The sequence below is a fragment of the Lactovum odontotermitis genome, from assembly GCF_054658595.1.
The window spans coordinates 1-57,671 of record NZ_BAAGGQ010000009.1 but is presented as its reverse complement, the minus strand read 5'-3'; the positions used below and the strand labels follow the sequence as shown (position 1 = coordinate 57,671).

Annotated in this window: 49 protein-coding genes, 8 tRNA genes and 1 rRNA gene (1 of these 58 running past the window's edge); 10 read left to right on the top strand and 48 right to left on the bottom strand. The window is 45.1% G+C overall.

The annotated features are described in order from the left end of the window. The 13 genes from ACYQ2E_RS06445 to polA all read right to left on the bottom strand — a co-directional run. A protein-coding gene (locus ACYQ2E_RS06445) for an O-linked N-acetylglucosamine transferase, SPINDLY family protein (protein WP_460017247.1) crosses the window boundary here: on the bottom strand, window positions 1-1,163 show its 5' portion. Its footprint begins 517 nt before the window's first position; the window shows 1,163 of its 1,680 coding nt (coding positions 1-1,163); the start codon lies at window positions 1,161-1,163; its stop codon lies beyond the left edge, outside the window. A gap of 117 nt (window positions 1,164-1,280) precedes the next feature. After that, window positions 1,281-2,045 carry a CatB-related O-acetyltransferase gene (locus tag ACYQ2E_RS06440; protein ID WP_460017246.1) on the bottom strand — a complete coding sequence of 255 codons (765 nt, stop codon included), beginning with the start codon at window positions 2,043-2,045 and terminating at the stop codon, window positions 1,281-1,283. Between the two features lie 23 nt (window positions 2,046-2,068). Continuing rightward, on the bottom strand, window positions 2,069-4,603 hold the full coding sequence (locus ACYQ2E_RS06435) for a beta strand repeat-containing protein (RefSeq protein WP_460017245.1): 2,535 nt from the start codon (window positions 4,601-4,603) through the stop codon (window positions 2,069-2,071). 506 nt (window positions 4,604-5,109) lie between these two features. Next, window positions 5,110-5,182, bottom strand: a tRNA-Lys gene (locus tag ACYQ2E_RS06430). A 171-nt stretch (window positions 5,183-5,353) separates the two neighbouring features. Beyond that, window positions 5,354-5,427, bottom strand: a tRNA-Asn gene (locus ACYQ2E_RS06425). A 7-nt stretch (window positions 5,428-5,434) separates the two neighbouring features. Continuing rightward, window positions 5,435-5,550, bottom strand: a 5S ribosomal RNA gene (gene rrf / locus ACYQ2E_RS06420). Window positions 5,551-5,577: 27 nt separating this feature from the next. Beyond that, window positions 5,578-5,651, bottom strand: a tRNA-Ile gene (locus ACYQ2E_RS06415). 302 nt (window positions 5,652-5,953) lie between these two features. After that, a tRNA-Gly gene (locus ACYQ2E_RS06410) sits at window positions 5,954-6,024 on the bottom strand. 30 nt (window positions 6,025-6,054) lie between these two features. After that, window positions 6,055-6,127: transfer RNA gene (locus tag ACYQ2E_RS06405), tRNA-Phe, on the bottom strand. 191 nt (window positions 6,128-6,318) lie between these two features. Beyond that, window positions 6,319-6,392: transfer RNA gene (locus ACYQ2E_RS06400), tRNA-Met, on the bottom strand. Window positions 6,393-6,420: 28 nt separating this feature from the next. Next, window positions 6,421-6,510, bottom strand: a tRNA-Ser gene (locus ACYQ2E_RS06395). 77 nt (window positions 6,511-6,587) lie between these two features. Further along, window positions 6,588-6,659: transfer RNA gene (locus ACYQ2E_RS06390), tRNA-Glu, on the bottom strand. A 93-nt stretch (window positions 6,660-6,752) separates the two neighbouring features. Beyond that, window positions 6,753-9,407, bottom strand: a complete 2,655-nt coding sequence (gene polA, locus ACYQ2E_RS06385) for a DNA polymerase I (RefSeq protein WP_460017244.1) — start codon at window positions 9,405-9,407, stop codon at window positions 6,753-6,755. Window positions 9,408-9,442: 35 nt separating this feature from the next. Here polA and ACYQ2E_RS06380 point away from each other — a divergent pair, with 35 nt between their 5' ends. Continuing rightward, window positions 9,443-9,925, top strand: a complete 483-nt coding sequence (locus ACYQ2E_RS06380; RefSeq protein WP_460017243.1) for an HAD domain-containing protein — start codon at window positions 9,443-9,445, stop codon at window positions 9,923-9,925. Between the two features lie 171 nt (window positions 9,926-10,096). Here ACYQ2E_RS06380 and ACYQ2E_RS06375 read toward each other — a convergent pair whose 3' ends face one another. From ACYQ2E_RS06375 to ACYQ2E_RS06320, 12 genes are all read right to left on the bottom strand, one after another. Further along, window positions 10,097-11,617: an RNA-binding domain-containing protein gene (locus ACYQ2E_RS06375; RefSeq protein WP_460017242.1), complete on the bottom strand. Its 1,521-nt coding sequence runs from the start codon at window positions 11,615-11,617 to the stop codon at window positions 10,097-10,099. Between the two features lie 269 nt (window positions 11,618-11,886). Beyond that, window positions 11,887-12,993 carry an anti sigma factor C-terminal domain-containing protein gene (locus tag ACYQ2E_RS06370; protein WP_460017241.1) on the bottom strand — a complete coding sequence of 369 codons (1,107 nt, stop codon included), beginning with the start codon at window positions 12,991-12,993 and terminating at the stop codon, window positions 11,887-11,889. After that, window positions 12,990-13,475: an RNA polymerase sigma factor gene (locus tag ACYQ2E_RS06365; RefSeq protein ID WP_460017240.1), complete on the bottom strand. Its 486-nt coding sequence runs from the start codon at window positions 13,473-13,475 to the stop codon at window positions 12,990-12,992. Before ACYQ2E_RS06365 ends, ACYQ2E_RS06370 begins: the two co-directional genes overlap by 4 nt. 116 nt (window positions 13,476-13,591) lie before the next feature. Further along, window positions 13,592-13,945 (bottom strand): iron chaperone, encoded by a 354-nt coding sequence (locus ACYQ2E_RS06360; RefSeq protein ID WP_460017239.1) that lies wholly within the window; start codon window positions 13,943-13,945, stop codon window positions 13,592-13,594. Window positions 13,946-14,142: 197 nt separating this feature from the next. Then, a complete protein-coding gene (locus ACYQ2E_RS06355; protein ID WP_460017238.1) occupies window positions 14,143-14,622 on the bottom strand; it encodes an NUDIX hydrolase in 480 nt (159 codons plus the stop codon). A 5-nt stretch (window positions 14,623-14,627) separates the two neighbouring features. Continuing rightward, window positions 14,628-16,109 carry an MFS transporter gene (locus ACYQ2E_RS06350; protein WP_460017237.1) on the bottom strand — a complete coding sequence of 494 codons (1,482 nt, stop codon included), beginning with the start codon at window positions 16,107-16,109 and terminating at the stop codon, window positions 14,628-14,630. 152 nt (window positions 16,110-16,261) lie between these two features. Then, entirely contained in the window at window positions 16,262-16,981 is a 720-nt protein-coding gene (locus ACYQ2E_RS06345; RefSeq protein WP_460017236.1) for a YebC/PmpR family DNA-binding transcriptional regulator, read from the bottom strand. Window positions 16,982-17,120: 139 nt separating this feature from the next. Then, a complete protein-coding gene (locus tag ACYQ2E_RS06340) occupies window positions 17,121-17,504 on the bottom strand; it encodes a hypothetical protein (protein ID WP_460017235.1) in 384 nt (127 codons plus the stop codon). Between the two features lie 53 nt (window positions 17,505-17,557). Continuing rightward, window positions 17,558-18,043 carry a GNAT family N-acetyltransferase gene (locus ACYQ2E_RS06335; protein WP_460017234.1) on the bottom strand — a complete coding sequence of 162 codons (486 nt, stop codon included), beginning with the start codon at window positions 18,041-18,043 and terminating at the stop codon, window positions 17,558-17,560. Continuing rightward, the gene (locus ACYQ2E_RS06330; RefSeq protein ID WP_460017233.1) at window positions 18,034-19,140 is read right to left on the bottom strand and encodes a nucleotidyltransferase; all 1,107 of its coding nucleotides are present in this window, start codon (window positions 19,138-19,140) and stop codon (window positions 18,034-18,036) included. The genes ACYQ2E_RS06335 and ACYQ2E_RS06330 overlap by 10 nt, the downstream gene beginning before the upstream one ends. Further along, window positions 19,140-19,889, bottom strand: a complete 750-nt coding sequence (locus tag ACYQ2E_RS06325; protein WP_460017232.1) for a class I SAM-dependent DNA methyltransferase — start codon at window positions 19,887-19,889, stop codon at window positions 19,140-19,142. The genes ACYQ2E_RS06330 and ACYQ2E_RS06325 overlap by 1 nt, the downstream gene beginning before the upstream one ends. Window positions 19,890-19,912: 23 nt before the next feature. Beyond that, window positions 19,913-21,709: a heavy metal translocating P-type ATPase gene (locus ACYQ2E_RS06320; RefSeq protein ID WP_460017231.1), complete on the bottom strand. Its 1,797-nt coding sequence runs from the start codon at window positions 21,707-21,709 to the stop codon at window positions 19,913-19,915. A 162-nt stretch (window positions 21,710-21,871) separates the two neighbouring features. Between ACYQ2E_RS06320 and rpmF the strand changes: the two genes are divergently transcribed. Together rpmF and rpmG are read left to right on the top strand one after the other, a co-directional pair. Next, window positions 21,872-22,042 carry a 50S ribosomal protein L32 gene (gene rpmF, locus ACYQ2E_RS06315; protein WP_460017230.1) on the top strand — a complete coding sequence of 57 codons (171 nt, stop codon included), beginning with the start codon at window positions 21,872-21,874 and terminating at the stop codon, window positions 22,040-22,042. Window positions 22,043-22,056: 14 nt separating this feature from the next. Further along, window positions 22,057-22,206 carry a 50S ribosomal protein L33 gene (gene rpmG / locus ACYQ2E_RS06310; protein ID WP_460017229.1) on the top strand — a complete coding sequence of 50 codons (150 nt, stop codon included), beginning with the start codon at window positions 22,057-22,059 and terminating at the stop codon, window positions 22,204-22,206. Window positions 22,207-22,247: 41 nt separating this feature from the next. Here rpmG and ACYQ2E_RS06305 read toward each other — a convergent pair whose 3' ends face one another. Both ACYQ2E_RS06305 and ACYQ2E_RS06300 read right to left on the bottom strand, forming a co-directional pair. Further along, complete coding sequence (locus ACYQ2E_RS06305; protein ID WP_460017287.1) at window positions 22,248-23,408, bottom strand: spr1629 family repressor/antitoxin; 1,161 nt, start codon at window positions 23,406-23,408, stop codon at window positions 22,248-22,250. 13 nt (window positions 23,409-23,421) lie between these two features. Continuing rightward, the gene (locus ACYQ2E_RS06300; protein ID WP_460017228.1) at window positions 23,422-24,135 is read right to left on the bottom strand and encodes a spr1630 family ClpXP-sensitive toxin; all 714 of its coding nucleotides are present in this window, start codon (window positions 24,133-24,135) and stop codon (window positions 23,422-23,424) included. A gap of 156 nt (window positions 24,136-24,291) precedes the next feature. On the opposite strand from ACYQ2E_RS06300, the gene ACYQ2E_RS06295 reads away from it, so the two are divergent. Both ACYQ2E_RS06295 and ACYQ2E_RS06290 read left to right on the top strand, forming a co-directional pair. After that, window positions 24,292-25,308, top strand: a complete 1,017-nt coding sequence (locus ACYQ2E_RS06295; protein WP_460017227.1) for an SPFH domain-containing protein — start codon at window positions 24,292-24,294, stop codon at window positions 25,306-25,308. Window positions 25,309-25,365: 57 nt separating this feature from the next. Then, window positions 25,366-25,626: a type II toxin-antitoxin system antitoxin gene (locus tag ACYQ2E_RS06290; RefSeq protein ID WP_460017226.1), complete on the top strand. Its 261-nt coding sequence runs from the start codon at window positions 25,366-25,368 to the stop codon at window positions 25,624-25,626. Between the two features lie 70 nt (window positions 25,627-25,696). Here the strand turns inward: ACYQ2E_RS06290 and mmsB are convergent, their stop codons facing one another. The 13 genes from mmsB to xylA form a co-directional block, all read right to left on the bottom strand. Further along, window positions 25,697-26,929, bottom strand: a complete 1,233-nt coding sequence (mmsB, locus tag ACYQ2E_RS06285; RefSeq protein ID WP_460017225.1) for a multiple monosaccharide ABC transporter permease — start codon at window positions 26,927-26,929, stop codon at window positions 25,697-25,699. Window positions 26,930-27,002: 73 nt separating this feature from the next. After that, window positions 27,003-28,577, bottom strand: coding sequence for an ATP-binding cassette domain-containing protein (locus tag ACYQ2E_RS06280; RefSeq protein WP_460017224.1), 1,575 nt, complete (start codon window positions 28,575-28,577; stop codon window positions 27,003-27,005). A gap of 147 nt (window positions 28,578-28,724) precedes the next feature. Continuing rightward, complete coding sequence (locus ACYQ2E_RS06275) at window positions 28,725-29,828, bottom strand: substrate-binding domain-containing protein (RefSeq protein WP_460017223.1); 1,104 nt, start codon at window positions 29,826-29,828, stop codon at window positions 28,725-28,727. 195 nt (window positions 29,829-30,023) lie between these two features. Further along, the gene (locus ACYQ2E_RS06270; protein WP_460017222.1) at window positions 30,024-30,647 is read right to left on the bottom strand and encodes a sugar O-acetyltransferase; all 624 of its coding nucleotides are present in this window, start codon (window positions 30,645-30,647) and stop codon (window positions 30,024-30,026) included. Next, entirely contained in the window at window positions 30,641-31,489 is an 849-nt protein-coding gene (locus ACYQ2E_RS06265; RefSeq protein ID WP_460017221.1) for an aldo/keto reductase, read from the bottom strand. Before ACYQ2E_RS06265 ends, ACYQ2E_RS06270 begins: the two co-directional genes overlap by 7 nt. A 137-nt stretch (window positions 31,490-31,626) precedes the next feature. Beyond that, complete coding sequence (locus tag ACYQ2E_RS06260) at window positions 31,627-33,309, bottom strand: glycoside hydrolase family 43 protein (protein WP_460017220.1); 1,683 nt, start codon at window positions 33,307-33,309, stop codon at window positions 31,627-31,629. 31 nt (window positions 33,310-33,340) lie between these two features. Beyond that, the gene (locus ACYQ2E_RS06255; protein ID WP_460017219.1) at window positions 33,341-34,354 is read right to left on the bottom strand and encodes an aldose epimerase family protein; all 1,014 of its coding nucleotides are present in this window, start codon (window positions 34,352-34,354) and stop codon (window positions 33,341-33,343) included. A 1-nt stretch (window position 34,355) separates the two neighbouring features. Continuing rightward, on the bottom strand, window positions 34,356-35,858 hold the full coding sequence (gene xylB, locus ACYQ2E_RS06250; RefSeq protein WP_460017218.1) for a xylulokinase: 1,503 nt from the start codon (window positions 35,856-35,858) through the stop codon (window positions 34,356-34,358). Window positions 35,859-35,876: 18 nt separating this feature from the next. Next, the gene (locus tag ACYQ2E_RS06245) at window positions 35,877-36,503 is read right to left on the bottom strand and encodes a polysaccharide deacetylase family protein (RefSeq protein WP_460017217.1); all 627 of its coding nucleotides are present in this window, start codon (window positions 36,501-36,503) and stop codon (window positions 35,877-35,879) included. A gap of 11 nt (window positions 36,504-36,514) precedes the next feature. Continuing rightward, a complete protein-coding gene (locus tag ACYQ2E_RS06240; RefSeq protein WP_460017286.1) occupies window positions 36,515-37,372 on the bottom strand; it encodes a carbohydrate ABC transporter permease in 858 nt (285 codons plus the stop codon). Beyond that, entirely contained in the window at window positions 37,372-38,325 is a 954-nt protein-coding gene (locus tag ACYQ2E_RS06235) for a carbohydrate ABC transporter permease (protein ID WP_460017216.1), read from the bottom strand. The genes ACYQ2E_RS06240 and ACYQ2E_RS06235 overlap by 1 nt, the downstream gene beginning before the upstream one ends. 98 nt (window positions 38,326-38,423) lie before the next feature. After that, window positions 38,424-39,716 (bottom strand): ABC transporter substrate-binding protein, encoded by a 1,293-nt coding sequence (locus tag ACYQ2E_RS06230; RefSeq protein ID WP_460017215.1) that lies wholly within the window; start codon window positions 39,714-39,716, stop codon window positions 38,424-38,426. A 43-nt stretch (window positions 39,717-39,759) separates the two neighbouring features. Then, window positions 39,760-41,073, bottom strand: a complete 1,314-nt coding sequence (gene xylA, locus ACYQ2E_RS06225; RefSeq protein ID WP_460017214.1) for a xylose isomerase — start codon at window positions 41,071-41,073, stop codon at window positions 39,760-39,762. A gap of 81 nt (window positions 41,074-41,154) precedes the next feature. Here xylA and ACYQ2E_RS06220 point away from each other — a divergent pair, with 81 nt between their 5' ends. Further along, window positions 41,155-42,093: a helix-turn-helix domain-containing protein gene (locus ACYQ2E_RS06220; RefSeq protein ID WP_460017213.1), complete on the top strand. Its 939-nt coding sequence runs from the start codon at window positions 41,155-41,157 to the stop codon at window positions 42,091-42,093. A gap of 197 nt (window positions 42,094-42,290) precedes the next feature. Here the strand turns inward: ACYQ2E_RS06220 and ACYQ2E_RS06215 are convergent, their stop codons facing one another. Genes ACYQ2E_RS06215 through ACYQ2E_RS06205 form a run of 3 tightly spaced genes read right to left on the bottom strand, consistent with a single transcriptional unit; the run spans window position 42,291 to window position 44,644 of the window. Beyond that, window positions 42,291-42,899, bottom strand: coding sequence for an alpha/beta hydrolase (locus ACYQ2E_RS06215; protein ID WP_460017212.1), 609 nt, complete (start codon window positions 42,897-42,899; stop codon window positions 42,291-42,293). Next, complete coding sequence (locus ACYQ2E_RS06210; RefSeq protein WP_460017211.1) at window positions 42,896-43,486, bottom strand: flavin reductase family protein; 591 nt, start codon at window positions 43,484-43,486, stop codon at window positions 42,896-42,898. Before ACYQ2E_RS06210 ends, ACYQ2E_RS06215 begins: the two co-directional genes overlap by 4 nt. Window positions 43,487-43,504: 18 nt before the next feature. Further along, on the bottom strand, window positions 43,505-44,644 hold the full coding sequence (locus tag ACYQ2E_RS06205; RefSeq protein WP_460017210.1) for a VOC family protein: 1,140 nt from the start codon (window positions 44,642-44,644) through the stop codon (window positions 43,505-43,507). Between the two features lie 201 nt (window positions 44,645-44,845). Between ACYQ2E_RS06205 and ACYQ2E_RS06200 the strand changes: the two genes are divergently transcribed. Next, window positions 44,846-46,576, top strand: coding sequence for an MFS transporter (locus ACYQ2E_RS06200; RefSeq protein ID WP_460017209.1), 1,731 nt, complete (start codon window positions 44,846-44,848; stop codon window positions 46,574-46,576). A 201-nt stretch (window positions 46,577-46,777) separates the two neighbouring features. Here ACYQ2E_RS06200 and ACYQ2E_RS06195 read toward each other — a convergent pair whose 3' ends face one another. Then, the gene (locus ACYQ2E_RS06195; RefSeq protein ID WP_460017208.1) at window positions 46,778-48,364 is read right to left on the bottom strand and encodes an ATP-binding cassette domain-containing protein; all 1,587 of its coding nucleotides are present in this window, start codon (window positions 48,362-48,364) and stop codon (window positions 46,778-46,780) included. Further along, the gene (locus tag ACYQ2E_RS06190; RefSeq protein ID WP_460017207.1) at window positions 48,354-49,661 is read right to left on the bottom strand and encodes a radical SAM protein; all 1,308 of its coding nucleotides are present in this window, start codon (window positions 49,659-49,661) and stop codon (window positions 48,354-48,356) included. Before ACYQ2E_RS06190 ends, ACYQ2E_RS06195 begins: the two co-directional genes overlap by 11 nt. Window positions 49,662-49,907: 246 nt before the next feature. On the opposite strand from ACYQ2E_RS06190, the gene ACYQ2E_RS06185 reads away from it, so the two are divergent. Continuing rightward, entirely contained in the window at window positions 49,908-50,789 is an 882-nt protein-coding gene (locus ACYQ2E_RS06185) for a helix-turn-helix domain-containing protein (RefSeq protein WP_460017206.1), read from the top strand. Window positions 50,790-50,886: 97 nt separating this feature from the next. Here ACYQ2E_RS06185 and rsgA read toward each other — a convergent pair whose 3' ends face one another. Then, window positions 50,887-51,942: a ribosome small subunit-dependent GTPase A gene (rsgA, locus tag ACYQ2E_RS06180; RefSeq protein ID WP_460017205.1), complete on the bottom strand. Its 1,056-nt coding sequence runs from the start codon at window positions 51,940-51,942 to the stop codon at window positions 50,887-50,889. Between the two features lie 265 nt (window positions 51,943-52,207). On the opposite strand from rsgA, the gene zwf reads away from it, so the two are divergent. Further along, complete coding sequence (zwf, locus tag ACYQ2E_RS06175) at window positions 52,208-53,692, top strand: glucose-6-phosphate dehydrogenase (protein WP_460017204.1); 1,485 nt, start codon at window positions 52,208-52,210, stop codon at window positions 53,690-53,692. Beyond that, window positions 53,689-53,880, top strand: a complete 192-nt coding sequence (locus ACYQ2E_RS06170; protein WP_460017203.1) for a hypothetical protein — start codon at window positions 53,689-53,691, stop codon at window positions 53,878-53,880. The genes zwf and ACYQ2E_RS06170 overlap by 4 nt, the downstream gene beginning before the upstream one ends. 32 nt (window positions 53,881-53,912) lie before the next feature. Here the strand turns inward: ACYQ2E_RS06170 and ACYQ2E_RS06165 are convergent, their stop codons facing one another. Both ACYQ2E_RS06165 and ACYQ2E_RS06160 read right to left on the bottom strand, forming a co-directional pair. Continuing rightward, window positions 53,913-54,902: a LacI family DNA-binding transcriptional regulator gene (locus tag ACYQ2E_RS06165; RefSeq protein ID WP_460017202.1), complete on the bottom strand. Its 990-nt coding sequence runs from the start codon at window positions 54,900-54,902 to the stop codon at window positions 53,913-53,915. Window positions 54,903-54,980: 78 nt separating this feature from the next. Then, window positions 54,981-57,179, bottom strand: a complete 2,199-nt coding sequence (locus ACYQ2E_RS06160) for a glycoside hydrolase family 31 protein (RefSeq protein ID WP_460017201.1) — start codon at window positions 57,177-57,179, stop codon at window positions 54,981-54,983. Window positions 57,180-57,671 lie beyond the last annotated feature (492 nt).

Genomic DNA, 57,671 nt, shown 5'->3' with positions numbered 1-57,671 from the left:
TCCGGTACAGCCTTCATCAATTTTGCCCAAAGACGCAGTGTTGTCGTTGTGATTTTAGAAATATCATTGAAGCAGCCGAAAGTAATATAACCGTTTTTCTCCATCGGTAGAGGCGTAATGTCGGGCAAATCAATCTTCCGCGTGAAATTGAAACGGTCCATTCCAGCTTCAATATACATAGGCGCCTCGGTATAAAGGTCTTCATTTCCTTTAGGCACTGTGTATTCATCCGTCATGATATAATCAATTTCTTTGAAGCCGTAGGTGCCCAGAAATCCCATGTATTGTGCCTGAATCGGCGCTGGTTTGAAAAGTAGGGCAAAGCTGCGATTATGCGTAAAGCCGCCCAAATCAATCAGGATATCAATTTTATCGTCATAAATTCGTTTCGCAAGGTCAAAGTTATTTAGTCTGGCACAGTCCACAAAGCGATTGCCGAATTTCATGATACGCGTCGTGATATCATCATAATCCCTGTCAACAGTGGAATAAAGCGTAATATCGTATTTGACCGTGTCATGGTGCTCCAGCAGCGGAATGATGAAACTCATCATTGTGTGATTGTAGAAATCTGAAGAAATATAACCAATCCGGAGCTTTTTGTCCTTTTTTAATTCTCCTTCTTCCTTCAATCGTTCGTGTGTGTAGACCGTCCCATTGGCCACAAATTTTCTCGGCCAGTCTGAAGCATATTCCTCTAGTTTATTTCGCACGCCCATAGGAGTGTAAGCATCTGTCTTGATTGTCAGGAAATTCCGGCCGCCGTAATTAGAAAAATTATTATCCAAAGCAAACGCCCGGTCGTTAAATTCGATTCCTTTATCTTGGTCGAAGCTGTAAAAAATGGAAGCCAGACGCATATAAACTGACGCATTCGTCGTTGAATATTCCAGCGTCTTCAGCAAATTCTCACGCGCATGATCCATGTCGTCCATGGCGTAGTAACAATCTCCTATTTTACGGTAAAGTTCGCATTGATCCCAGGCAAAGCTGTCATCAAGATAGCTGAACAGCGACTTATAAACTGCAATCGCCCGTTCATTCGAGCGTTTCTTATCACCGTTCTGATCCTGGCGCTGGTATATTTCATCCGCCGCCCGCATGAGCGCCAAAAAGTCTGAATCATTACAATGTTTTGCTAAACGTTCTTCTTCTGTTGCCATTTTTTTCTCTTTCTTTAGTTAATTCGATAATATTTGTGCCAAACAACATTAAGAATCTCAGTACAAAATAGCTGAGATTCTTTTTAATTACTTGTTACGTTTCAGTCAATACTTTTACTAGTCTGGAATGAGCGATGAATCCAGAATGTCTTGAGCAGTGATTCCATTTGTTTCGATTTTTTCCAATTTTCCTGATTCTTTCAGCAGAAAGAAATCGTTAATAAATTTATCTACGGAGTCATTTCCTTTTGTTCGCGAGAAACTTTGATAACGATAGTCCCACCAGTGTGTGGACTGCAGCTTTTCGGCGGTTTCTTTTGAAAAACGGCGGCCGATGATTCGTGCCGGTGCTCCTGCCACAATAGCATACGCCGGAATATCATTCAAGACTATCGTTCTGTCAAGAATGACGGCTCCATCAGCAATCGTGACGCCTTCATTAAGCAGAACATCGTCGCCGACCCAAACATCATTACCGATTTTTAACGCTCGATGAACCGGAGAATAGGGCTCGCGCATGAATTCTCCCCAGGAATCCAGAAAGATAGCAGGTTCATCTCCCTCGTTGTAGGTAATCGGAGAGCTGCTGAATCTCTTCAGAGGAGGATAATCAAGCTCTTTTACAAAGACATTATGTCCTAGACTCGAAAACCGTCCAATTTCAGCATCGTAGGGAATAGGAGACTGAACATAAGAATACATTCCAATGTTCAATAAGCCTCCATTTGTCCCTACCAAAGCTGAATTTTGCTCGATATGAAGAGAATCATCGAAACTGACTCCTCCGCTCCACAAATCATATTTCCCATCTAATTGGACGTGAATCCGATTAGATGAGAATAAATTTTTCAAGTTCGTTGAAACAGGAACTGAGTGAATCATCGCCTCTCCTATCTCATTCGTATTTAATCATTAGATGAAGTTTTACGTTTTTTCTTCATTGCAGCTATTGCAACGGCTGACAGAAGGAGTGCGCCACCGAGTTCTTCTGCTCCAAGTGCGTCTGCATCACCGGTTACAGGTAACGGTGCAGGCTTTGTTGGACTAGGCTCTGCTGGAGCCGGTTTCGTTGGAGTTGGCTTCGTTGAGACTACAGGCTTTGGAGTTGGTGGAGTTGAAGGGCCTGGGGTTTTCGGAACATCTGGAATCGTCGGAGAAGTCGGTGTAGGATGAACTTCCGACGAGCCGGACGTTGAGAAACTCGAAGAGGTCACATAAGTTCCGCTTGATGAAACTGTCGCACTTGTTGTACCTGTTGTAGAAGCAGTTACATTTGTTGTACTGGTTCCGCCGGTTGAGTTTGTAATTGAGCTGCCGCTAGTGAACGTCGAGCTGAATGTTGTCGCCGTGGTACCCGTTGAAGAACTAGAAACTATTTCGCTTGAGCTGCTTGAGGAGCTCCATGAATTTGACGTTCCGGTAGGATTTGACGATACACTTGTAGACGACGAACTAGAAGAATCCGAATTCCCCGGCGTCGTATGCGTTGAACCTGTTGAGCTGCTTGAACTGTTAGTATTTGTTGAACCAGAAGTTCGAGTCGCCTCAGAATAAGACGTCGCAGTTGACATTGTCATCGCAAACGTACCGCTTGTTGACGTAACAGTTTGAGCTGTCCATGAACTTGAAGAACTTCCTGTGGTCTGACCGGAACTAATAGAAGAATTCGTATTTGTCCATGAAGTCGACCAGCTGCTTCCGGAAGTGAATGTTGTATCTGTAATGCCGCTTGAGGCAGTTGTCCCGGATTTAAGAAGTGATGAGCCCGAAGACCAGTAAGAACGAGTCGTGGCTGTAGAGTTTGAAGTCTCAGCCGAGCCTTTTGTGCTGAACGAATTGGTAGAGCCTGTTGTTTCGCCTGTCTTTGAAGTTGCTTTTGTATTCTGTTTTACTCCAGTTGCAACTGAAATGTAAGACTGTGATGACGAACTGATTGTGTTTCCGGTTATTGTTGAGCCTGAAGTTTTTACAATCGTTGATAACGTTGTTCCTGTTACGGTTGCAGTGCTCATAGTGGTACTAGGAAGCGTCCCGGAACCCGAACTGCTTGACGAAACAGGGTTATACATATCAGTCCCTTGGGTGAGGCCAGACGCTGTGGAAATCGCATTTGTTGCAAAACTGTTTTCAACCGTTGAACCTGTAATTGAGCTGACAATTGTAGAGTAAGAAATCACAACTGAAGCAGAAGTTCCCATCGAACCAGACTGGAAAGTTGACCAGGTAGAACCCGTAGGTCTATTTGTCGTCTGAGCTGTTGTCGAGCCGCTTGTTGAAGGCAGAATGGAAGAAAAACCTGAAGAAGCCGAAGTAGCTGTTGAAACCGTCCCTGAAGTCTGAGTAAATCCGCTATAGGTTGAATAAGACCGCGTAGTGGCACTAGAAACAGTTCCGGAACCATTTCCTCCAGTTGAAGCGCTACTCCAGTTTCCAACATTATTATTGTTGTCACCACCAATCATGACTGTAGAATAAGAGGTATTGGAGGATGAAGCAAATGTATTAACCGTAGAACCAGAACTTAATGTAATACTTGAGCCAGTCGTACCAGTAGAATTTGAAGAAGAATAAGAACTATTTGTGCGCCCGCTCTCGATATTAGATTCATTATACTGTGACGACATCGTCCCTGTCTGCATAGAACCAGAATACTTCGAAACAGTCGAATAACTCGTTGAAACTGTTGTTCGTTGAGTCCCTTCTCCTGCAGTAAGCACAGTCGAAGTGGTCATGGTTGTCCCGTAAATACCGCCGCCTTTTCCTGAGAACGTAGTTCCAGTCGTTTGCCCCGTTATTGTGGCTCCGTTATCATCTCCTACATTACCAGTAACTCCTGTGCTGGCCGAAGGCAGTGTTCCATAGGTTTCATCCGTAAAACCAGTAACGGAAGACCCTGAAGTCTGACCTGAACCATTTACAATCGTTGAGCCAGAATTTTCACCAGAGTTAGCAATAGTGGAACCAGTCGTACCTGTAACTGCTGTTGATGAGACTGTTGAATTTATTGAGTTCGTCGCATTGGTTGTACCAAAAGTCGCATTTGGAAAACTTTGATGACTCGTTACCGTTACCACAGTTTTATCTGTAGATAGAGTGGGTACAGTATAGGAAGGCTGTGTGTCGCCTGTTCTAGTTGAACCGTTCAAATCCGCAGAGCTCGTTGAAGCCAACGTTCCGCCGCTTCCAGTAGAACCAGAAGCAGAACTGTTAATGACATCGGCTTCAGCTTTAACTGAACCAATTGCCTGTACTAAATTTTCAGCTGTCTGTGGCTGGGCCGCAACAAAACCGCCCCCGGCAATCACTGCCAGAGCGCCCGCCGAATAGAGCCAAGTTTTATGGCTCTTCCAGGTTTTATATTGGCCTTGTTTCTCTTCAGTTAATGATCTTTTTAGATGCCGTATCTGTCTATCATGCTTTGGCTGGTAATTTTCAGTCATAGATATTCTCCCATAGTTCTGATTAATTTAAAAAACATAGAACTTTTAAAATTCTGTAAATTATTGATTTATTAAAAATTCACTCTTTACAAGTTTATACTTTTTATTGGATTTTGTAAACCCATAAGTGTATTGTATCTTATAAAACAAATGCATTTTCGTAATTGCAAGAACTTTCAGGTGTTTTATTTGCAGATTAGAGTTGATTAGATATTCAATTAAATTAAAAAACGGCCATATCCATAAATGGAGGTCAGGCAACTTTTTAACATCATCAACCACATTAACAGCCCACCTTTCTAGCCTGAACATCCCATTATAAGAAAATATTTTTACTTGATAATGAAGTACTTATAGAAATAAACTACAGAAAAAGCGTGGATGCAACTTAATGGCAACCACGCTTCTTGACCTCACATTAAAAACAAGAGTTTTCACCCCAAAGGCAATTTTCAAAGCTAGAAATAAAAAAATCCAAAAATCTTTGTGATTTTTGGACTAAAAAATGCCCAGGCAGGGGCTCGAACCCTGGACCCATAGATTAAGAGTCTACTGCTCTACCAACTGAGCTACCTAGGCTAATATCATGAATGCTGAGTGCAACAACTCAACCTCCAAATTTACTTTTTAACTGTGGTAGCAAGGGAAGAAGCTTACGCTTCTCTCATCCAGTATACCTCGAAGCAGTGCTTCGAGCCAACTGAGCTACCTAGGCTAATTTGTAAAAACAACGCCAGGCGCTGCTTTTTCCTCCGGCAGTAGGACTCGAACCTACGACATCATGATTAACAGTCATGCGCTACTACCAACTGAGCTATGCCGGAATAAAGGACTTGGCAACGTTCATATCTTGCAGGAGGCAACCTCCAACTACTTCCGACGCGACAAGACTTAACTGCTGTGTTCGGCATGGGAACAGGTGTATCTCTTGTGCTATTATTACCAAATCTATTTTCAATGTCCACAGACATCGATGGGAATTCTAGGATTCGAACCTAGGACCCCTGCGTTATCAACACAGTGCTCTAACCGACTGAGCTAAACTCCCAAATATATTACTGAGCAATGATTGCTCATTCGTTACCTCTTGATGAAGAATTTCCAGATGGTGTCCATTCCATCTAGCCGCTAAAGCGTCTGATGGCAGGGCAACCGACTGAGCTAAAATCCCATATATATTACTGAGCAATGATTGCTCATTTGTTACCTTTTGATGAAGAATTCACAGATGGTGTCCATTCCATCTAGCCGCTGAAGCGTCTGATGGCAGGGCAAGCAACTGCAACTAAACTCCCATACCAGACTACCCTCGCTTTTCACGATTGCAGAAACATTCCCTCAGAAATGTTCAGCGGGTGACGAGAATCGAACTCGCGACAACAGCTTGGAAGGCTGTGGTTTTACCACTAAACTACACCCGCTAGTTTGTGATTCTCTGTCAAATCTGACAATGGCGCGGGACGGAATCGAACCGCCGACACAAGGAGCTTCAATCCTTTGCTCTACCGACTGAGCTACCGAGCCATATTTTATTGAAGTTGAGCATAAAAAACCAGTGCTCAATATAATTTTTACTGCGGTAGAAGGGAAGATTGCTGCGCAATCCCTATTCACAGACCTCGAAGCAGTGCTTCGACCCGACTGAGCTACCGAGCCATATGGAGCTGACAAACTAACAGAGTAAAGTCTGAAAGTCGGCGCAATCCAACCCCAAATTGCGGGAGGAGGATTTGAACCTCCGACCTTCGGGTTATGAGCCCGACGAGCTACCTAACTGCTCCATCCCGCGATAATTATAATTAACACTTAAAGTGTTAAGGAGGATGTGGGATTCGAACCCACGCACGCTTTTACACGCCTGACGGTTTTCAAGACCGTTCCCTTCAGCCGGACTTGGGTAATCCTCCAAGGCTGTTTTGCCATTTTCGTCATTAACCATTAAAATGTCGCAAATGCCAGCTCGTATTTCCTAAGAAATACTTAATAGTCCGTACGGGATTCGAACCCGTGTTACCGCGATGAAAACGCGGTGTCTTAACCCCTTGACCAACGGACCTTCTATCAAAGCAGTACTTTAATATTCTATCATAATTTTTTGAAAAGTAAAGTAAAAAGTATGCTTTTTCAAGATTTTTTTCAAAAATGTCCGCTATTTCGCTTCATACCAGGTCTTCCCGGTGTTTTCTTCTACTTTGAGCGGCACTCGAAGCAGTGCAGCCGCTTCCATTGTTGTTTTAACGAGCTTTTCAACGCTTTCCAGCTCTTCTTCGGGCACGTCTAGGATAATTTCGTCGTGAACTTGCAGCAGCATTCTGGCCGCATATTTACCCTCTGTAAGGGCCAAATCCAGGTTAATCATGGCCACTTTCAGAATGTCTCCGGCGGAGCCTTGGATAGGCGCATTGATGGCTTGTCGCTCGGCCGCCTGGCGAACGGCGTAGTTTCGCGCGTTGATGGTCGGCAGTTTGCGGCGGCGGCCGTACATGGTCGTGACGTAGCCGGTGTTCTTGGCTTCCCGCTTGGTTGTTTCGATGTAACTGGCAATTTCTGGGTAGCGCTCGAAATAGGTGCGGATGATTTGCGCGGCCTCTTTGTTGCCGATGCCCAGACGGCGCGCGAGTCCGTACTCAGTTTCTCCGTAGGAAATACCAAAGTTGACCGCTTTAGCCGAACGGCGCTCATTGGCCGTGACATCTTCTGCTCTGGCAATGTCAAACACACGCATGGCCGTGGCCGTGTGGATGTCCTCGTCGTTCTCAAAGGCAGCAATCAGGCTCGGGTCTTTGGTAATATGGGCCAGCACACGAAGCTCAATCTGTGAATAGTCAGAGCTCAGCAGAACGCATCCTTCGCTCGGCACAAAGGCTTTGCGAATCTTGCGGCCTTCTTCCAGACGTACGGGAATGTTCTGCAGATTCGGCTCAACCGACGATAAACGGCCGGTCTGCGTCAAATCCTGGACATAGCGGGTATGAATTTTGCCGTCTGCGGCAATCTGCGGAATCAAGCCCTGTACATAGGTTGACTGAATCTTGCTGATTTGGCGGTATTCCAGAATTTTGGCCACGATTTCATGCTGCGGCGCGAGCTCTTCCAGCACGTCAACGGCGGTCGAATAGCCGGTTTTTGTCTTCTTGCCGTGGGGTAGGCCAAGCTGTTCAAAGAGAATGTCGCCAAGCTGTTTGGGCGAATTCAGGTTAAAATCGGTGCCGGCCATTTCGTAAATTTCTTTGGTCAGATTGGACAGGCGGGCTTCGTTTTCGTTGCCGATTTCATAGAGTGTCTGGGCTTTGACGGCAATGCCGGTCATTTCCATTTTGGCCAGCACTTCGGCCAATGGGAGCTCCATGTCGGTCAGGAGCTGCAGCTGGTCGTTCTCTTCGAGCGCATCCAGCAGCGGCTGTTTGGTTTCGGCTAGCACTTTGACTTTGCGGGCCAGGTGCGTGAACAATTCTTCGTCAAATGGAACGGCGCGCTTGGCGCCTTTGCCGTAGACTTCGTCGTCGCTCGCCAGGTATTTCTGGGCATAGAGGCGCGCCAGTGTGGCAATCTGGTTGTCTTCTGTTGTGCTGACCAGGTATTTGGCCAGCATGCTGTCAAATTCGGCCATTTCCGGTTTCACGTCGAGTCTGCTCAGCAGCACGCAGTTTTTCTTGTAATTGTATGTATTTTTGGGGAATTTGAATGTCTGCAGCAGCTTGAGATTTTTTGAAACGTACTGCTGCTCGGCATTGCCCCAGGCAAAGGCGGCAATCGGCTCGCGGTGGTAGTTCTCGCCGAGGATTTCCATGTAAAAGAAGTCTTCTGGCTGGACTTGCGCATTCTCCGTGATTTCTGTCCAGTTCACAGGGATGTCTTCCTGCGCCACTGAGACTTTCTCCTCAGAAAAGTCTTCGTAAACTTGCTGAGGCTTGACCTCAGCTTTTCCGCCCAGAAAATCGGCTTTGAACTTCACGAAACCGAGCTCGTCATAGAGCGCGAGCAGCTCTTCGCGTTTCGGCCCGACGTAGGCAATGTCGTCGAGTCCAATCTCTATCGGGCTTTTCGTGTCGATGGTGGCCAAAGTCCGCGCCAGATAAGCTTTTTCCTTGTCGGCAATGATGTTTTCTTTCATCTTGCTTGGCTTCATGCCGTCAACGCCCGCGTAAAGGCCGTCCAGCGAGCCGTACTCGCCCAGGAGCTTCAGCGCGGTCTTCTCGCCGACTTTCGTGATGCCGGGGTAGTTGTCGGAGTTGTCGCCCATCATGGCTTTAAGGTCGATAAACTGGTCAGGATTGAGGCCCATTTTGGCCTTCAGATAGGCAGGTGTGAAGGCCTCGAACTCGGCCACGCCTTTCTTGCTGATTTCAACCGTCGTGTTGGCATCGGCCAGCTGAATCATGTCCTTGTCGCCGGTGACAATCGTGACCGACCACTCTTCGTTTTCGGCCATTTTGTCCAGCGTCCCGATGATGTCGTCCGCCTCGTAGTTGACCAGCTGGTAGTGCTTGATGCCCAGGCGCTCAATCATGTCCTTGATGAAAGGCAGCTGCTCGCGGAATTCGTCCGGCGTCTTGCTGCGCCCGCCCTTATAATCGGCGAACATCTCCGTGCGGAAGGTCGTCTTGCCCGCGTCAAAAGCCACCAGCACGTGCGTTGGTTTGAGGCGCTGCATCAGATTAGTCAGCATCAGGTGGAAGCCGTAAATCGCGTTCGTGTGCAGCCCGCTCGGCGCCACAAAGCGGTCCAGCGAGTTATAAAGCGCAAAGAAGGCACGGAAGGCCACAGACGAGCCGTCTATCAGTAATAAATTGTTTTTTGACATATCCTAATTATAGCAGACAAATGGTAAAATGAAGTATGCTTTATATTTTACTCGACATTGACGGGACGATTCTGCCGGCGCACACGGATAATCCCGAGCGGGCGACCCTCGAAATTAAGCTCGGCCTGGCCGAAAATGAGTTTCCGCTTTGTTTTTATGCTGACATCATTCAGGCTCTAGCCGACCTGTCGCATCGACCCGACTGCGAGATTGTCATGTGCACTTCCTGGGACGAGACCTCTCTGGAAATCGCAAAGCTGCTGGACATTCAAGCAAGCAGCTATATGACCTTCATTTCCGAAAATCCGGAGCATTGGTACAAATGGGACAGTATTGTTCATTTCTGCCAGACGCATCCGAAAAATCGGGTAATCCTCTGTGATGACCTGGCCAGCCGCGAAAACACGCCGCGCCCGAGGCCGAAAAACTTGGTCAAAATCCTTCAGCCCGACCCACGCAAAGGACTGACAATGCGGGATTTGAAGAAAATTGAAAAACTCGCGGCAAGAAATGACTGAGCTCTGAAAAAACAAAAAACACGCGCCAACGCGCGCATTTCCTGCTTTTCTATCACAAATCTATCAATAATTCTTAGTTAACAAAGAGAAGAGAGACCTGTCATAACAACATTTATAGCAGTTTAACAATTCTTTTTCTATAAAGAATCTATCAATACCCTTGTATTTCTATCAATAATTTTTGAATTTCAGATCTGAAGCAAGTTGTTTAATCGTGGCAATTTGCTGTTCCAGGCTCTGCTTAATCCGATATTGTGTGCTTCGCTTATTTCCTAGAGTTTCGATATAGCCTTTATTCATTAATGAATTCAAAGCCTCTCTTACATAATAAACCGACAAATCCGTTTTCTCAATAATCTCCTTACGCGAGATAGGTAGTGTCTCCTTAGTCAATAATCTCAATATGACAGCTTCATGCTCATCCAAATCGGCAGCAGCAACAAAGTCTATTGCCCATATTCTCAAAACTGTTTTTTCTGAGTCAGATTCAATCGATGGAAGTTTAAAATTTGCCTTTTGAGCTGCATGAAATATCTGCTCGCCGCCAGTCCCGGCTAACTCCCCAAACCCCATAAGTTTAAGCAGCTTTGAAATAACAGGATTCCTAGTTTTAGAGTCATTTGTGGTAAAGAAATTCTCAATCGGAATTTTCATTGTTCCCGCATTACTAAAATCAAAATAGTCCCAGAAAACATCAATCACTTCATGTTCCTCAGAAAAGTAATCCGAATGCATCACTACATTCAGCAAAGCCTCACGTAAAGCCACCTTAAGTAAGTCTCCAACCTCTATCCGCGCTTGCTTCTCGTCCAGTATAAAAGGGTTCTCTGGAATACTTTGCAAATAGTCATAACTCCGCACAAAAAACTGATACACATTCAAGTCGTCATTGAATGTTGAAATACGATTCCGCCAACGTTCGTCAGATCTTCTATCAAATAAATCCATTTGAAAATGCGGAAAGTTTTGAAGAAGTGGAAAACTCTTTCCGAAAAATAATAATCCACCTGCTGTAATTCCCACCTGCCCGGACTTTCTATCCGTGGCAATCACCCCAATTTTCTCAAGAAATTCCGTTAGAGAAAAGCTTTGATAGTGTTCAAACTTTGGATTTGCCTCAACTCTGCGACGATAATCATTAATTGAAGTTTTATCTAAATCATCAACGGAATAGTTACACAAGACATCAACATCAAGCTCGTCAGACTGGTGACGTATTAACGATTTTAGTTCCTCATCCTTAGCAATTTTATCGCTTGATCCCACGCGAATGAATGGAACCATTACTTTTGAATCTTTTATCCTGACAAGAACCGGCTTCTTATTGTCTGGTGCTTCTGCAACACTAATTTTAATAAAAGATTTCCCGCTTGGGGTTCCCTGTATTACAAAAGATTCAACTGAGTTGTAAGATAACACATTTGGGTCTGTTAGTTGCTGGCTCAAGATTTCCTCTTGCCTTTGTGGATTGTCAATTCCCTCTACAGGATAGTGCTTCTTCCCTTTAGTATCCATTTTTTCACCCACGCCTAGGAAAATAATGCCACCTTTGGTGTTAGCAAATGAACTAATACTTTCGAAAAGCGATTTGGACAGCGAAGTTTTTGAAGATTTGTATTCAATCACATCCGACTCGTCAAGAATCATATTTTCTTCTTTATTGTAATCTATTTGTTTAGCTATGATTTTCACCCACTTTCAAGTTTAGTTTATCAACTAACTTGCAGTATCTATGTTTATTATACTGTAAAAAAGTTGAAAATAATAGTCTAACTTCTATAAGCGGTCTGATTCTCATAAAGCAAAAAATACGCATTTAGGAGGATGCGTATTTCTTGTTTAGGAGTAATTTATGAAAAAGTTTTTTTGAAGTGTTAGGAGTCACTTCTTTTAGGAGTATGTTTGTATTATAAAGCAGCTTCCTTAATTTAATCTAAACATTTGCTTAAAGTTTGCTTAAATTATTTTACGGGTGTCTGGTAAGGGAGGATTTCCGTGCTGACGCCGACGTTTGTGGCAAAGGCCCAGCTTTGTTTATCAAGTACAGCCAGATTTTCTGTACGCCCTGTCAAAATGACACCGGAAAATTTCGCTTTTTCGAGTGTAGGATATTTTTTAACCATTTCCTTTGCGTCCTCTCCTGGATAGAAATCGTCAGTACTACTTCTGTCATCCTGGCTCTTAACTTGAGGGACAAAAATCTTATCGTAGGAGTCTGTCGCCAGCTTGCCCGTCGGATTCCCATTTTCATCCGTGTCGCTGGCAAGGCCATAATAAGTACCAACGGACGCTTTAATATTGCTCGGGTCACTCACGCCAAGCCAGTACCAGTTAAGCATCAGGTTCAACGGAATCATTTTCTGAATTTCTGCATAAGTATAGGGTTTGTCAAATGTAAGCGCGACTTCCGACAAGTGGTTGGGGAGTTTGGATAGCGTCTGAGCTTCATGCGTCGGTTTCAAGCCATAGAAGGCTTTGCTCTGATAGTCTGCCTTTGACAGGAAGAAACTAGCGATTTTCTGGTTTGTACCTTGCGTATAATAGCCATTGTTCTGGAAAACTGGCGAAACACTCTGATAGTGGTAGCCATCGTTGCTTGAACCAAGTGTTCCGATGTGCCAGTCAAAGTCCTGCCAATCCACTCGATAACCGTCAATATTTTTGAAGGTATCAGCATGAAGATTCGAGCTGAAGGCACCATAAGCACTAATGACAAGGTTATTATTCCTGACATTAGGTGACTGTATTGTTAAAAAAGTCTGTGCCTGTTTGCTTGACTTAAGGAAGGCTTTTTCCATCCACTGGGCATTAATCGTCAGGGCTGCACCCGCAAGCAGCACCACAACTGCCCCGGCAATCCAGGCGGTCAGTGCCCAGCGCTTGGTTTTCGTGCGTCTGGCCAACTGCTTAAAGTTTGTGTTTAACTGCTGCGTTGCCTCATCACTTTCTGCCAGGGCTGCTTTTTTCTCATGGATACGACCGGCAATTCTGCTGATTAGCCATGCCAGCCCGAAGATGACGGCGCTAACGACCAGGTAGGCGCCAAAGAGCATGAGTAGTCTTATCATTTTATTTCCTCTTTCTCGATTAGTTTTTGTAGTTTTTTCCGCGCCCGGAAGAGGTCGACTTTTGCCTTGCTGAGGCTGATGTTGCGCTCTTGTGCAAGGATTTTTACGGATTTGTTTTCGTAGTAATAGGCGTGAAGCAGCTTTTCTTCCTTGGGTTTGAGGCGTTTCATCAGCTGCGTGAGGCTGAATCGGCTGGTTTCTTCCGCGGGTGTAAATGTCTGCAAGTCCCGTCCCAGCTGCTCCATCAGTGCACGGTAATGCTGCCGCCGGCGGTACTTGTCAATATAAGTTCGGATGGATGTCCGATACATCCAGGCCCTGAGCTTCGCCGGGGCGATGAATATGTCCAGTTCCAGAATTTTGACGAATGTGTCCTGCACCGCATCCTCAGCGTCCTGCGGCTGCGAGCCTCGAGAGATGAGATACTTCGTGATTTCAACGGCATACTGCGTCACGTCAGCTTCGTAGTCTTCTAGTTTCACAAAATCTCCCTTCTCCCGATTTCTCCATTCACCTATATAACGAATAAAAATTGATTTGGTTACAAAATTATAACAAAAAAATCAGCTTTGAGAATCTGATTTTTTTCCTTTTTTTATCAACGGGCAGGACTGCCCTTCACGTTAAAATGGACAATTTCTCTGAGCAAAGCCGCCAGCTCCTCGTCTGGATAATCATACGGAACCTGAATGGCTCCCTTCGAGAATTTTAATCCTCTGGCCTCTAAAGCCCGTTTATTCTCTGCAATGTAGGCCGCCTGCGGATAAATTCCCAGGTGTTTCGCAGTTGGTGCGGCATAGATAAAGACCTTGCCGTTTTCACGCGCCCAGGCCGGCATGCCATAAGAAATCTTCTCCATCGCCTGCGGATAGACTGCTAGAACCTGCTCGCGCACAAAATTCATCAATTCGGAATGCGCGGCCGTTTCGGCGAAATAATCAGTAAAATTCATAAACTGATTTTAACACAAACTTTATTGAAAAGCACAAAAATGACCGAAAAATATAAAACACCGCCTGCACTGTTCAGCACTGGCGGTGTTTGGCATTCATTCGGGCAGCCTGCACTGTTCAGCACTGGCTACCCTTACCTTTAATTTATTGTAACAAGGCTAGCGCCGAAAGTCAAGCAAATCATTTATCCGAAATACTACAAATCTTCCGCAATTGTCAGTAACTCGTCTGCGATATCGACATTCATCGTCAGACGCATTTGGCGCAGCTCAGCGAGTGTTTTCCACTGGGCTTTTTTGGCGAATTTTTTCTCGGCTTCGTCAAAGCCTTGGTCTGAAATTTCGCCGCCTGTAATTTCTACCGTGTAAAAAATCAGGAGGCTTTGCTCGGAGATGTCATAGTCTGGGTCGTGGTAAAAACTGTCGTAAATCGCAAGCAACTGGCCATTTTCAACCGTAAGCCCTGTCTCTTCAAAGAACTCGCGCTTCAGTGTTTCGTGATGTGTCTCGCCGGCTTCTCGGGTGCCGCCGGGGAAGTTGTAGCCGTCATATTGGGGCAGTATCAGGACTTTTTCGTCGTTTTTGGCGATTCCGTAGACGTGGACACTTTGTGATAAATTGTCTACGCTGATTGTGTATTCTTTGCCGTAGACGTCTGTGGCTGTGATTTTTTTCATCGTTTTTACACACTTTCTGATTTTTGTTCATCTTCCTTTATGTGTTTATCAAAGAAGTTGACGAGCATTGCGATAACAAAGAGTACCATCACGACCATAAAAACTTTCTGCAGGGCCGACAAGGTGATATTTTCCAGTGCATGCAGCCGACTCGCTGTCAGCGTTTGATGTACGGCTGTGCTGATGAAATTATTGACATCATCGTAACGAATGTCCGAATAACGGGACAGCTGTCCATTCACGCCCAGTGAAAACGCGAGTCCGTAGATGCCCGTCATGAGTGCCTGTCCCAGAGTTCTCGCCAGCACAATCATCGAAGAGGACACGCCGACATTTTCCTTGGGCACCAAATCCTGCGCCAGCAGCGTATTTGTCGTGATGATAACCCCGGCGCTGGCGCCTGAAATGGCCGAAATCACGTAGAAGAGCGCCTGCGGGAAAGAGGTGCTTGAAAAGATGACTGGTAGATAAATCAGGATGAAAATACCGAGGAAAAACAGCGACAGTCTTCTGGAGCTGAACTTTTTGAGCAGGCTGCCGACGAAAAATGAGGCGACAGTCCACATGACGGAGGCCGGCGTGATGGCAACACCCGCCAAATAAGCCGGTGTCCGGTATATTGACTGCATCCAGATGGGAAAATAGACTTGGTAAGCAATGATGACGCCCGATATTAGAAAAGTCGTCAAAATCTGAGCTGAGAATGAATAGTTTTTGAACAGGCTGAACTGTATAATGGGGTCTTTGGCTCTTTTCTCTGTGTGAGCAAAGAGTGCAAAGCTCAAGATGCAGACCAGAAATTCGATGCCTTCATAGAGCCAGTTAATGGAGTCGCCGCTGAGTCCCTGGAAAATCAGCAGGAGCATGAGCAGCGTCACAGCTAGAGCAAATATTCCTAGCAGGTCGATTTTTGTTCTGACAGCTGTTGCTTGTTTTTTCTCGTCATAGGCATACAGAGTGAGGAAAAGGGTGAGGAGTCCGAGTGGTACGTTGATGAAGAAAATCCAGTGCCAGTTAAGAAAATCTACAATATAGCCGCCCAAAAGCGGGCCGCCTAAAGCCGAGATTGCCCATGCGGTATTATTCAAAGCGAAGACACGCGCCCGCTCTTCAAATTTGAACAAATCGGCAATAATTGTAAAGGTCAGCGGCATCACGGCTCCTGCGCCGACTCCCTGGATAAAGCGGAAGAGAATCAGGAAGCTCATGCTGGGCGCAAAGCCGCACAAGAAGGAACCCAGGATGAAAAGTGCAAGACCGAAAAGAAAAATCGGCTTGCGCCCAATTCTGTCTGAAAGTTTTCCGTAAATCGGCGTTGTGATAGCCGTGGTCAGGAGGTAGGACGCGAAGACCCAGCTTTGGATGGAGAGGCCGTGGAGTTCGCTGATAATCGTCGGCATGGCGGTTGTTACGATTGTTGTCTCGATGGAGGTCATGAAGGTTGCGACGAAGATGGCGACTAGAATAAGTTTTCTTTTAAATAGCATTTATTAATTATAGCACATCCGCGGCACGCGTTTGTTTGGAAGCGCTGCCGGCCACACACTTTCATACACAAAAAATAAGAACCAGACTGATTCTCATTTTTTCTGCTCTTTTTGTTATACACTCGAACAAAAACCTTGCTATAACAAGTTTTTCAGGCATTCGCAACGTTATGATACACTTTCTGCACATCGTCATTGTCTTCCAGCGCCTCAATCAATCCCTCGAAGACCTCAAGGTCCTCCGGATTCAGCTCGACCTCGCTCTGCGGAATCATTTCCAGCTCCGTTTCAGCGAATTCTTCGATACCGTTTGCGCGCAGCGCTTCAATCGCCTTGTGCAGGTCTGTCGGCTCTGTGTAAACGATGATGTTGCCCTCTTCTTCAGAGACATCACGCACATCAACCTCGGCGTCAAGCAGCTGCTCAAGCACTGCGTCAGGGTCGGTGCCCGCAAAAACAATCACGCCTGTATTGTCGAACATGTAGCTGACAGCGCCCTCACCTGCAATATTGCCGCCGTTTTTGTGGAAAATCGTGCGGACGTCGGCAATTGTGCGGTTGACGTTTGACGTCAGCGTTTCACAGATAATCATCGAGCCGCTTGGCCCGAAGCCCTCATAGCGACCGTCTACGAAGGTTTCGTCTGATTTGCCTTCGGCTTTTTTGATGGCGTTGTCAATGACGTGTCTTGGTACCTGCGCCTGCTTGGCTTTTTCAATCGTGAATTTGAGCAGGCTGTTGGCCTCAGGCTCAGCTGAGCCGCCGCGTTTCGCAGCTACATAAATTTCTACGCCGAATTTCGCGTAAACCTTAGAGTTTGCGCCGTCTTTGGCTGTTTTCTTTGCGACAATATTTGCCCATTTACGTCCCATTGGATAATACCAGCTCTGCTTTGTCCGAAAACAAGGCAGAACCCACTGCAGTTTCCTGCAATGTTCCTTTCTTTGAATTGAATACTATAGTTGTACTGCGGATTTTCCGCATATTTTCTTGAATATTATAACATAAAAGCTACAAGATAAGCGGATTGTCATCCGACCCGTCATCATCAAACTTCATCCGGAAAAGCTGCCAGGCAGCGAAAATCCAGGCAATCAGCGGCACGGCAAGGTTGAACCAGGCAAAAATACCCGAGATAATCAGTAAAACACCGGTGCTTATTGACTTCCCGTGTTTCGGCAGATTGATAAAAAATATCACGCCAAGAATAAACGCAGCAATGCTAATCAGGCCCAAAATAACCGTCAGCGGAATTGAAAAAGCATTCGCCGCATGCAGACCGCTCGTCTTATAAATGATATTGGCGCCGAGAAGGTTGATAAGCTCAATGACGACGCCTGCAACCGACAGGATGGCCGCCCATTTCACAAGTTTTCTAATTGTTGAGATTTTCATAAATAAAGTCTACTCCTTTAATTGCATTCGCGCAAGCGCTCGGCTTTCAAAACCTAAAGGTCAAGTTCCATCAAATAAACCGGATTCGCGCGGCTGTCGAGCGATTTCGTCTGTTTGAGGACTTTATAGCCTTGGCTTCGCCAAAACTTCAGAGCCCTCGGGTTGTTCTCCAGAACACCCAGGCGGAGCTTTTCATAGTTTTCCTGCCGGGCCTTCCGGATGATTGACTGATGAACTTGATTGCCTGTATTCTGCCCCCGAGCAGCCGGAACCAGCAGTAAAAGCCCCAGAAACAGGGTTCCCTTCACAGGATAATTTTCAGCCAAATCGACCAGACCAACCAGCTGGCCAGCTTTATAGACACCTAAGGTCCGTTTGTCCGCATAGGTTTTCCCCGGCGGCAGCGCATCAAAAAATTCCTTAGCGCTTGCTAACGCATCAAAATCCGCGCCGTCCTCTAAGCGCGCATAATCTTCAGCCGCTTGCCAGACATCTGCAACCTCGCGCAGCTGCGAGCGGTTAAGTGCTTTCAGTTCCATATTATCGGCTTTCTACTGTATGCCTGCTCAGGAATCCCCGGATTTCCAAGCCGATAAACCTCGTCGGCACGCTGAGTCAGCGCATCCCAGGGAAATTGACCGATTCGCGTCACGACAGGAGTTTCGTTTTCGCGGGCTTGCGCCAAAATGCTCTGTCCTTTGGAGCTGAAGCCGAGTACGTGTATCGGCTCAGGCAAGCTGAATTCCCGCGGAATATCCAGCAGAATGTAAGCCAGCAGACGCCTGATATGCCCCTTAGTATAGCGTTTTGTGTACACTTGCTCAATCAGCTCAGATAAATTAGACGAAGTCTTGATATATGTCTTGATTCGGTTGGACAATTCCTCATTTACCTGGTAAATGTCCATTAAATCTTGTGAAACAGTGATTTTGTAGCGCAGCAGCTCCCAGAAATCATTCCACGAAGTCTTTGGCGCCTTTTCCAGCAGCGGCCATGTATTCTTCGGAACAAACTTTTCCGCCTGGGAGAAGTTCTCTCGGATTGCCGTCGCACTGGCGATTTCACCCCCCAAGCCCAACTCCGTAGAATTATAACTCGTCTGCCTCCGAACCGTTCGCAGCTGGATGCCCGTCCCCGCTGCCGCTTTTGCGTAAGCCAGTCCGAGAATATGATTCGGCGTATTGCCGTCAAACTGGACATTTGCAAAATGTGCCCAGGCCTTCTCCGCCTTAAGCGGATAAGACATGAGTTCCGGCAGTTCATCCATGAAAGCCGCCATTTCATCTGCTTTTTCGGCATAAATCCCGGAAATCTTCTGATAATCAAGTTCTGACTCACTACCGAAAAGAATTTCGTCCACACCCAAGCGCTGCAGAATGTTCACTGCGCCTTGCCCGAAAAAATCTGCGCCCTGCAGGGCGCTCATCAACGGCAATTCCACGACGAGGTCGGCTCCGCTTGCTAAAGCAGCTTCAGTCCGCACCCATTTGTCCACGAAAGCCGGCTCGCCGCGCTGCATCCAGTTTCCGGACATCACGATTACTTTTGTCCTGTCGCTGCCGGCCGCTTCCAGCAAGAGTTTATGTCCATTATGGAAAGGATTGAATTCTGCGATGATTCCTGTCACTCCGCTCATCAATTCTGCCTGTCCTTCTTTTTGCAGACGAAGAACCAGCGGGCACTGTCGGCCGCAGGCCTTTTATCCTCAAAATCCGCAAAAACCTGCAGCTCCGAAAATTTGGACAATGCAGACTTAAATGTATCGATTTCGTAGGTTCGCTCGACATGCAGCTCGTCTTTTCGTACAAACTTTCCGTCAGTGTCCTTATCCCTGATGAAAAAGCTCAGCTGATGCTCGACGGAATGCGGCTGCTCGCCCTTGTAGGAATCCCAGAGAAAAGCGAAATCCTCCTCGTTTTCGTGATAGGCGTAGCCGGGGAAGACCTCGTCCACTTGATAGGTCGAGTGTACGTCAAAGATGAAGGTGCCGCCGTCGCCCAGCAACTCGTAAACACCGTCAAAGGTCTGCTTCAGCTCGTCCAAATCGGCTAAATAACAGAGCGAATCCGAATAGCAGGTCACGGCATCAAACTTCCCAAAAGGCGGCAGATAGCGCATGTCACCCTGCATCCAGGCGATTTCCACGCCGGCTTTTTGCGCCTTCGCCGTCGCAAGTTTCAGCATGTCCTCTGAAATGTCCAGCGCCGTGACATCATAGCCTCGCTTGGCCAAACGCACAGATAAAGCGCCAGAGCCGCAGGCCAGCTCAAAAATCGAATGAGCCGTCTTCGGCAAATGCCGCTCTGTAAAGGCCAGCCAGTCATCATAGAGCGACTGGTCCATCACTTGGTCATAAACTTTTGAAAAATCCTCGTAAAATACCATGTTGAATTTATTTTAACATTTTATCATGACTTTTTCTTAAAACCGCGCAAGGCACGCAGGGCGTAGAAAATCGAAACCGTGTCGACCACTTCCTGGAAAAGCGCGCCGATGGTCGCTGGAATCAGTCCAGTTGCCGCAATCAGCATCAGAATCACACAGATAAAGATACCGATGAGTACCGCCTGTTTCGCAATCGCCATCGTGTCGCGGCTGATTCTAATCGCCGTCGGAATCGACTCCAGGTCGTTTTTCAGCAGAATCATGTCGGCGGTCTCGCTGGCGACCGTGTTCTCGCCCAGCCCCATGGCAATGCCGACATCGGCCAGAGCCAGAGCAGGCGCGTCATTGACACCGTCGCCGACCATGATGCTCGGTTTTTCCGCAGCCGACTTGACCAGCGCCAGTTTCTGCTCCGGCAGGAGCGACGCGTGAACGTCCGTGATACCGACTTCTCCAGCAATGTTATCCGCGATGGTCTTGTTGTCGCCCGTCAGCATGGTGATGCTTCTGAGCTTGAGCTTCTTCAGCTCAGCCATGACAGACTTGGCATTCGAGCGCAGCTGGTCAGAAAAGTTGACCTGGCCGATGAACTGGTCGTTTTTCGAGACATAAAAGGCCGTTGTGACCGCATTTTCTGTCGCATTCGCGAATTTTGCACGGCCGATTTTAATCGTCGCGCCGTCAATTTCCGCAGACACGCCAAGGCCCGGCGCCTCCGTCAGATTCGAGAGCGGACGCGGCTTGACGCCCTTTTCCTCGGCATAAGTCACAAAAGACTTGGCCAAAATATGCCCCGAGGAATTCTCCACAGAATAAACCAGCTCCTCCAGCTCCGTTTCGCTGGTGCCTGCCTCCGGCAGAATGTCAGAAACTGCCAGCTTACCGCTAGTAATCGTGCCCGTCTTGTCAAAGAAAATCGACCTGGCTGTCGCAAGCTTTTCAATAATCGTGCCGTTTTTGATTAAGACGCCGTTTTTGGACGAACGTGACATGCCTGAAACAAAAGCAATCGGTGCAGCCAGAATCAGCGGGCAGGGACTCGCCACCACCAGCACCTGCGCAATGCGGACAGGATTCTTCGTTATAGCAAAAGCCACCCCGGCGATAACATATGCAGCAATCGTGAATGGAATCGCATAGCGGTCCGCCAGACGAACAAAATGCGCCGGCTGAGACTCCGCTTCCTTGACCAGACTCACGATTTTCTGCAGCTGTGAATTGGCCGCTTCTTCAGTCGTCCGGACTTCAATGGCCGTGTCAGTATTGATGGAACCTGACAGAATCGTGTCACCTTTGGACAGTTCGTATGGTTTTGTCTCGCCGGTTACTGAGGCCTCATCGAGCGTGGCATGCTCTGAGAGCAATATGCCATCGATGGGGATGACTTCCTGGGGCTTAATCAGCAGGGTTGAGCCGATTCTGACACTGTCGAGCTCGCTGTCTGTGACTTTTCCGTTCAGCGATTTTACATGGGCGATATTCGGCGATTTCTGTAATAAATTCGTTAATTCGCGATGGGCCACACCTGCTGCGTAATCTTCTAAGGATTCGCCGCCGACCAGCATCACGATGATAATCAGAGACGCCCAGTACTCACCTACCAGGAGGGTCGCAATAATAGCGGTAATCGCCAGCAGGTCTACTCCATAGGAGCCCGAGCGAAGCGTTTTGACCATGCCGACAAACATCGAAAGTGCAAGAATCGAACCAGCAATCGTCACCACGACCCGCGCGGCCAAAGGCTGCCCGAAAACGAACTGCGCCAGGAGCGCGACCGCAGCCACAACGAATGTAATCACCAATTTCTGCCAATTCTTCATACTGATAATTGTATCAAGTTTTCAGGCTCCGCACACTAAATAAGCCTGTCAAGAATATTGGACAAATCATGCCACTTGCAAATCTCGGAAGTTTTTGCTATTATATTTAGGCATATATTTTGTGTAAATATTTGAAATTAAAATCTAAAAAGGAGTCTATAAATGGCTGTACCAGCACGTCACACCTCTTCGGCGAAGAAAAACCGCCGTCGTACACATTACAAACTGACTGCACCAACTGTTTCTTTTGACGAAACAACTGGTGATTATCATCATTCACACCGCGTTTCTTTGAAGGGTTACTACAAAGGCCGCAAAGTCACTAAGGCTTAAGAAAGGGGGCTCACATGCGCGTTAATATTATGCTTGAGCACAAAGAGTCTGGCGAGCGTCTTTACCTCACTCAGAAGAACAAACGTAACACGCCTGATAAACTTGAGTTGAAGAAGTATTCTCCAAAACTTAAGAAGCATGTTATTTTTAAGGAAGTTAAGTAAAAAGCGCCAACAGTGCGCTTTTTTCATTTGTTTTGTGATTATTACCCCATTCTCCGAAAATCATCTAACCGTATAACCCCAGAAAAATCATCTGAAGAAGCTTTGTATTTGTCAAAAAACTCTAAATCAATCTCCAGCAGCAAGCTCAGAAACTCAAGTCGAATCCTCTGCTCTTGCAAAAGTTCCTGTAAACTAATCAAATTACTTGTAAACAGCGTGTCCAGTATGCTTTTTATTTTTGCAGGTCTTTTGATTGGAATTTGTCTGTCCAAGGGTTCTACTGTTTTATAGCTTTTATACTTGCTATTTAAGAGCCGATAAAAATAACTGTTTTCTGACTGGCTCAAGTAGCCCATTTTGTAGGCGCGCATTTCTAAAGCCTGAATCGACACGTTGTACTTCTCTTTCAGCAGCAAGTAGCTTTCCGGATTACTGAATTTATTCCGAACGAGACTTGTAAAATCTTTCTTGAAGTCTTCTTCGGGTAGCAGGAAATCGGCCGCGAATTGATTGGCTTCGTATTCTTTTTGCTGATAATCATATTTATTAAGTTCATCAAAGTCAACATTTTTGTGCAGCAATAGATGGCCTAACTCGTGCGCAAGGTCAAAATTACGGCGTACTGCCGACTTTCCTCGTCCGAGAACGATATACGGTGTGTCGTCTTTTGTCCAAAGACTATAGGCGTCTGCCTCTCCATTTATCAAGCGTTCTAAGATATTAATTCCCGAAAGCTCTAGTTTGTACAATAAATCGCTGTTATTGCCGGAGATTGAGAGTTTCGCCCTTGCCATATGGGCAATCTCAGCAATTCCTCTCTCTTTTTCGGCAATGTCATTTTCCAGTTCATAAAATATCCAATTCGGCGCGATTAAAAAGCTTTCAATGTATTGCACAAAAGAATGAACTTTGTTCAGATATGCTTCTTGGATTTTTATTGACTTTTTTGAGGTGATATCTGCATTTCGGAAGGCAATTCTCGCGGTATCAATGGATTGCAGCGAAGTTTCCTCTTGAAAATAAGACAAATCTACCTTGAAAATATTCGCGAGACTAAATAGAGTCGGATTTATTTTCGGCTCATTCTTGTTTGTCTCGAACTGCCAAATGGCCTGTTCTGTTAAATCCAGCTTTTCGGCAAGTTCTGCTCGGCTGAGTCCATACAAAAGTCGCAGCTCAGTCAGTTTTTCTCCGTTGAACATCATTTTTTCCAGTCTAAGCAAACCTTAGTTTGCTTTCTTTTTCCGGAATCTCATAAGGGAATACTGGAAGCTCGACATCAGTCGATTCTACCAGCTCCTGAATCTCCTCATCTTGTATCGGCGCAACGATAGAGCTATGAATGTACTCCGAAAGGTCCTGTACTTCTTGTATTATTCTTTCGATGCTGTCAAGGACTGTAACAGCAAAATGGTTAATCTGTTTATTGACATCTGTTTCATAAACAATTACAAAGAACTCGCTGAATTCTGCCTTAGCCTTTAAAAGATTAGGCGCATTTTGCAATGAGAACAAATCCAACTGAATATTCCCCTTCTGCGTCGTTTTACCTGACTTCCATTTTGCAACAAAATCATCGCTAATCTTTGACAACTCCACCAAATACTCACTCGACTTAGTCGGCGAAAATGTCTGATTAAGACGATAACCGTTTTTGATGAGGAGCAGCACTTTCCCTAACTCAGGAAGCGGGCTGGTGAATTTCAAATATCCCCATGACTCGCCTGCTCTATCTTTCGTATATTCTTCAATAAAATCAAGATTAGCCTTTGCGAAAGCATCATCAATATGATTAGAGCGCGTCCATGCATAACCGTCCGACACAGCCATTTCCCTCTTCTTTGTCAATCTTTCCTGTAAATAGCTGTTATAGCCTTTCAAGATTGTGTCAACGATTGCCTGACTTTGTTCTGCTGTGAAAATCGCCATCCTTGTCCCCCAGTGTTTTCTATTTATTATAACAAAAAAAATAAAGTAAACACTACAAAAATAAAGTATTTTTTAAAGCCAAAATTTTAATCCACTATTTTTGACAAAACAATATTTATTTGATATTATTTTAATATCAAATAAAAGGAGTTTACCATGAACAAAAAAGATATCATCGAAAAAGAGTTACAACCTATAAATGGTTTTGTTGTCCTGTTTCTGAGCATCATTTTGTTTCTGACCCTGCCACTGGGAATTGTTCTGCTGGTTCAGGCTCAGAACGCTCTGAACATCACACTCTTTACAGCCTCTATCATCATCTCCTGTGTCTTTGCTCCGATTTTGTGGGCGGGCTTGAAGTCAGTCCGGCCAAATGAAGCACGCGTTCTGACATTATTCGGCAGCTATTACGGGACGATCAGCCATTCAGGCTTCTTCTTCGTCAACCCCTTCTGCCAGTCGTTCGTCCCCGGACTCGCTGAGCACCTGGCCGATGAGGTCCAGGAGGCATTTGCGAACGCTAAAGGGGGAGCTGTTTCGGTTACACACAAGGCAATGTCTCGTGTTGTCTCCCTGAAAACCCAGACTTTCAGCAATAGTAAACAGAAAGTCAATGATTTGCTGGGAAATCCGATCATCATTGGTGCAATCGTGCTCTGGCGTGTGGACAATCCGACGCAGGCTGTATTTTCCGTCGAAAATTACAAGGAGTACCTGGCAACTCAGACAGATTCAATCATTCGAAATGTCTCACGGCTTTATCCCTACGATATTTTTGATGAAGATGAAAATGACGCCAGCAATGAGAAGCAGGAAAAGACGCTGCGCGGCAGTGCGCTTGAGATCGCTGACTTGATGAAGGGAGAGCTGCAGAAACGTGTGGGCGATGCTGGTCTGGTGATTGAAGATGTCCGTATCACGCACCTGGCTTATGCGGAAGAGATCGCAGCGGCAATGCTTCAGAGACAGCAGGCGGCTGCCATTATTGCGGCACGTCAGAAGATTGTTGACGGCGCGGTCGGCATGGTTAAGATGGCCGTTGATAAGCTGGGAGAAGATGAAGTTGTTGTACTGGACGAGGAGCGTAAAGCTGCAATGGTCTCCAACCTGCTGGTTGTCCTGTGCGGTAACCGCGATGCCCAGCCGATTGTCAACAGCGGCTCGATTTATTAGTTTTAAACAGGTTTTCGGTTCGAAAGGTGAAATAAAAATGGAGGGAGGACAAGGCCTATGGATCTTACTGAAAAAGAACAACTGCTGCAAGAACGCCTGTCAAAGATTGAACAGCTTGAAAATGAAATCAGGCAGCGCGAAAAATCCGTAAAAAAGAAAGAGCAGGAAAAAAAGCAGGTGCTGCTGCGCTTGTCCCCTTCTCTCTGGGAAAAAGTTGCAGCCTGGTCGGAGGAGGATTTCCGATCGATTAACAGCCAGATTGAATTCATTTTAAGCGAGGCTGTGAAGCAGCATTACAACAAGAAAAACAAAAGCTGAACAGGGAATTATCTCCTCCTATTCAGCTTTTTCGTTTTATTTTTTTTGATTCAGAATATCCCAGTAAAAATCACCCTTTTCTTTTCTTCGAGATTAAATCATAGGCAACTGCCACGATGACGACGAGGCCTTTGATGACTGAGACGACGTCTGAGCTGACGCCCATGATTGATAGGCCCATGTTCAGGACTCCCATGATGAGGGCACCTACTAGGGCTCCGGGGATTTTACCTACACCGCCGGCGACTGCGGCACCGCCGATAAAGCAGGCGGCAATTGCATCGAGTTCGTAGCCTGTTCCTGCTTGGGCTGAGGCTGAGGCAAAGCGCGAGAGGTCGACAATGCCGGCTATGGCAGCTAATAGACCCATGTTGAGGAAGATTTTCATGTCAACGGCTTTGGAGTTGATGCCGGAAAGGATTGCGGCCTTGCGGTTGCCGCCTACGGCATAGATTTCACGTCCGAGTACCATGCGGTTCAGAACAAACATGTATGCTGCGACAACGACTGCTATGACGACGAGTATAATCGGTAGTCCGCCGGATGTTGAATTTCCTGACGAGGCGAATAGGTAGGTCGCATAGCTGATGACAAGCACACCGATAATTAATTTGATGATGAGCCAGGCGAATGAGTCGGCTTGTAGTCCTTCTTTGAGATTGTGTTTGCGTTTACGTATCTGCAGGAGCACAAACACTACAATTGCGATGAGTCCAATTACAATTGACAGTCCGTCAAATGGCCCCCAGAAGCCGAATATATTTGGGAGAAAGTTTGAGGAAATGGCGACAAACGGGCTGTTTGGGTCCACGGGAATGGACTGACCTGCGACGTGGGTTGCGATTCCGCGGAAGATAAGCATGCCGCCCAGTGTTGTTACAAAGGCTGGAACTCCGACATAGGCGACCCAGAAGCCTTGCCAGAGGCCGATGATGAGTCCGACGGCCAGCATTAAAATAATAGCTAAGAGCCAGTTCAAGTGCCAGCTCTGCATGGCATAGGCACCGATTCCGCCAATCAAGGCGACGCCTGAGCCTACTGACAAGTCAATATGTGTGCCGATGATAACCATTAGCATGCCGACGGCTAGAATCATGACGTAGGCATTCTGCTGGAAGAGTGCAACAAAGTTGTTCGGCTTTAATAAAGTTCCTCCTGTGAGAAACTGGAAGAGAAGGATAATAACGACTAAGGCAAGATAAATACCGTATTGGCGGGCATTCGCAACGAGATAATCTTTTATTGACTGCGAATCATTTGTTTTTGCCGCGTCTGCTGCTTTTGTCTGATTTTGCTCTGACATTTTACTGTATACCTCCGATTTTCTGATTTATTGATGGATGCTTGAATGTTTCTGCGTTCAAGCTTATTTTTGATTATGCAAAGACTTCTGCTTCGCTGATTGGAGTGGTTGTGGTCATGTATTTCATCAATTCTTCCTGATTTGTCTCTTTAGCATTTAAACAAGCAGTGATGACGCCCATGTTCATGGTGTAAATGCGGTCACAGATTCCGAGTAATTCCGGGAGTTCTGATGAAATAACCACTACTGCGGCTCCAACGTCTGCTAGTTTATCAATGATTTCATAAATGTCATATTTTGCCCCTACGTCAATGCCTCGGGTGGGCTCATCCAGAATAAGCACGCGCGGGCTTGTTGCTACCCACTTGGAGAGAACGACTTTCTGCTGGTTACCGCCGGATAGATTTCCGGCCGGCATTTCAATGTTCGGCGCCTTTGTGCGAAAATCTTTCCTGAATTTTTCGGCGACTTTTATTTCCACATCCTGGTCAATGACGCCGTGTTTTGAGAGTGTGCCGAGGTTGGCAAGCGATGTGTTCTCGCGGATACTTGAAATGAGGTTCAGGCCATAGGTTTTCCGGTCTTCTGTTGCATAGGCTAAGCCTGCATCTACTGCTGAGCGGACATTTGGAAATTTTACTTCTTTGCCGTCAAGGAAAAGTTTGCCTGAAGCATTGGCTCCATATTGATGTCCAAAAATCGACATGGCTGTTTCTGTCCGGCCGGAGCCGACTAGGCCTGCAAATCCGATGATTTCACCTGCTTTGACGTTAAAGCTCACATTTTTTGCAACTAAACGTTTTGAATCAAGCGGGTGATACATTTTCCAGTTTTCTACCCGGAATAATTCTTCGCCTAATTTGGGTGTGTGTTCCGGATAGCGTGAATCCAGCGGGCGGCCTACCATGTCGCGAATCAGACGCGATTCATCAAGCGGGTGCTCACTATCAATTTCAATGTGAGAAATCGTTGTTCCGTCGCGAATGACCTGGACAGAATCTGCTGAAGCTGCAATTTCATTCAGTTTGTGTGAAATTATAATTGCTGTGATGCCTTTGGTTTTTCTAAGATTATCAATGATTCCCAATAGGTGAAAAGAATCTTCGTCATTTAAGGCTGCTGTCGGCTCATCGAGAATTATCAGCTTTAAATCTTTGGTCAGTGCTTTTGCGATTTCTACCAGCTGCTGTTTTCCAACGCCGATGCTTGAAATCAAAGTGTCCGGGTCTTCGTCTAGGCCGACTTGTTTCAGGACTTCCTGAGCTTTTCTTCTCTGGGCCTCGTCATCAATGGCCATTTTCTTCATGATAGGATTGCCTAAAAAGATGTTGTCTGCAATGCTCATGTAAGGAACAAGTGCAAGTTCCTGATGAATGATTACGATTCCTTTCTCTTCAGAATCACGAATTGTCTTAAACTGACAAACTTCACCGTTATAAATAATGTCGCCCTCGTAGGTCCCGTAAGGATAAACACCTGAGAGAACATTCATCATGGTTGATTTTCCGGCGCCGTTTTCTCCGCAAATCGAGAATATTTCACCGCGTTTTACAGACATTGTGACGTCTTTTAAAGCTGTTACTGGGCCAAATTTTTTGACAATATGCCGCATTTCTAGAATCACGTCTGAATTGTTATTTTCTGCCATGTCTACCTCCTTTATTCTATGTGTCGTTATGTATCGGTGATAACGCTTGCATTTTCTTTTTTATTATAAAGAAGAGATGTACAAGAAATCTAAAAGGTCGTACATCTCTCATTTTTTGATAAATTCTAAAACCTGCGCATGCTATCTTTATTCTAAACCTGCATCTTTAGCTGAGATATAGCCTGTGTCAACCAATTCTGATTTGACATTATCTTTTGTCACGGCTTCTGGGGTCAGCTGGATAGTCGGTACACTTTTCTTACCGTTGTCCGATTTTGAGTCTGTCTTTGGAGTTTTACCATTGGTAACGGCTTGAATCATTGTGGTAACGGTGTCCGCGAGTTTTACATCTGATTTATAAACTGACATGTATTGCTGGCCTTGTACAATCAGGGGAACATTTTGTGCTTCGCAGTCCTGGCCTGTGATGACAACGCCTGACGGGTCTACTCCTGCAGCTTTAAGTGCCGAGATAACTCCAAAAGCTTGTGCATCGTTAGGAGAAAGCACTGCATCCAGTTTCTTGCCGCCTGTGTAGAAGGAGTTCAAACGTGTCTGCATTTCGGTTTGAGCTGCCTGCTGTGTCCATTCAATCGCGACCTGCTGGAAGTTATCGCCTAATCCTTTACCTGAAGGGGAAACCAGTACGCCGGATTTGAAATAAGGGTCGAGCACGCTCATAGCGCCTTCAAAGAATTGAGGGGCGTTATTATCTGTTGGTGAGCCGCCTAAAAGCTCAATATTGAACGGTCCTTTTGCACCATTTTCAAGTCCGAGTTTTTTCACAATGCTTTCTGCCTGGAGTTTTCCTACGCCTTGAAGGTTATAGGTGGCGTAATAGTCAACATCTTTGGTGTTCATGATTAAGCGGTCATACGCAATCACGGTTGCGCCGTTTTTCTTGGCAGCTGCAACTGATGGGCCGAGGGTTGTCCCGTCTTGAGCCGCAATCACAATGACTTTATCTCCCTTATTCGCCATGTTCTGAACTTGCTGCGACTGAGTGGAGGTGGAAGAATTCGCGTATTGCACATCAATCTTATAACCTTTGGCTGTTAAATCTTTTTCCAAATCAGCTGCCGCTGACGGCCAGCGCTGAAGTGCCTTATCCGGCATCGAAATACCGACAGTGATGTCTTTCGGCTCGGTCGCTGAATTTGAGCCCGAACGACTTGAACTACTACAAGCAGCAAGGGAAGCCCCTCCCACAAGCACAACCGTTGCAAGCAACAGTTTTTTCCACATTTTCATTTAAAACGTCTCCTTTTTTATTATGTAATCGCTTACGCACATTCATAATAACAATTTTTGAAAGGAATTACGTGTGTTTTTAGGTCTAATTTAGTAGGAAAAGTTGTTGTTTTGTGAATTTGTGCAAAGGTCAGCTCTTACAAATTCAGATTTCGTAATTTTGGCTCAATTCTCAAAAGTCACAAAAAGCAGCTTTTAGAGCTGCTCCTTAATAATCTTCGCAGGATTCCCGGCAACGACACAATTACTTGCTACATCTTTCGTTACAACTGCTCCTGCACCCACAATGACATTGTCGCCGATTGTTACGCCAGGCAGAATTATGACGGAGCCGCCGAACCAGCAGTCGTTTCCGATGGTAATCGGCGCATCATATTGCCAGCCCTCACGCCGCAGCATTTTGTCAGATGTATGATGATTCGGTGTGAAAAGCTGACAGTTCGGGCCAATAAAACAATGTGAACCGATTGTAACTTTCCCGGCGCTTACAATCTGCAGGCCGAAATTAATGAAACAGCCTCTGCCGATGGATAATTTTTCCGGATATTCGATTGAGGTAATTGGAAAGTAAATTTCCGAGTCTTCGGATAATCCGGGCAGAAATTCTTTTAATTTTTGTGCTGCTGAATCATCGTCATGTGCGGCCAGCGCATTGAGTGCCTGAAGCTGCTGCCGGCTCTTTTTGACAATTGCTTGTAACAGAGGCTCTTTGCCATAGCAGTACCAGTCACCTTTTTCAAACTTTTCAAAAATATCAAGTTTTGCTAAGCGTGCCTTTTCTGTCTCGTCTAAAACTTTGGGAATGAATTTTTTTACCATAAATCCGCCTTATAATTTTCATCTGGAGCGCCCATCACCCGCTCGCCTTTTTGTAAACTGTCTATTATTTTCTCGTCCTGAGGACTAAGCTGCCAGTCAAATATGCTGATGTTCTCGCGCTGCCTCACGGTATTTGTCGACTTCGGAATCGCTGCGACTCCGCGCTGGTAATGCCAGCGCAAAATGACCTGAGCTGGAGTTTTTCCGTACTTTTTGGACGACTCGCTTATTTTAACATCATTCAATTCAGCCCCGCCGTGTCCCAATGGGCTCCAGGCTTGATGCTGAATGTTCAGCTCTTCAAGATAGGCGTGCGTCACATGATTGGAAAAATAAGGATGTGTCTCAATTTGGTCCACTGCCGGTACGATTTTTGCCTTTGTTAACAGTCTGTCCAAATGATTCGCTTCGAAATTGGACACGCCGACTGCCCGAACGAGTCCATCGTCATATAATTTTTCCATTGCCCGCCAGGTTTCGAAAAATGGTTTTTCTTTCGGCCAATGTATAAGGTACAAGTCCAAATAATCTGTCTGCAGTTCTTTTATTGTTTTTTGGAAAGCTGCCAGTGTTTCTTCGTATCCTTGCTCATATTGAGCCACTTTTCCTGTCAGGAAATAACTTTCCCGCTTGCGGCCTGAGTTTATCAGCCATTGTCCCAAAGCAGTCTGATTTCCGTAGTCTGCTGCCGTGTCAAAAAGCCGATAGCCCGCATCCCAGGCGCTCTCATAGACGGCTCTGAAATTTGGAACGTCTGACTCAAGGACTGAGCCAAATCCTAGCATCGGCATCTCAACGCCGTTATTCAGCTTTACTTTGTTTTTTCCATATTCTTTTTTCATAAATATTTTTCTATTAGATAGAAAATCCGAATAATCGGGCTAATTTTTTACATGTTTAGCTGTTTTTATTCAGATTTTTAACTTTTCCTGTCAAATCGTTCAGGTATTTTCAATAAATCAAGTTTCAAAGAGCCCTATTATGAATCAAATCTTGACTCAAAAGCCTGCCAGCTGTAACTTCCATCTGGAAGCAGCTTATCGCCCAGCTCCTTGTAGTCAAAATAACAGAACTCCGCCGACTTTTCATAGCCAGAATAATCAACGACGGCCAGTCCTACAAAGGCGCCTGTAAAGAATCCGCCGTAACTCTGAAGAACGTAATCGTCCGACAGAACAGCGCTGTCCAGCTGAACGGGAATTTCAATAAAATTCTGTCCGTCAAATGAATATTCATAACTATAAAATTCTTTTCGGACTTTTGTGCGGAACCAAACATATTCAGTTCCCTCAGGAATTTTTATTGCTTCGTCTTTGAGATAGGAGCGGTAATTTCCGCGATTATTCTCGCCGATTTCAATGACCTGCCCATTTACTTCATTCCAGGTAATATGGACAAATGACCAATGTTTGTCATTATAATAATTGGTCAGGCCGGCCATTTGCTGATAGGTAAATGGATGAAACTTAATTTTTGTCTCTGCATCAAAGTAGAAAGCCTGCCAGCGTCGTGCAACCATTGATAAATCAAAATTATTGGCCAATGAGCCTTGACCGATTAAGGTCAATTTGCCGGAGCCGACTGTCCCCATGTCTTTTGTGAATGGAACGCGCAGTGTATTCCAATTGATATCGAGTTCTGCCTGGTCAAACTCATCATGCTGCGAATGATTTGCGGCTGTAATGGTTTCTTTGGCATCTTTGGGCATCTCTACAAAAGTTGTCCCGCCATGTCCGCCGACAATCCGCGGCCAGCCGTCTTCATCCCATTCAACCTTTTGAATAGAAGTCTCACGGCCTAATGTTGACCAGCCGCGCGGGTCTGTGCTTGATTCGTTTTTATGATTCCAGGGACGCGCGCACAGTGAGGCGTAATACCATTCACCGCCCGGCGTTTCCACCAGCGCACCGTGACCTTGTTTTTGGATATATTGGTCTGGTTTGTCAAAATTCGTAATGAACGGATTTCCAGGTTCTGTCTCAAAACTCAAGCTATCTAGGGATTTCGAGCGGGCAACGACTTCCTGATGAGTGAAAACGGTGCCACCCTGAGCGGCAAAAAGGAAATAATAACCATTTATCTTATAAAGATGAGGGCCTTCAACCAGTTTTACCTGCGTTCCGCGATAGATTGTGCGGGCAGTCTCAGGGCGCAGTTTCATTGTCGCGGTATCAAACTCTGTCAAAGTGATGCCGTCAAAGGGATGATGATATTCTCGGTGATCCCAAGTCTGCTGTACCAAGTATTTGCGGCCGTCTTCATCATGAAACAAGGAGGCATCAAAGCCTACACCGTTAAGCTTAATGGGTGCGGACCAAGGACCGTGAATATCTGCTGCAACAGTCAGATAATTCGTCATATCTTTAAAACTGCCTTCAACAATCTTGACATCTGTATAAACCAGCCAGAATTTCCCCTCTGCATAAGATAAATCCGGTGCCCAAATGCCGCCCGAGGCAGGATTTCCTCTCATTTCCAGCAGCTCTGTCGTGGACAAGGGGCTCGGCAAAAGTTTCCAGTGTGCCAAATCTTTTGACTCGTGTAAACGTACGCCAGGGAACCATTCAAACGTTGAGTTGGCGATATAGTAAGTATCTCCGACGCGAATGATTGACGGGTCTGCATTAAATCCGGGGAGTACCGGATTTTGTAATTTTGACATTTTATGTGTTACCTTTCTTCGCTTTATTCATTCATTCTTCTGCTGACAGGGTATAGCTTGTAATAAAAGTTTTCTTTTCCCCCGCTTTAAGGGCAATCGAGCCCCATTCCGGGTGATGAACTTCATCTGGGATTTCCTGAAATTCAATCGCGACGCCGCGATTCGGCGTCATTTTGCTCCCGGCTATGGTAGAGTCCAGCTCGGGATTTGCGGCTGTGTAAATGACGACCGCCTGTCTGTCACTCTGACATTCCAGCTTTCTGCCTGAAAACGGGTCGGATAAAGAGAGAATTTTTCCGGATAAATCCGCTGGTAAGATAAAACAGTCATCAAAACCGCTCGGCAGCTTCTCCTGCACTTGCCCGATTGATGTCGGCCGGCGCAAATCATAGGCCGTGCCGCTCACGTTAAGCAGACGTCCGGTGGGAATATTTTCATCATCTGTTTCAACAACTTTATCGGCTGGAACCTTTAAAATGTGTCTAAGTGTTGATTCTTTATCGGCAGAAAGATTGAAATATGGATGCCAAGCCGGATTGAACAAGGTGTCTTTTTCTGTCTGAGCTGACATTTTCACTTCTAAATGATTCGACTGCAGTGTATAAGTAACGTGGGCCTGAATCGGTCCTGGAAAGCCGGAGCTTTCATCTGTCAGACTAAATTTTACTCCTACATTTTCTTTACTTTTGTCTTCAAAAGTTTCAAAGCTCCAAAATTGTCTCTCCCAGCCGTGACTGCCTGAATGCAGGAGATTGTTATTTTCATTTGCTTCAAGTTTTACTGAATCAAATTTCGCTCCCGCAATCCGGCCAGCAACAGGTCCGCAAATTACCCCATAATATCCTTTATCATTTAAATAGGAGGTTGGGTTGTCTTTCGACAAAAGAATATTTTCAAACTGTCCATTTTTATCTGGTGCAAATAACCGGTGAAGTCTAGCACCGAAATCATGGGCAACGATGGTGAGTCGTCCGTTTGAAAGGGTTATTTCGTGAATACTGCCGCTGGCGAGCGGAAGTTCATTAATAGAGATTTCTGTGGTCATTTTATGCTTCCTCGTTGAAATCTACTAACTGATGACTAATTTGTGCGGTGGCCGTGTAAACATTTTCCCAGATTTCATAAACTTTTTCATAACGTTTTACATTTTCAGAAATTGGGCTGAAAGTCTTTTCTTGATAATGAACAAATTTTCTGGTCAATTCATCAAGACTGCCGAATCCGCATCCGTATGCTGCAATGATGCAGGCACCTAATCCAGGTCCTTGCTCTACTGTCAAGCGCAGCATTTCTGCATCGAAAATATCGGCCTGCATCTGCATAATATCCGGATTTTGCGCACCGCCGCCGACGGAAATCAAACGGCTGAATTTCTTGCCTTTGACCGCTTCCATCATATCTTTGCTGTCACGCAAGCTGAATTGAATGCCTTCAAGCACTGCACGCGAGAAATGGCGCTGTTCATGAGCTGCCGAGATTCCAACAAAACTGCCGCGAATCTTTGAATCAAAATGAGGGGTACGCTCGCCTGCAATATAAGGCGTAAACAGCAGACCCTCCGAGCCTGCAGGCACCGTGTGCACATCTGCCAGCAACTCAGCAAATCCCAGACCGTGACCGAAAGTTTCTTTATACCAGTTCAATGAATTTCCGGCTGCTAAAGTAACGCCCATCGAATAATAAGCGCCTGGTACCGCATGATTAAAGAAATGCAGTTTTCCCTTGTAATCTGCGATTTTCGGCTCATAACTTGATACGACCCCTGAGGTTCCCATCGAAATCAGGCCGACTTCCTCATTGATTAAGCCGACGCCAAGTGCAGCCGCTGCATTATCAGCTCCGCCTGCAAAGACTTTCACATCTGCTGAAATGCCGAATTTTTCCTTGGCTTCAGTTGTCAGGCCGCCGATAAATCCTGTGGATTCGACGACTTCAGGCAAAATAGACATGGGTATGTCGAAAGCGTCTACGATTTCCTTAGACCAGGTATGTTTTTCAATATCTAAAAGCAGAGTTCCTGCAGCATCTGAGAAATCACTGTGAATATTCCCGGTCAAATACAGGCCCAGATAGTCTTTCGGCAGCATAATATGTTTGACGCGTGCCCAGATTGCCGGCTCGTTTTCCTGCAGCCAGAGAATTTTCGGCAGTGTAAAGCCTTCTAGGGCAATGTTGCCGGTGATTTTTAATAAGCGTGCGCCCATTTTGTCCATAATTTCCTGACATTGAGCACTGGTGCGCACATCGTTCCAGAGAATTGCCGGATAAACCGGCTGATTGTTTTCGTCCAGTACAACTAGCGAATGCATCTGACCGGAAAAACTAATTCCTGAAAATGCTGTGCCGAAGTCTGAAACGGCTGATTTCAGGCTTAACAGCACTTTTTCAAGCGCCTCTACCCAAACCTCAGGCTTTTGCTCTGAGTAGCCCTGCTTCGGATTGTCAATTCCATAGTCGGCGCTTTTTGTCACAACAACTTCTCCATCCTGAGTCATCAAGATTCCCTTGAGGCTTGATGTTCCGAGGTCGATTCCTAAAACGTATGACATGTTTTATCTGTTACCTTTCTATTTTTTAAAACCGCTTTTGTCACGAGCGTCTCGTGAATAATAAAAGTAGGCGTCATCTGATGAAAGCTGATTTTTGAGCAAATCAGGAATGGTCTTAAACACAAAACCTTTTGCCTCTAGTATATCAATAATCGCAGGCAAAGCGCCAGCGTCAGCCTCCTGAAAGTCATGCATTAAAATGATGTCTCCGTCTTTTGCCTGCCTGGCTTTTTCAATGCAGAGCTCCGGTTTATGGTGATTCCAAGACTCCGTGTCCAGCGACCAGCAAATCATCGCGCGATTTACAATTTTTAAAGTTTCCTGATTGCCGTCTCCGTATGGCGGACGAACAAAGGCTGGTCGTTCACCCGTTATTTCCTGAACAATTTCATCGGTTTTGTCTATTTCATTTTTAATTTGCGACGCCGATAATTCTAACAGAGACGGATGCGAAAAGGTGTGATTTCCAAAGGCAAAGAGCTTTGAATCTGCCGCCCGTTTTAAAATTTCAGGATATTGCAGCGCATGCTCACCCCAAATCATAAATGTCGCAGGAATCTGCCGTCGAATCAGCTCGTCTAAGACCTGAGGCGTTGTTTTCTCCCAAGGGCCGTCGTCAAATGTGAGTGCGATTTCTTTTGTCATTTTTGTCACTTTTAACCTTTAACGCCCCCAGCATTGCCGCCGCCGACAATAAAGCGCGACAGAAGCAAGTAAACAATGATAATCGGCACAACTGTGATTGAAAGCCCGACATAAATGGCCCCCCATTCAACCGTGTGACCGCCCGCGCCCATTGCAGTGATTGTTTGTACAATCATCGGCAATGTGTACATACTCTGTTTAGAAATCAAAATCAGCGGCATCAGGAAATTATTCCATGAGAAGACAAATCCGAAGATTGCCATAGTTGCAAGACCCGGCTTCATCATAGGAAGCATGATGCGATGGAAAATTTTCAGCTCACTCGCACCGTCAAGACGGGCAGAATCAGCATAATCCTTATTATAAACCGTCGAAATATATTCAACCAGGAAGAAAACCGTAGGCGGAGCCGCAATCCCCGGTAAAATCAGAGGCAGAAAATTATCAAGCAGATTCAATTTAATCATGAATTCATAGAAGCCAATCATGGACACCTGACTTGGAATCATAATCAGCGCAACGATAAACCCGTAAATCAGCCGGCGTCCTTTGAAATCATAAGCCACTAAAGCATAAGCGGCCATAGCGGAAAAATAAACCGACAAAATCGTGGAACCAGCCGCTACAAAAAACGAATTGCCGACACCTTGCGCCATATTGAAGCCATATTGAATCAAAACTTTTACATTATGAAACAGCGAACTCCCCGGAAGCAGCGAAACACCCGTATTAATCTGCACAACCGAGCGCGTCGCATTTGCCAGCATCATCACCAGAGGTAAAATGCTGATAATCGTTAAAAGAATAAAGACAACATAGATGAGAATTCGTCTCGTTCTAAGCGATTTACTCAAACTTTCATTTTCCATCATTTTTTACCCCCAATCACCTTATTGCTTGTTCTTTCGCGGAAAAACCTGAACACCACAGCCGAGACCACTGCTGCAATCGCCAGCAGAATAATCGACGCCGCTGATGCAATCCCATAATTACGATACTGGAAAGCCTGCTTATAAATGAACATCGACAAAGTGTAAACCGAATTAAGCGGCCCGCCGGAGCCCTGCGTCAGTAGGAATGGAATATCGAAGACCTGCAGACCACCGACAAATGAAGTCACAAAAGTGTACATAATAATCGGACGCATAAGCGGCATCGTAATCCGGCGATAAATCTGACCATCTGAAGCCCCATCAATGCGTGCCGCCTCAAACAGCGACTCATCAATCGACGAAATAGCCGCCACAAAGACAATCGAAGTCTGCCCGTACCACATCCAGAACTGCAGGAACATCACAATACCGCGTGTTCCCCAAACCGACTGCAGAAAATTGAAAGGCTTACTAATCAGATGCAGACTCATCAAAATTTGATTGGCCGGCCCCTGCGGATATGAAAACAAAATCATGAACAGAGCCGCAACAGAAGCCGCCATAATCATATTCGGCAGGTAAAAAACAGTTTTAAAGAAACTCGAGCCCTTGAGCGCCAACTTTCGATTCGTCCACCAGGCCGCAAGCAGCAAAGCCATCAAAATCTGCGGAATAAAATTGAGGACCCAGAGCAGGACCGTATTTCCCAAAGCTTGTGTAAACAACGGCGTTTTTGCAAAGAGCGTGACGAAATTATCAAACCCTACATTTGCCGCAGTCGATAGTGTCTGCCAGCCGCTCATACTCGTAAAAGCAATTCTAAAAGTATAAATGATGGGATAGAGTTGAAAAAGTAAAAAACCTGCAAAAAATGGAATCAGAAAATAATAACCGTAACGATTATATTTTTCAAATCTCATTTTTTTAGTTTTCTTTTGTGTATTTTCCATTGAAAAAAACTCCAATTTAATTAATCAAACAATATTATTTTTTAAAAAAGAAGAACCGAAATAAATTTCGGCTCCTCTCTCAGCTTTTGAACCGTCGCTTAGTCTGTTGTCAACTCAGGGAACGCACTCTTAACATCTGATTTAAATGTCGACAATGCTTTATCTTTAGTTGTTTTACCGTTAGCGTATGGGTTAATCACATCATTAATCCAAAGATCCTGGATATTTTGGTCATACTTCGAAATAATCTTGCCGTTGATATTTTTAGCGGCTGCTGAAAATACGGAATATGGATTCTGGTCCCCGATAGGACTTCCTTTCACAGGATTCTTGTCATAATCTTTTGCGACTTGAACATCAACTTTCTGGTCGGCTACAAAGTCTGCATTCGCAGAAGCCTGCCAAGTCTGGAATTTCGTATTTGTCGACCAGTAAATTGCCAATTTTGCAGCATTCTTTTCATTAGCTGAGCCTTTTACAGCACCGAACCAAGTTCCGCCCCATGAATAAGACTGCGGACCTTGAATCACGCGCCAGTCACCAGCAGTTCCCTTTGAATAATCTTTCAGCCAGTAGAAAAGTCCCCATGATGGAAGCGAATAAGCAACAATATCATCAGAAGACATCCCTGCGAACCAGTCAGAATTCTGACCAACCGTATTTTTTGTCAAGCCTTTATCAACAAATGTCTTCATCATATCAAGCGAAGTCAGAAGTGATGAGTCAATTTGAAGCTTATTCTTCGAACTTACCCAGCCCTTTGTACGTCCGCCGATGGCAGGCATGTACATATCCTGCAGAGATGAGAAGAGATAAGCCTTACCGCCCGATTTGTCATGAATTGTCTGAGCTGTCTCTTCAACCTTATTCCAGTCTGCAAATGCTGCCTGCGCAGCTTTCTGGTCAGACGGGTCAATTCCCAAGTACTTCTGAAGAAGCGATGAGCGGTAATAAACAGCGCCGGGCGCAGCCTGATAAGAAATCGCAACTTGTTTGCCGCTTGCATCCTTACCAATGTCAAGTGTGTACTTGAAACTATTTTTAGTTGCCTTTTTAACACCATAAGAAGACAAATTCGCAAGCATGCCTGAATCAACGTATTTGCTTACAAAACCAGCGTCAAGCGCAACCATGTCAGGCGCCTTGTTTGTTCCAAGAACTTTATCAAGCTTTGTTTGAAAATCAGCATAAGGAATGACCGTCTCTTTGATTTTGTATCCTTTTGGATTCAGCTTCTCATACTCTTTGATTTGAGGCTTCATGTCTGCAAAAGTCCAAAGTTTAATTGTCTTACTTGCAGCTGAAGCAATGGTTGAGTTTGAAGTAACAGCGAGTGTCAATACTCCTAGCGCCACAGCAACACTCATTAAGATTTTTTTGCCTGTCTTCATTGTTTTTTTCTCCTAATTTTGAAAATATTTATCTTATTTACTCTCAAATCAAGTAATCATTCAAAACAGATTTGATATATTCCAGGTGATTCGAGTCCATTTCAATTTCATCCCCGTGCTCAAGAGCATAAGCAGCCAGTGTTTCAAAGCTTGCAGTCCCGTTTTCAATTGAGCGGCCGACTTCTGTTGTCTGATAAGACTCATAACGTTTTGCAATAATATCCGACAGGAACTTGTCTTCAAGAATAGCGGCAGCGCCTTTAAGTGCACGCGCATAAGTATCCATTCCAGCAATATGTGCTAAAAGCAAATCTTCCGGTTTGAATGATGTGCGGCGTACTTTTGCGTCAAAGTTAATTCCGCCTTTATGAAGACCGCCGTTCAAGAGAACCTGGTACATTGCAAGTGTGATTTCATTGACAAGAGTTGGAAATTCATCCGTATCCCAGCCGAGCATGTAATTTCCCTGATTGGCATCAATAGAGCCAAGCGCATTGTAAACCCGGGCAGTATTAATCTCATGCTCAAATGTGTGACCGGCCAGCCAGGCATGGTTTGTTTCAAGATTGAGTTTGAAGTAGTCCATCAGGTCATACTTTTGCAGGAAAGCAAGCGCAGTTGCAGCATCATAGTCATACTGATGCGTCATCGGCTCTTTCGGCTTAGGCTCCAGCAGGAAGACAGGCAGATGACCGATTGACTTTGCATAATCAATTGCCATGCGGTAGAATTTTGCCATGTGGTCCATCTCTAGCCCCATGTCAGTATTCAAAAGACTTTCATAACCTTCACGTCCGCCCCAGAAGACATAGTTCTGACCGCCGAGCTTTTTGGAAAGGTCAAGACCTTTTTTGACTTGAGCAGCCCCATAAGCTAAAACTTCTGCACGGTTCGAGCTTGCCACACCATTCATGAAACGCGGATGCGAGAACATATTCGCTGTATTCCAAAGAAGCTGAATTCCAGTTTCATCCATTTTTTCTTTGATGTGGTCTGTGATTTCATCAAGATTTGCAAAAAATTCTTTGATAGAGTCGCCTTGCGGTGCAATATCCCAGTCATGGAAACAGAAATATTTCATCTGGAGTTTTGAAGCAATTTCAAAGAAAACATCCACACGTTTATGGGCCTGTTCCATTGGCGTGCCGCCGTCCCATGGACGCTCCATCGTTGCCAGACCAAACGGGTCCGAGCCGTCCATGCCGAGCGTATGCCAGTAAGCCAAAGCAAAATGGAGATGTTCCTGCATTGTTTTGCCGAGAACCACTTCCTCAGGATTGTAATGGCGAAAAGCAAACATGTTCTTCGTTTTTGGTCCCTCGTATTGAACGGTTGGGATGTTGTTAAAGTAAGCCATTTTAGCTAACTCCTCCTATTTTTGGTGTATTTCTTAACTCTTGTCACTGTGCTATAATAGCGGCAGGAGGTTAAAGACATTATGAAGAATGAATTTGAAAAAATTGAACATAGACGCGGGATTGACCTTAAATTTATGATTAATAACATCCATTATCGACGCGCACATCTTCATTTTGATACCGAAATCATCTATGTCATCTCAGGCGTTGGACAGGTCAATACTCAGCAGACAAAATATTCGCTTCATGCGGGACAAGTGATGGTTTTTAATAGCTGTCAAGTTCATGAATTCAAGTCTGAATCATCCATCTGCTTACTTATACTGCAATTTCCTATGACAACTTTTGCCGCAACTTATCCGGCTTTGGATACCATTGTTTTTGACAGCCATCCCTTTGAGCCGCCCGAAGAATCTAAATTAGTTCCACATCTGATTGCTGCGGCCGAAAGTTATTTTAAAGACCAGGAGAGTCTTCCTCTTTTAACCGTCGGCTTAACTTACCTCATTCTTTATGAATTGCTGAAACTTGTAAAGTACGATTTATTGAACAATTCCCAGCGGAACAAACTACTTGACTTGCAAAGAAGAATGCAGCGCATCTCTGCACGTATCCAGGACGATTTTATAGACGGTATCTCACTGCAGGACCTGGCCGAACAGGAGGGCTTTTCGAAAACCTACTTCAGCCACTTTTTTAAAAATAATTTTGGCCTTTCTTTTCAGGACTATCTCACTAACATACGCTGTGAATACGGCTACCGCCTGCTTTTAACGACGAACGAGAATTTGCTTGACATCACGAATCGCTGCGGTTTTTCCGATATCCGAACCTTTAACAAAGCTTTCAAAATCAGGTACGGAAGTAGTCCAAAGGATTTTCGCAATAATCGCGAATCAATTCGGCCGGCTAAAAAGGATAAGTCCGTTGACGAAGTAAGAATTGATGCTGAGCAGATTTACAGCCGTCGTGAGAGTTTAGCACTTTTGGAAAAATTGTCTAAATCTTTTAATCAATGATAACGTTTGCAGGGAAACTTTTCTAGTGGAATTGTGTCACTTTTTAGTGGAAATGTTGCGTTTTATTAAATGTTGCCTTTTTATTATCTTGTCGAATATCTTCGATTTTCCACGCAGAAATGACAGTTAAACAAAAAAGCTGAATAGGACAGAGTTTACCTCTTCTATTCAGCTTTTTGCATTTTCTTATTAAGAATTTATTTTTTCTGTAAGTAATTTCGCGCAGCCAGGGCTTCACTGCGTGTCAGTTGATGGCCGCTATTTTCACGATGAATGCTCAAATCTGCACCCGCGGCACGCAGGTTTTCGGTGAGTTGTGCAAAGCTCTCAGCGGAGACGATAAAATCATTCTCAGCGTAAGTCAGGAAAATATTTGTCTGTGCGAGTTGGTCAGCTTGTACAGGAACTTTTGTGAGCTGCATGGCATGATGTCCAACAATTGCAGCAAATTTAACCGGCTTTGACAGAGCCATATGCAGCGCAATGTTGGCCCCATTTGAATAGCCAATCACAATCATTCTGTTAATGTCCATCTCGAATTTCCCGGCCAGTTCCTGCAGTTCCTCATACAGCCAGTCAGTTTCTGCCGCCAGCGATTCCAGGTTGAACAGTCCCTCGGCATAGCGCTCGAAATAACGAGGATGTCCATTTTCACTGACACGCCCGCGGATGGCGAGAACTGGGTGGTTCGGCAGTATCATTTCGGCAAGCGGCAGCAGTTCTGTCTCGTCACCGCCTGTGCCGTGGAGCAGCAATACTGGTGCCAGGTTTGAATCACCTGAGCGGTAAAGGTAATGTGTATTCATTTTGGCCTTTTTATTTCAAATATGCGACCAAGCTGGGCATAATTATTGCCAGCCAGTCGTGCGACAGGGTCTAGCTTCTCAGCATTTACATGAAAATTCTCAGCATCAAGCAAATCATCTGCAAAAGCAAAATTAACAATTTCAAGCAGCATCAGATGGCTGTGCTTCCCGACCGGCAAGTGCTGATAGAGTTTGACTTCAAAGCGCACCAGTGAATCTTTGACTGCAGGGACGCTGACGACTTCAGAGTTGACTGTCGGAATGCCGAATTTGAGCACTTCACTTTCATCTGCAGGCAAAGTTGAGGCTGTCTGATTCATTTGTTCGATGTTGTTAGAGCTCACGAGTTGAATCACACCCTCGCCTGTTTCCAGCAAATTCCGCACCGAATCCTTCATCGCAGTCATTGAAATCGCGACGATCGGCGGTTCTGATGAAACGACTGTAAAGAAGCTGAACGGCGCCGCATTGACAAGCCCGTCGGCATTCTGCGTGGTCAGCCAAGCAATCGGACGCGGGATAATTGCGCCCGACAAGAGCTTGTAGACTTCTTTTTCTGTTAAATTATCTGCTTTGTAGCTTTTCATAAGGACTCGCTTAGTTTATTAGTTTATTGGCTCGCCGGCTTTTCGAGCCAGGAGTTTTTTCATGGTCCAGAGTTCATCTTGTCTGCGGTCACGACCGGCGTCAGAGGTATCAACCGGGCGCAGACGTGCAGCGGCGGCAGCCTTTGTCGCTTCATCACCAGGGAAAAGGTGCGGCGGCAGACTCAGCCCCAAACCAGCTTCTTCCTTCGTTTCGTCTACCCAGAAGCCAGAGAGCATCAGCGCCTCTTCGTAGCTGTCGACTTGTCCGGCGGACATCGCCATATCAAGCGCGCCGATACCAGGACTGTCTGTCGCAATTTCAAAGAGGACACCGCGCGCGACGCGGACATATTCACTTGAGAAGTAGAAACGGTCAACCAGACCTGAGTCTGGCAAACGATAACTGTGAATGCGGTCAATCCAGTATTTCAATGTCTCAGGATTTTTCGTGCGCAGTGCCAGATGGTGTACTGTGCCAAAGCCTTGCCAGCTTGCTTCATCCACCGACTGCTCGACAATAACTGCAGCGCCATTGCCGCCCTCAGCGACTTCAAACAGTGTCATGTAGCCTTCAGTCCCTGCTTCGCGGAAGCCGAAAACTTCTTTGAGGATAAGTTTCAGGTTTTCAGATTCAGCCACCTTTATGAAAACTGGGCCAAGACCAGTTATGGCGTGCTCGGGTGACACATTTGACAACTGCCAGGTTTGTCCGGCAGGTACACCGACGTTGTTTTCATCAGAAATCAGCTGGTAGCGCTGTCCGTCAAAGTCTTCAAATTCCAGGTACTTTTTCCCGAAACGAGTGGAAATGTTTCCGTGCTTGACCTCTGCTTTAGCAAAACGTGTCTTCCAGTAACGCAGTGACTCGTCGCTCGGCACGCGGAAAGAGGTGCGGTTAATCTCGTCTGTGCCGTGGCGGCCTTGCGGAATGCCTGGAAAGTCAAAGAAGGTCATGTCTGTCCCGGCATTGCCGTCCTCGTCGGTGAAATAGAGGTGGTAGGTCTCGTAGTCATCCTGGTTGACGGTCAGTTTCGCGAGGCGCAGACCTAAGATGTTGGTGAAGAAATCGTAGATTTTCTGGGCGCTTGAAGTGATGGCGGTCACGTGATGGATGCCGCCGAGGATGTCTGCTGTGTTGAGTTGTTGTGTCGTTGTCATAATAAATCTCCTGTTGAGTAAGTCGCAATTTCGTTAGAATTCATTTACAAATGTAAACGATAATTTATTATATCATCTACGTTTGTAAACACAAAGAAATATGCTCAGGATTTAAAAAATTGGATAAAATTGCCAAAAAAGTCTAAGACTGAATTTTCTGACATGAATATGGTGTATAATAAAGGTTTGTGGAGGAAATGAATGAAACAAATGAACTCAAACAAACCAAGTCAACGATTACTCAAAGCAAACGAAAAATACAACGAAAAGTACGGGGCACGTAAACCTGGCAATTACAAGTGGGTTGCGCTTTCCAATACGACCCTCGGCGTTTTGATGGCATCCATCACCGGAAATATCATGCTAATCTCACTCCCGGCGATTTTCAGAGGCGTGCACGTCGACCCGCTTTCCACGGCCGGCGCAAATTACATGCTTTGGATGCTGATGGGCTTTAACGTCGTCACAGCAACACTGCTGGTCACATTCGGCCGCTTGTCCGACATGTACGGACGCGTCAAACTCTACAACCTTGGCTTTGCCGTCTTCACAATTGCCTCAATCGCACTTTTTTTCACGCCGTCAAATGTTATTTTTATGATTGTCATGCGAATGGTGCAGGGCGTGGGCGCCGGATTTCTTTTTTCAAATTCGATGGCAATTATTACCGATGCCTTCGGACCGAAAGAACGCGGAATGGCCATGGGACTCAACCAAATCTCTTCCGTGGGCGGAAATCTGATTGGTCTGATTTTAGGCGGACTGCTGTCGGCCATTGACTGGCGCCTGGTCTTTCTGGTTAATGTACCAGTTGGTTTATTCGGCACTGTCTGGGCTTATCTCAAGCTAAAAGAGCAGACACAGCCTGACAAGTCAAAAAAGATTGACTGGTGGGGAAATATTACATTTGCCGCCGGGCTCGTTCTGATACTGATTGCCTTTACCATCGGGATTATGCCGACCAAGACCTCCGTGATGGGCTGGGGAAGCTTTAAGCTCTGGGCACTGATGATTCCCGGCATTCTTCTACTGATTGCCTTTGTATTTATCGAGATGCGAGTGAAATCACCTATGTTCCACCTGCAGCTCTTCAAAATCCGTGCTTTCGCGGCCGGAAATATCTCACTCTTCCTTTCATCAATCGCCCGAGGGGGTCTGAACTTTATCTTGATTATCTGGCTGCAGGGAATCTGGCTGCCTTTGCACGGTTATAACTTCGAGGACACACCACTTTGGGCAGGTATTTACATGTTCCCTATGATGGCAGGATTCTTCGCCATGGGACCCCTCTGCGGACGGCTGTCCGACCGTTACGGCGCCCGGGAATTTGCAACCGGAGGCATGGCTCTGTCAACACTAGGCTTCGTGCTCTTGAACACCCTGCCTGTCAACTTCAACTATATCGGCCTTTTCTTCATCTTAATCCTGCTAGGCCTTGGCATGGGCATGTTTGCCGCACCAAATACCAGCGCCGTCATGAACTCAGTACCCGCAGAGTACCGCGGCGTGGCCTCCGGCATGCGCTCAACCTTCCAGAATACCGGAACCTCACTATCAATGGCCTTCTACTTTACAATTATCATTGCAGGACTTTCAAGCAGACTACCGGCCGTCTTAAATTCAGGACTTCTCAAAGCAGGCGTTCCAGAAAAAGTCGCCCAGAAAATCTCCGAAATGCCGCCGACATCCGCACTCTTTGCAGCCTTTCTGGGCTATAACCCAATGCAGCAGATGGTTCCGGAAAACATCATGCAGGCCCTGCCCAAAGCAACACAAATCTTACTCGTCAGCAAAACCTTCTTCCCGAACATCATCGCACCAGCCGTCATGTCAAGCCTGCAGCTGGCCTTCTGGATTTCCGCCGGAATCTCACTGGTCGCCGCTGTTGTTTCGCTTTTCCGCGGGAAACAGTTTATTTATGAGGATAAGTGATATTAACTAAACAAAAACAGGAGCATTTTCTGATACTCCTGTTCTGTTCACACTACCAGAGACACTGGTAGATTTACCTACAGCCGTTACGAAATTTTCACTTTCGTGACGACTTCACATTAATGTAATAATATCAGCAGCCAGCACCGCAAACATTACCAACAGTTTCTTCTTGAAGCTCTTCTTCATTTTCAATAACTTTCATTCTGTCCATCTCCTTTCCAAATTAATTATGTCATCATAACGACTTTCGTCGTCAATATGGTGAGCCACCTCAATGATTGTTGACGGCAGATTAAGAATCAAATCTCTAATCTTTCGGCTATTTTCGCTGTCCAGCGCCGCCGTCACTTCATCTACTAGAAGCAAACATTTTTTTCTAAGCAGAAATCTCGCAAGTTCCAGACGAATTCTTTGCCCGCCTGAGATATTATCGCCATTGTTTTTGACTAAAAAGTCAAGCGAAATATCTGAAAGATTTACCTCATTTAAGGCTTCTTCCAGCTGCTGGTCCGTGAAACTCTGTCCCAGCGTCAGATTATAACGGATAGTTTCGTTGAAGAGAAAGGGCTCCTGATCAATCCAGCCGAAATAATCCGGTTTTAGTTGAATCTTTTCACCGTTGTCTTTCAACAGATAAACTTCTCCAGCATCTTTGTCAATCTCTCCAGCAATCAACCGCAGCAGTGTAGATTTTCCGCTTCCGCTTTCACCCTTCACAAGCACTTTTTTACCATAAGGAATCTCCCAGAAAAATTTTTCAAAAATCTTTTTTCCGGAAAATGCTTTGCCCAATCCCGAGATTACTAGCTTATTAAAGTTACCGTCTTGCAATCTTTCGTCTAAAGTCATTTCCGGCAATTTAAGCAAATGATAAATTTTTTCTTTTAATTTGGTGTACTGCTGAATGTAGGCATAGTCACTAATAATATTTTGCAATGGCGTCTTAAGCTGCTGACTCGCAGAAAATAAGGCCAATAAAACTGGGAAAGCTAAACTTGAACCCTGAGCAATCAGAATTATCCCAACTACAAAGGGCACGATTTCCGAAAATATCCTCAAAAATGAACTCAAAGCAAAAATCAGATTCACTGAAAAGCTTGACCAGAGCTCGGCTTTCGCGCGTTTCTTAATGTACTTTTCTCCCATCAACAAAGCAGGTTCTGTACTCTGATTCTTGATGATTGTCTTTCTGCCATTCATCATGTCCGTCATTTTCTCAAGAAAAACAGACTTTTGGTCAGAGACTTCTTTTCCATACTTTTGCAGGCGATTATTCAGAAAAAGCTGCGGCAATATTAGACAGAATGTCCCAGCCGCGAAAAGTATACCTAGCCAGACATTCTGTGAAAGCATATAAAGCAGCGGGGTAACAAAGACAACACTTTGATATGGAATGTCTAAAATCGGAATAATGTAAAAACTCTCAAAAAGGTCCATATCTAAATTCAGCACCGACACTTTTTCTGAGTTCTTCATTTCAGTTTTATGCTGCATAAACTTACGCATCAGCGACATCGTAATATTTACCGAAAAACCATAGACCAGCCAGTTTTCAACTGTCATCCCAAACAAAATTGCGATGGCGACATAAGCATAAAGCCCAGCACTCACAAGCCCGAAAATGAGAATCTTCTGCAAGCTGGTTATTCCCTGCATTTGAGCAGCATGCTGGACAATCAGCGCCGTTGCAAGCCCTAAGAGAGAATTAGCAATCATTGCTAGCCCAAAGAGAATCAGCTTCTTCTTTGAGACAAACTGTAGAAGGTATCTTACATCACTCAACATCCAGCACCACCTTGTACAGGTTCTGCCGACAGAACAAATCAAAATTCTGCTCAAAGTTCATTTTGCTCTTTTGACAGATTCGCTCTTGAGTCCAGTGGTCTGCTAAAACCAGTTTGGGACAAGCACCTCCTTTGCAAACCGACACAATCTCACAATTTCTGCAATCTTCCGGAATTTTTTCTAAGCTGTGTAGCCACAACTTTTTTCTTTTCTCATCATTCAACAGATTCTGATTGACATCTCCGAACAAATTCACCTGGTCATAGAGCAGCACTGTGCAAGCCATGATTTTTCCTCTTACACTAAAAGTATAATTATTCGGATTTTGCGCATAACAAGCCAATTGGTTGGAAAGGTTAACATAAGATTCATAAAGTTGATAACCAAATTTTAAAGCCTGCAGCGAAAAAGAGTAAACAATGTCCTTGTCGAGCCGTTCTACCTGATAATCCTCTTCACGTTCTCCTTGGCCCCAATCACCAACGTTTCTGTAGAGCATGAGGAATCTTCTATCATTTTTGAACGGAAGTCCCTCATCAATCATAAAATGCTGAACATTCTGATAATTCACTTTAGAAACATTGAATCGTAGGATAACAACACATTTCAGTTGTGTTTTCTGTATCTTCAAAAGATTATCATAAATACGCCGATAACTTCCGTGCCCATTTTTTAGAACCCGTTGCTGGTCATGGCTCTCCTCGTTGCCGTCAATCGTAATCTGATAGATTGTACATTTACAATCTTCAACAAGTACTTTAAACTTTCTTTCATCAAGTAAATAACCATTCGTTGTCATATCAGCAATGTATTTTAACTGATATTTTGACGTAAGCTCCTGAAATTTATCGGATAAATAAACGATGGCTTTATAACCTAATAGAGGTTCGCCGCCAAACCATGACGCACGTAAAGTTTTGTAGTTCCCGCTTGACAATTTTTTATCAGCAAAAGCTACAATATTATCCATCGTCTCACGAGACATCCCAATATTTTCAAATTTCTCATAGCAGTAAAGACAGCGAAAGTTGCAGTCTCCATGCGTCAAAATGGTAAGTCTCAGCGTCTCAGCTTCCTCTGAAAAAACTCCTTCCATCATTTTCTCAAATTCATTTTCCTCTGGAAAAAAGCGGTTTGAAGAAAGATAATCTTCATAATCATTGAGTGTCTGTGAATCATTTTTCATCTTTGCCAACAAATCATTCGTGACCATGACAGAAAAATTATTCTTTGTATTGAGCAGAGCTATTCCATCTTCTAACTCTTTTGTCACAACGTATTTGGATAAATCTTTCATTCGTTCTCCTTTCTGAAAACGTTTCACGCTTTGAGGTTTAAACTACTTCTATCACTTTCCTGTTTGAAATCTTATTTTCCCCATGGAAAATCTGGGTCTTGCACCATAATGCCTAAAAATTTATTATTCATTATTATTGCTCCTTTTCTAAATATTTGCAAAATATTAAAAGAAGTATATAATAAATAATAAATTCGGTCAAGCCCACAAAGAAATATATTTCTCATATATGAATAAAGGAGCAAAATGTTAGATTCAATTATAGGACAGACTTTCAGAGAATTACGCCAAGCAAAAAATATTGAAATAAAGGAAGTTGCCAACGAGCATTTTTCATATCCTCAAATTTCAAAATTTGAAACCGGAAAAAGTAGTATCACAGTAGAAAAGTTGTTTGACGGGCTTCTTTCAATCAATGTTTCTCTAGAGGAATTTTCACGCGCCTATTACAATAACTCTGGTAATGGTGAGTTCCTCTTCCCCACTAAACTTAATGAAGCCTATCATTCAAATAATCTCGCACTGTTAAAAAATATGCTGAGAGAAGCAAAGTATACATTAAAAAAATTCCCCGAAAAAAGTAAATATAAATTGAATTTAATTGTGATTAAAGCTGTCATAAAGAATCTAGATTCCAACTATGAGGTCCCTGTAATTGACGTTAAATACCTTACCAACTATCTGACAACAATCGAAGAATTCACTAGTTATGAGTTTTGGCTCTTCGCTTATTGTGTGATTCTCTTTGACAATGACACAATTATTAAAATTGTAAAACAGATTATTCATTCAGGACAAAATAATTTAGATTTTCCAAGCCTCAGGCAAAGGAAGTATGCTTCCATTTTAAACAGTATTGATGTTCTCTTGAAAAGAGAGTGTTATGAACCGTTATCGGCTTGGTTAACTTATTTGGATAAAGCACTTGACTCTGACCTTTTTATTTATGAGAAAGTACATTTTGTTTACCATAATTTCATTTATGAATTGAAACAAAATCCTCAATCCGCATCGGCAAAAGAAAAGCTAAAAGATTATTTTTCTGCACTAAAACTGTTTAAGTGTTTTAATTTAGTTAACACAACAGAAAGAGAAGTCAATGAATTTTTTCCAGATTATCATATCTGATATTTTTTATCTTCTTCCTCATATATTTGTCTGTGCCTTACTAGAACAAAATACCGGCCGGTTTAAACCTAAACCCGCCGGTATTTATTTTATTTGACTAGCGCCGTTTGGCTCTGTCGTGCAGTATTTTTCTGTAATTTCTCGCGCCGGCCAGCTCTTTGCGTCGTTCTTCATGCTTGGCTAGCTGGATTTGTCTTGAGGTCAGGCCGTCATAGCCTGATTCTTTTTTCATTTTCAGGTAGTTTGACAGGCGCTCAGTGGTGAGTTCGCCGCTTGCTATGGCTTCAAGAACGGCACAGCCTGGTTCGTTTTTGTGGCTGCAGTCTGAAAATTTGCAGGACAGGGCTAGCTCGTCAATGTCTGGAAATGATTCTGAGAAGTTGGCGTTTTCCAGGCCGAGTTCACGCATGCCCGGTGTGTCAATGACCATCGCCCCTGAGGCGAGTGTGAATAATTTGCGGTGTGTGGTTGTGTGTCTTCCTTTGCTGTCAACTCCTAATCCGCTGGTTTTTATAAGCTCTTCACCGAGCAGACGGTTAATCAGAGTGGATTTTCCTACGCCTGAAGAGCCTATAAAAGCGACTGTTTGTCCACTTTTTATTTCTTCTGACAGCGGAAAATAACCTTCTGCATCAAGTCCGCTTGTGACTAAGATTTTGACTCCTAGGGCAATTTTTTGTAAATCTGACAATTTTTCCTCTAAATCATCACAAAGGTCCTGCTTCGTCAAGATTAAGACGGGCGTCGCGCCTGATTCCCAGGTCAAGGCAAGATAGCGCTCCGCTCTTCGCAGGTTGAAGTCTTCGTTTAGGGCCATGCAGATGAAGATTTTGTCAATGTTTGCGGCAATGACCTGGCGCTCACTGGTGACTGTGCCGGCGGCTTTTCGAATCAAAACGGACTGGCGCTCAAGCCGCTTGTGGATGAGGGCTGTGCCTGCCGCAGCGTTTTTTCTATCCAGCAGGACAAAATCACCGACAGCTGGAAAATCAGTCGAGTCAAGGGTTTCGTAACGGAATTTACCGGAAACTTCAGCGCTCAACTCTCCGTCCTCTGTTACGACTTTATAAAGATTTCTTTCCTGTTCAACCACCCGTCCCAGGTAGAAGCCAGGGAATTCGTTTTCTTTTTCCGTAAGAAAATTTGTATTCAATTGTTTGTTCCTCCAAAAGTTTATGCTACAGACTTATTGGGAGGCGGGATTTTAAACTACAGTGAGTGCCTCCCTGAGTTTTACAATAGCTGTCATTTTCATCATTATAATCTCCTTTTCGCTTTTATAGCGCTATTATACACAATATCCCGGTTTTTTGCCAGAAATCGTGTTCTAGAGTTTTATACAAAACAAAGTCAATTGTCCAGTGAAATTTAAGCTGGCACAAATCTCGAAAAGAGGTCCGTGTGTTATAATTAAGAATATGGAAAAACAAGTCTTATTCACAATTTTTGGCGCAACTGGCGACCTTGCCAGCCGTAAATTATACCCGTCACTCTTTCGCTTATTCAAGCGCGGTGAATTAGCTGAACATTTTGCAGTCATCGGAACTGCCCGCCGTCCCTGGACGGATGACTATTATCGCGAGGTCGTCCTTAAATCTATCGCAGAGCTGACAGACGACAAACGCCAGGCAGAAAGCTTTGCCGGCCACTTTTACTATCAAAGCCACGATGTCAATCAAGCCGAGCATTACGTGACCCTGAAAAATCTCGGCGAAAAACTGGCGAAACAATATCAGACACTGGGCAACCAAGTGTTTTTTCTGGCAATGGCTCCGCAGTTCTTCGGCACCATAGCTGAACATTTACAGTCTGGGAAAATCCTGACCGGCGCAGGCTTTGAGCGTATCGTCATAGAAAAGCCCTTCGGTGAGAGTCTGAAAACGGCCACTGAGCTCAATGACGCGCTGCAGCATGTTTTCCGTGAAGACCAGATTTTCCGCATTGACCACTATCTCGGCAAAGAAATGATTCAGTCTGTCTCTGCCGTCCGGTTCGCGAACCCTATCTTCGAGGCTGTGTGGAACCGGCAGTACATTGACAACATCCAGATTACCTTCGCTGAAGCAATCGGCGTGGAAGACCGCGGCGGCTACTACGAGCACTCGGGTGCACTGAAAGACATGATTCAAAACCATGTCCTGCAAGTACTTTCACTGCTTGCAATGGAGAAACCCGCTGAATTTGACGAAACTTCGATTTTGAGCGAAAAAGTCAAGGCCCTGCAGGCAATCCGCAAATACAGCCATAAAGAAGCGCTGAACAACTTCGTGCGCGGACAGTATACAGCCGGCAGACTTGACGGCCAGGACTTTATCGGCTACCGCGAGGAGCCGAATGTGGCTGCAGATTCACGCACGGAAACCTTTGCCGCCGGCAAATTCCTGATTGATAATGAGCGCTGGACAGGCGTCCCATTCTATGTCCGTTCCGGTAAACGCCTGACAGAAAAAGGCACGCGCATCAACGTTGTCTTCAAAAAAGAAGCTGGTTCACTTTTTGACAAAGCAGAGCAGAATGTCCTGACAATTTACATTCAGCCGACAGAAGGCTTCAGTTTGTCCGTAAACGGCAAAGCTGCAGGCTCAGGATTTGAAATTGAACCGCTGCGTCTGTCTTTCCGTCACGACGCTGAATATCTGGGCAACTCTCCAGAAGCTTACGAAACACTCTTTCTCGACGTATTGAACGGCAACGGCATGAACTTCTCCCACTGGGAAGAGGCCAAACGTGCCTGGGAACTCATTGACGTTATCCGCGAAGCTTGGGACGCAGACAAATCACCGCTGCCCGAGTATGCCGCGGGCAGCATGGGGCCACAAGTCGCCTTCGACCTGCTATCTGAGGACGGACGGACCTGGATGTGGACACCTGACGTTTGGTATAAAGAAAGAGGATTATTATGACCGAAGATTTTGTAATGAGCCGGGCTGAGCTCGAGGCACGCATCCGCGAAGAACTGCACCAACCCTTCTACGTCGCCAAAATGGCTGAGGCACGATTTACTGAAGCCCAATATCAGGAAATCAAAAAGCAGCTTCAAGCTGAATATCAGCACTACATTGAGAATTATGTGGACCCTCAGGCAAATTAACTCAAAATAAATGACGAGAAACAAAAATCTCGTCATTTTAATTTCCAGACACTGTCCCGCTCAATCAGCTCACTGTCCGAATAAAAGTCCTTAGAACTTCCTTTTTGAATCGACTTAATCAAGTACTTCACAGCCAAGCGCCCCTTTTCAACCTGGTCAATCCGAACAGTGGTCAACTTCGGAGCGATGAAACTGTCAAAATCGGCATCGTCGACACCAATGATAGAAATGTCTTTAAAAATCTGGCTGAATCGGGCGGCCAGCAGGTCGGCGGTGGCATAAACGGCCGTGAAAGGTTGTTCTTCCAGGTATGGTGACACGCTTGAGAGGACATCCTGATAGCTTGGCGTCTTCACTTTCAGAACTGCTGCATCGGGGAAATACTTAGCAAAGGCCAGATAGCGCTTCTGAATAACGCTGGATTCTCTTTCATCAAAATTAAAACTGTAAAAGAGGATTTTTTCGTGTCCCATTTTTCTCAGATATTCAGCAATTATTTTAGACACTTTTTCTTCATCTGTCCCGATAAAATTTCTCGGTTTATCAGGCAACTTGCTCTCCTCGTCCCAATAAGTATCAATATAGCTGACAGGCGTATGAATGGCACAATCCATTTTGACGAAGTCCTGATTGTTCAAGGAAATAACGATAAATCCTGCAAATGTCCAATTTCTCTGCAGCGCTTCAACACTTTTCACATCAGCCACAGTATGCAGCATGGTAAAATAACCGGCGGCATTGGCAGCCTGCTCAATACCAGTCAGTACTGCCGAGACAAAGGGGTCGATAAAGTCTACTTGATTATGCTTATTATAAAAAAGCACACCAATCAGATTTGACCGGCCAGAGCGCAAATTCGCCGCATTCTGATTGGGTACGTAGTTATATTTTTTAACCAGCTGTTCGATTTTCTGCTTTGTAGGTGCTGAAACCTTGGCGTCTTTGCCGCGAATGACGTTTGAAACGGTCATTGGTGAAACACCGGCTAGTTTTGAAATTTGTTTAAGTGTTATTTTTGTCATTTTCTTTCTTGATACAATATTCTTGCTATTTTGATTTCTTTATCTTTCTAACTCTTTTAATTATATCAAGGTTTAACGTTATTTTCCACTATAAATTATCTCAAACAGAGCATCCTGAAGCTCAATGTTCTTAATATTTTTGATAAAAGCGCAGCGTTGCTCAAAACTTGTCAGTTGTTTAAGCCGTCCGAAAATGAAGTCTTTCTCGTCGTAACTGATTTCAGCAATGTCCAGACGGCGCATCAAAGCGTCTTCAAAAGTCCAGTCAAATTCACTGCTGAACTGACTCAAATCCAACTCAAAATTTCCAGTTAGACCCGCCGCTGCTTCATGCCCAGCATAAACAATCGTGTGCTGACGCGCAGACGGATGGGATTCTGTCAAAGTCAGCCTCTTCCCGTCAAATCGGACGGTCGTCTGATTGTTATCTTCATGGAGAATATATTCATTCGGAGCACCTGGGAAAATCTTCCAAATCAGCTCAGAAGGCACTTCTTCACCTGCCAGCGGCTGCTTATCCAACGGAATAATAGCGCCAGTCCTTGCAAACACAGGCATTTCTGTGATTTCACGATAGACTTTCAGCTCTACATTTCCCTCGTATTTTTCTCCCGTAAAGAAATCATACCAAATCCCCTCAGGGAACCAGACATCTGCCTCGCCCATCTGCAGCTCCGTGCTGCTCTTGTGAGTAATCGGCGCCAGCATCAGCTCAGAGCCGAAGAGATACTGGTTCTTGTGATCACGGCTATAGGCCGGTTCTGCCATTGGATATTCGTAGTACATCGGCTCGATGAGAGCGCGTCCTTCCTCAGCTGTACGCTGATTTGCCGAATAAAGATAAGGAATCAGCGCATGGCGCAGACGCAGAAACTTTTCCATCGACGCCTCAATCACCCTGTCAAAATGCCAGGGCTCTTTGCTGGTAAATTCAGACTTCGACGAATGCAAACGGTTAATCGGCGAGAAGACGCCGTATTGTACCCAGCGCAAGGTCAGCTCAGAATCCTTGCTGCCGTGCATATGTCCGCCGATGTCGTGACTCCACCAGGTATAGCCGATATTTGTCGCCGTGCTGGTAAAATAAGGCTGAAAATCCAGACTCGCCCAGGAAATCACAGTATCGCCGGAAAATCCGATTGGATAGCGGTGTGAGCCTGGTCCAGCATAACGGCTCAAAATCACATTATCCGGATGAAGCTTCTGTGAATCCTCATACTGATAACGATTCAGCTGCCAGAGCGGGTCAGCGCCTGACTTGGAGACCGTTCCCTGCTGCCAGTCCAGCCACCAGAAGTCGACACCGTCTTTCTCAAGCGGTCCGTGGACATCTTCAAAATAGGCCTTCCGGAAGTCCGGATTGTCAAAGTCAAAGGTCGCAGGCTCTTCCAGCTCAGCGTCCAGATGCAGACGTTCCGCCACTGCTGGGTAGGCTGCTTCAAATGCACGAATGCCGTCCGCCGGATGGTCATTCAGCGTGACTTTGAGTTTACGCCGGTGGAGCTCATGAATTAGTCCTGCCGGGTTTGGGAAAAGCGCTTTATTCCAGGTGTAGCCGGTCCAGCCAGAACCAAAGCGGCTGGGCACTTCGGCATTCAGATGCCAGTCCATATCAATCACAGCCACAGATAAAGGAACTTCCTTCTCCGCAAATTTGTCCATCAGCGCCAGATAAGAGTCGGCGGAGTATTCATAGAAACGGCTCCACCAGTTGCCCAGCGCAAATCTCGGAAGCTTAGGCGTAGGGCCTGTCAGCTGGTAAAAGTCACGCAAAGCCCTGCGGTAGTCACGTCCATAAGCAAAGAAATAGAGGTCAATCTGGTCAGAGGATTTTCCGGCAATATCGCCGGCAGCGCTCAAAACCAGGCTATCGTCCGGCAGCACAGCAAAACCGTTTTTTGACATGATTCCGTCATCCAATGGACAAGCTCCGTTTACGCGGTCTAGAGTCCGGGTGGTTCCGCCCAAATTTCCTTCAATTTTTTCCCCGAAACGCCAGCGATTCGAGTAAACCGAAGCATTATAGCGCGCATCGGCGAACAAGCTCGACTTTGTGAATGTTCCGCCGTTATAGTACAAACGGACACTGGATGTCAAAATCTCAATCGTATTCTCTTTCCTGATAACATCGAACTTTGGGCTATCAAAATTGCGATTTTGTACAATTTGTGTCAAGCTGTTCTCGAAATTCAGCGTCTCAGAATACTCGATACGAATCAGATTTTCCGTTAAGACAGTGAATCGTGCCTTGTCAAAAATAATTTCATTTTTTTTCATAGTTTCTCTCATTTGAGTTCGGGACGCCAGAAGCTATGAAATTAGATGAATTGAGAACCTGCCTTACGGCAGAACCTCAATTCCCTAAATTTCTTCGCTTCTTTGCGGGCGCCCCTCACATCATTTTTCATTTGAGTTCGGGACGCCAGAAGCTATGAAATTAGATGAATTGAGAACCTGCCTTACGGCAGAACCTCAATTCCCTAAATTTCTTCGCTTCTTAACGGGCGCCCCTCACATCATTTCTCATTTGAGTTCGGAGCGCCAGAAGCTATGAAATTAGATGAATTGAGAACCTGCCTAAAGGCAGAACCTCAATTCCCTAAATTTCTTCGCTTCTTAACGGGCGCCCCTCACATCATTTTTCATTTGAGTTCGGAGCGCCAGAAGCTATGAAATTAGATGAATTGAGAACCTGCCTAAAGGCAGAACCTCAATTCCCTAAATTTCTTCGCTTCTTAACGGGCGCCCCTCACATCATTTTTCATTTGA

Coding starts and splice junctions, on each gene's coding strand:
- ACYQ2E_RS06440 (WP_460017246.1), bottom strand. CDS start 2,045: ATGATTCACTCAGTTCCTGTTTCAACGAACTTGAAAAATTTATTCTCA.
- ACYQ2E_RS06435 (WP_460017245.1), bottom strand. CDS start 4,603: ATGACTGAAAATTACCAGCCAAAGCATGATAGACAGATACGGCATCTA.
- polA (WP_460017244.1), bottom strand. CDS start 9,407: ATGTCAAAAAACAATTTATTACTGATAGACGGCTCGTCTGTGGCCTTC.
- ACYQ2E_RS06380 (WP_460017243.1), top strand. CDS start 9,443: ATGCTTTATATTTTACTCGACATTGACGGGACGATTCTGCCGGCGCAC.
- ACYQ2E_RS06370 (WP_460017241.1), bottom strand. CDS start 12,993: ATGATAAGACTACTCATGCTCTTTGGCGCCTACCTGGTCGTTAGCGCC.
- ACYQ2E_RS06360 (WP_460017239.1), bottom strand. CDS start 13,945: ATGAATTTTACTGATTATTTCGCCGAAACGGCCGCGCATTCCGAATTG.
- ACYQ2E_RS06355 (WP_460017238.1), bottom strand. CDS start 14,622: ATGAAAAAAATCACAGCCACAGACGTCTACGGCAAAGAATACACAATC.
- ACYQ2E_RS06350 (WP_460017237.1), bottom strand. CDS start 16,109: ATGCTATTTAAAAGAAAACTTATTCTAGTCGCCATCTTCGTCGCAACC.
- ACYQ2E_RS06345 (WP_460017236.1), bottom strand. CDS start 16,981: ATGGGACGTAAATGGGCAAATATTGTCGCAAAGAAAACAGCCAAAGAC.
- ACYQ2E_RS06340 (WP_460017235.1), bottom strand. CDS start 17,504: ATGAAAATCTCAACAATTAGAAAACTTGTGAAATGGGCGGCCATCCTG.
- ACYQ2E_RS06335 (WP_460017234.1), bottom strand. CDS start 18,043: ATGGAACTGAAAGCACTTAACCGCTCGCAGCTGCGCGAGGTTGCAGAT.
- ACYQ2E_RS06330 (WP_460017233.1), bottom strand. CDS start 19,140: ATGAGCGGAGTGACAGGAATCATCGCAGAATTCAATCCTTTCCATAAT.
- ACYQ2E_RS06325 (WP_460017232.1), bottom strand. CDS start 19,889: ATGGTATTTTACGAGGATTTTTCAAAAGTTTATGACCAAGTGATGGAC.
- ACYQ2E_RS06320 (WP_460017231.1), bottom strand. CDS start 21,709: ATGAAGAATTGGCAGAAATTGGTGATTACATTCGTTGTGGCTGCGGTC.
- rpmF (WP_460017230.1), top strand. CDS start 21,872: ATGGCTGTACCAGCACGTCACACCTCTTCGGCGAAGAAAAACCGCCGT.
- rpmG (WP_460017229.1), top strand. CDS start 22,057: ATGCGCGTTAATATTATGCTTGAGCACAAAGAGTCTGGCGAGCGTCTT.
- ACYQ2E_RS06305 (WP_460017287.1), bottom strand. CDS start 23,408: ATGTTCAACGGAGAAAAACTGACTGAGCTGCGACTTTTGTATGGACTC.
- ACYQ2E_RS06300 (WP_460017228.1), bottom strand. CDS start 24,135: ATGGCGATTTTCACAGCAGAACAAAGTCAGGCAATCGTTGACACAATC.
- ACYQ2E_RS06295 (WP_460017227.1), top strand. CDS start 24,292: ATGAACAAAAAAGATATCATCGAAAAAGAGTTACAACCTATAAATGGT.
- ACYQ2E_RS06290 (WP_460017226.1), top strand. CDS start 25,366: ATGGATCTTACTGAAAAAGAACAACTGCTGCAAGAACGCCTGTCAAAG.
- mmsB (WP_460017225.1), bottom strand. CDS start 26,929: ATGTCAGAGCAAAATCAGACAAAAGCAGCAGACGCGGCAAAAACAAAT.
- ACYQ2E_RS06280 (WP_460017224.1), bottom strand. CDS start 28,577: ATGGCAGAAAATAACAATTCAGACGTGATTCTAGAAATGCGGCATATT.
- ACYQ2E_RS06275 (WP_460017223.1), bottom strand. CDS start 29,828: ATGAAAATGTGGAAAAAACTGTTGCTTGCAACGGTTGTGCTTGTGGGA.
- ACYQ2E_RS06270 (WP_460017222.1), bottom strand. CDS start 30,647: ATGGTAAAAAAATTCATTCCCAAAGTTTTAGACGAGACAGAAAAGGCA.
- ACYQ2E_RS06265 (WP_460017221.1), bottom strand. CDS start 31,489: ATGAAAAAAGAATATGGAAAAAACAAAGTAAAGCTGAATAACGGCGTT.
- ACYQ2E_RS06260 (WP_460017220.1), bottom strand. CDS start 33,309: ATGTCAAAATTACAAAATCCGGTACTCCCCGGATTTAATGCAGACCCG.
- ACYQ2E_RS06255 (WP_460017219.1), bottom strand. CDS start 34,354: ATGACCACAGAAATCTCTATTAATGAACTTCCGCTCGCCAGCGGCAGT.
- xylB (WP_460017218.1), bottom strand. CDS start 35,858: ATGTCATACGTTTTAGGAATCGACCTCGGAACATCAAGCCTCAAGGGA.
- ACYQ2E_RS06245 (WP_460017217.1), bottom strand. CDS start 36,503: ATGACAAAAGAAATCGCACTCACATTTGACGACGGCCCTTGGGAGAAA.
- ACYQ2E_RS06240 (WP_460017286.1), bottom strand. CDS start 37,372: ATGGAAAATGAAAGTTTGAGTAAATCGCTTAGAACGAGACGAATTCTC.
- ACYQ2E_RS06235 (WP_460017216.1), bottom strand. CDS start 38,325: ATGGAAAATACACAAAAGAAAACTAAAAAAATGAGATTTGAAAAATAT.
- ACYQ2E_RS06230 (WP_460017215.1), bottom strand. CDS start 39,716: ATGAAGACAGGCAAAAAAATCTTAATGAGTGTTGCTGTGGCGCTAGGA.
- xylA (WP_460017214.1), bottom strand. CDS start 41,073: ATGGCTTACTTTAACAACATCCCAACCGTTCAATACGAGGGACCAAAA.
- ACYQ2E_RS06220 (WP_460017213.1), top strand. CDS start 41,155: ATGAAGAATGAATTTGAAAAAATTGAACATAGACGCGGGATTGACCTT.
- ACYQ2E_RS06215 (WP_460017212.1), bottom strand. CDS start 42,899: ATGAATACACATTACCTTTACCGCTCAGGTGATTCAAACCTGGCACCA.
- ACYQ2E_RS06210 (WP_460017211.1), bottom strand. CDS start 43,486: ATGAAAAGCTACAAAGCAGATAATTTAACAGAAAAAGAAGTCTACAAG.
- ACYQ2E_RS06205 (WP_460017210.1), bottom strand. CDS start 44,644: ATGACAACGACACAACAACTCAACACAGCAGACATCCTCGGCGGCATC.
- ACYQ2E_RS06200 (WP_460017209.1), top strand. CDS start 44,846: ATGAAACAAATGAACTCAAACAAACCAAGTCAACGATTACTCAAAGCA.
- ACYQ2E_RS06195 (WP_460017208.1), bottom strand. CDS start 48,364: ATGTTGAGTGATGTAAGATACCTTCTACAGTTTGTCTCAAAGAAGAAG.
- ACYQ2E_RS06190 (WP_460017207.1), bottom strand. CDS start 49,661: ATGAAAGATTTATCCAAATACGTTGTGACAAAAGAGTTAGAAGATGGA.
- ACYQ2E_RS06185 (WP_460017206.1), top strand. CDS start 49,908: ATGTTAGATTCAATTATAGGACAGACTTTCAGAGAATTACGCCAAGCA.
- zwf (WP_460017204.1), top strand. CDS start 52,208: ATGGAAAAACAAGTCTTATTCACAATTTTTGGCGCAACTGGCGACCTT.
- ACYQ2E_RS06170 (WP_460017203.1), top strand. CDS start 53,689: ATGACCGAAGATTTTGTAATGAGCCGGGCTGAGCTCGAGGCACGCATC.
- ACYQ2E_RS06165 (WP_460017202.1), bottom strand. CDS start 54,902: ATGACAAAAATAACACTTAAACAAATTTCAAAACTAGCCGGTGTTTCA.
- ACYQ2E_RS06160 (WP_460017201.1), bottom strand. CDS start 57,179: ATGAAAAAAAATGAAATTATTTTTGACAAGGCACGATTCACTGTCTTA.